The following is a 57,038-nucleotide window of genomic DNA, read 5'->3' as shown; positions in this document are numbered from 1 at the left end:
CCCCGGGAGGTGGAACGAGGAGGGAGATCTCCGGGCGCGCGAGCGACCTCCCTCCCCGTTCCTTAACTCTTCACCCATCCCCCTTCACCCTTCCCCCATTTCGGTTTATACTTCTAGGCTATCCCAAATCCCCGCTCAACCCGTTCGTCAGGCTCATCTTATGGCGCTCCCAGCAACCCAGATTCGTCGCGGCATGGTCATCGTCTTCGAGGGCCGTCCGTGCCGCATCGTCGAGTTCCGTCACCATACGCCGGGCAACCTGCGCGCCATGGTTCAGGCGAAGCTGAAGGACCTCACGTCCGGGTCGAATTTCGAGCACCGTTTCCGCGCCGACGATTCCATCGAGAAGGCCTCGATGGAAACCCACGAGCTGCAGTTCATGTACAAGAGTGGTGAGACGTACCACTTCATGAACACCGAGAACTACGACCAGCTCGAGATGGACGAGGAGACGCTGGGCGACAACGCGCCGTGGATGCAGGAGAACATGGTGATCCTGGCCGAGTACTACGACGGCCGTCCGATCGGCATCGACCTCCCGCAGTACGTGGTGCAGGAGATCGTCGATACGGCCCCGGTGATGAAGACGGCAACCAAGACGGCGTCGAGCAAGCCGGCCGTGCTCGCCAACGGGGTGACGGTCAACGTGCCCGAGTTCATCGCCACCGGGGAGCGCATCCGCGTGAATCCGGCGACGGGCGAGTACATGGATCGGGCGAAGGATTGAGTACGGCAGAGAACGACAGAGAACGACAGAGTACGACAGAGTACGACAGAATACGACAGAGTACGACCGCGCGATGGGAAGGGCGGGTGATGCGAGCGCTGCCCGTTGAATTGGGTGGTTTGTGGAGTTAGTTTTTTCGGCCTCTCCCGGAACGCTCCGGCGGCTCGGCGAGGGGTAGATGGTGACTGTAGCTCAATCGGTTAGAGCACCAGACTGTGGCTCTGGGGGTTGCGGGTTCAATTCCCGTCAGTCACCCTGAGCAGCAGGTTGCGGGGTTCGGGGAGCGGTTCCCTTCGCCTGGCCTCCCGCTGACTCTAGGTCAGTAGCTCAATTGGTAGAGCACCGGTCTCCAAAACCGGCGGTTGAAGGTTCGAGTCCTTCCTGGCCTGCTTGGCCGTGCTGATTGACAGATGAAGTGCAGCAGGGCGGGGCGTCGATTGAGACGGCGCTCCCGGCATCACCCTCGTCCCACGTTCCGGCCAGGAACGGGGAGGGGGTAGAGGTACTACCAAGGCGGTATCGTCTAGAGGCCTAGGACGCGGCCCTCTCAAGGCTGTAACACGGGTTCGAATCCCGTTACCGCTACTGATTTTCACCCGGCCTCATCGTCTATCGGTTAGGACGCGACCCTTTCAAGGTCGAAAGACGGGTTCGATTCCCGTTGGGGCTATTGCAGTTCCCGGCGAGACTCGATCGGCGGGTGCAGGTGCAGGTTGCAGGACGATGGAAGCCGCGGTGGCTCGGCAGTTATCTGCCGTCTGCCATCCGCCATCTACCGTCTGCAGTTTGGGGGCGTAGCTCAGCTTGGTTAGAGCACTTGACTGTCACTCAAGAGGCCGCGGGTTCGAGCCCCGTCGCTCCCGTTCTGTTTTTTTTCTGTTGTTTGTCTGTTGTTTGTCTGTTGTTTCTCTTCGTAGTTCTGCCCTGGTGGTGAAACTGGTAGACACGCCATCTTGAGGGGGTGGTGCGGAAACGCGTCTCGGTTCGAATCCGAGCCAGGGCATCGCAGCAGACGGTAGTCGGAAGACGGTGGACGGACGACGTTCCGCCGACGCTCCGCGCCACAGTAGCTCAGTGGTAGAGCACTCGATTCGTAATCGAGCGGTCGTCGGTTCAATCCCGACCTGTGGCTCTAGATAAGTTGTTGATTTTCAAGAGGTTACAGAAGGGCAATATTATTGCGACGGGTGGATATAGTTTTTGTATGTCCATAGTCAGTCCCGAAAGAACGTGAAGGGGAGACGAGTTCATCGTCTCCCCTTATTTCTTTGTCAGCCGTTCCAGCGAAAAAAAACCTGACCGCAAGTTGAAAAGCGGTCAGGTGGAGGCTAGGCGCAAATCTTCGTTGTCAGGCGTCTGAAAAAGATAGCGGTTGGTGACGGCGAATGAGCTTGTTGAGTTCCGCGATTTCACTCCTCGACTCGAAGCACAAATTTCATCGCTGCTGTCGAAAGAGGAATCTTCGGAACGAGTCCTGCCTTGAACAAAGCGATTGAGCAAATCTCGTCGGGACGAACAGTAGAGGCCTCGACCAACGGAATTGCGGCGTTCCAAAACCTCAAAGGCCATTCTGACGAGTTGAGAAGTCCGTCAAGCTCCTTCTCGGGGTTTGCTTTGCCGAGTACGCATGAACTCCTGAAGTAAACCGCGTGACGATCAGCCTGATATTCGAATGAACCGAGGACGAGTTCTTCAGAGAGGGAAGCGATCACCGACATGACACGGTGAGGAGTAGCTGACATGAACGCGACATCCGTGTAGGCGTAGAACACGACGACCCGTTCATGTTCGTGAACGACAAGCTGGGATCTCCACGGACGACCAGCGGTTGTGAGCGAGAATCGAAAATCACCCTCGGTCGGTTCGACGATCTCCGAGGCGTACTGACGGAGAACAGAATCGGCGATGATGTGGAGTGGGGGAGTCCATTCACTCTGATGGAGGGGGCCGAGATTTAGCCCAACGTTCTCCGGTCGCGTTTTCTTTGCCATAAGTCCCTCAGTCGAAAACCCGGGCAGGGTATGGGATAGTTCGTCACCTGTCCAGGGTCGGGACTTCTGAGTCTCCGATGTGGTGTGATGAGTCGAATCTCGTCATCGGACGAGAATCACGTTGACCGAGGGACTCAGGGACGGTCAGGAAGCCGTCTGGGCGACCTCAGGAACGAGCAAAATCATGTCGGCGACCCCAAACTCGTTCCCCCGGTCCCAACGGTCGTAGGACGGGGGTTGGAGGACAACCGTGGTTCATCACTCCCTACCTTCCAACTCAATCCGTTCCGGTGCCACCTGTACGGACTGAATCCAATGCGATCTCGAACTGAGCGATAAAGTCTGGGACCGAAAATTCTCGACGTTCGTTCGTCTGAAGAGAGGCCTTCAGGCTTGAGGGGGGTCGTCTCGACCTATTCGATTCTAGCGCCGTTACGTTGGGTATGTCTTCCATCATTCTTACTCTAGTTCCACGATCTGAAGATTTCATAGGTGTTCTCTGTTGTCTGGTGCTGGTGATACGATGACTGTTGAAATGGAATCGGCGATGTTCTGCAGAAGGTGAGGGGAGAATCGAACTGTCCCTCGGAGTTTCACGAACGGTAGCACGCCCGATGCCATCCATTCGTCAATGGTTCGTGTGCTGACCTTCAGATGCGTGGCGATATCGCGTTTGGTTAGAAATGTCTCCGTCATTGATGTTCTCCTGTTGGAATTGCATAGGGCGACCGAGTTGGTCGCCCTATTTGATAGAACCTTGTTTGCGCTCAAAGCGCTTCTGTGCTTCAAAACTTTACGTTCACAGATGCACGAGGGGTTAGAACGGGTGATGTAAGGTAGTAATGCCTTTCATCATTGAGTTGGTGTGAATAACGGAATGACAAGAATACAAAAACACATTCATGTACAAAGTTGTTCAATTGAAGTTGATATAAGAACTCTCTCGAGCATCACCCACTGAATTTCATCAGCATGTTCAAAGGTGGAATATTGCCCCCTCGTTAAACTCTTCAGTAGAAACGTCTCACTGAAACCACCTTGCATTTTTCGTTTCGGGCGAGGGAATGCAATAACCTCGACTTCAATTTCTTCAATGTTCTTTCTTCGTCGAACTCAACAACCCGTCTGCGAAATGGACTAGAACAAGCAACACCATCATCGTTCAACTTGGTGACAGACCGTCCTTCTGTGTCGTCACCGTTCTCGTTATTTGTCGGGGAGTTGAACCCCCTGTGGGCAATTACGAATTCCAAAGACCCCGTGACAAGAAAAGAATATCACCTCCGAACTGGGAGGTGATTTCATGCGACCTCGTTGGACTACAGGAAGTCTCATCACTCTCTACGTGTCAACGGTACGGGAAGTTTCAAACAAATCCCGGTTACCGTCTACAAATACATATCAGCGATCTTCGTGAAACACGATGTTGAGTGAACGACAATTCGTGTCAATTCAATGCGTACAATTGGATTGCACGGATCCGTGGTGATAGCCGTGTATATGACAAAATAGAGCGGCCACCCATGGAGGTGGCCGTTCTGCATTTTCCGAATATTCCTAGCCCCTATGGCGGCCCGAGAAACGGCCTCCTACGAGTCCTCTTGGGGGCTGTCCTGAAATGACTTGCTACGACGAACAGCGACCTGATTGCCTTGAACGTCCAGTACGGGATGGCAAATAGAATGATGAGGAGAGAATAGCCGAGAACGAGGGTCAGAAGCAGTTCAATCACTAGCTTTGCGTCAATGCTGCTTCGACAGCTCTTCTGGCATCGGATGCGTTGCTGAATGAGCCAAGCTCCACATCCTCAACCTGTCCCGGATGGAAGACCTCGTAGTAGGCACGAAAGCTTCCGTCTTGGGGCCAGACGTATCCGTATCGTTTGCTCGTTGGACCGAATCGGATAGTCGGAGCAATTTCTACGAATGTACGATGACCCTTCGAGGTGATTCTGTCTCCGTTGTACGAATACCAGCGCATCCTATCTCCCTCGGTGTGAAAAGTCTCAGCGATCATAACGGCTATTCGTGAACAACTGAAAGCCGTGTGGTCGTAGTGAGTCCGTGGGATTAGTGCTTGACTGACAAGTCGAGTAAGAACGTCTCATCATCAAGTTTCTCGATCGTGAAGTCAGTCCGTCCGTACCGGACAAGATCTTCCTTCGTGACGACTCCACCGTCCGGTACTCCGAGGCGAGACCGGAGGTAGCGTCCGAGAATGCTGTTGTCGTCCGTTGTGTGAATTGCCTTATCTCCGTCTTGAGCCCTAACACAGTCAAACGACTTACCATCGTCCGTAACAAGCGTGAACCGAATGGCACGAGGCGGGAGGAAACCGTCCTTTCGACTGTCACCCTTCAGGCTCAAGTACGTCTGATTCTTCTCGCGTTGTAGGAACGTCTCAGTTCCGTCCGGCAGAACTCTCCTCTCTAGTCGTTGTCCCCAGTTCAAACCTGATACCTGAGGAAGAGTCCCATCCTTTGAGAGAAAAGAAATCCGGACCCGGGTGTCGGGTACCTCCCACAGCAGTCCCCCCGGTTGGACGACACCCTCTTCTCCCTCACGAGGATGACCCGGAGGTGGTTCGATGACGACTAGCGGGATGTAGATCGAGTCGGCGAGGAGACTGTCAAACAGAGTCTTGATCAGCTTCGGATCTTCAATACTCAGTTGATTGCGTTGCTGATTCTCAAAGAAACCGTACTGACTGTAGTTCGCGGAGCCGGCGAACCCTGAAACGTCCTTGTCACCGTTGTACCACCCATAAACCTTCGAGTGTACCGGCGGTGTCCTGTTGTAGTAGTAACCCTTGAACTTCCCTGCGAACTCGGCGTGAAGTTCCTTGAACGCGACATGATCGTTTCTTTGACCAGGCATTCCAACGATCAAGTTCACTTCAGTGACTCGACCCTTATCGAGAAGGTCCTTGATGTGGCGGCGCGCAAAGGCGGCCGAAGCGTACCCACTCACCGCGTACAAGCGATCTGCAGCGTCGGCAGGTTCGATTAGAGCGCGGGAGTAGAGTTCACTTATGATCATTCACACGACTCCACAACTAGTTGTGCGTGATGTGATCCGTCAGAGTCTGGCTCACTCGACTTCGCCGATGGCTTCTTCCCACTTAGGGCTAACACTCGGATAGGGGATACCAGCGAATGTCTTCAAGATCGCTGTGAGAATGTGACGAGCCCCCAGCGGAGGTACGGCCATCCCAATCTGTTTCCGAACCTGTTCCTTCGACCCCACAAACACGTAGTCGTCCGGGAAAGATTGAAGGCGGGCCCGTTCTCGGTTCGTGAGAGCTCGAGGTTCGTCGTAGTGATAGATGTGTGTACCACCACCACCACTCCCGGTTACCGTGTATGCGGGTTTGTCGGGATCAAGACGACGATAGATGTTACTCAGCCGAGCACCTTTCACATTCAACTGAAGTCGTTTCGGGAGATTCGCGTTCCAAGCATTTTCTCCCGGTCGAATGTGTGTCAGCCTCTCGACGACATCCCCCATCTGTCGAGTGATTTCACTATTCGGGAGAGAGTGAACGTCTGGCAGAGCTTCGAGAGCCTCTCTCGCCGTAACCCAGTTCTTGACTGTGTGCGTCGGTTTCGGAACTCGGAAGGTCAGTCCAAGGTCCTTTCTCATTCCGACGATGACGATACGATGCCGTCTCTGAGGAACCCCGTATTCTTCAAACTTGTAGAGATGAACGGTGAGGACGTACCCGTCTCCGGCAGATCGTAGGCGGTTCACAATCTTCTCAAACGTCTTCCCCTCATTGGAATTCGTGAGTCCACCCACGTTCTCCGCGAGGAACCACTTGGGTTTGAAGTGGTCAATCGTATGAGCGCCATACTCGTACAAAGGACCGAAGGTCCCCTTAAGTCCTTTCTTCTCACCTATGTTGCTGAAATCATTGCAGGGGAAGCCGAACGATAGGCAGTCTATCTTCGGTATGTCTGCGAACCTCTTGACGAACTGATCAACGGGCTCGCAGAAGACCTGCTTCGGGTCTATCTCGATGTTCTTCTTGAAGGTGTCACACGATGATTGGTCGTAGTCGTTAGACCATACGTGCTTGATTGCGAAGCGTGTGCCTTCTGAGGTGACGATCTCCGAACGGTGAGCTGCGCAACCGATGCCTCCCGGCCCGGAAAACAGTTCTCCAAGCTTGAACAGTCGTGTCTTTTGCGTCATGAAATAGACTAGGGATTGCTGGTGTGTCAGTCGAAGCGACCCGTCAGAACACAGGGACGAGCGTGAAGTTAGGTCTAAGTCTGCGACAAACGCAAAAAGCGAAGCTTCTGGCGCCGACACCTGAGCGGAGCCGGAACATGTCCGCGATTCGGTCAACGGGTAATCAAAGTACCGAACTGAAGATGGCCCGGATACTGCGAAAATTGCAGCTCAGCGGCTGGAGACGACACGGAAATCTACGCGGTAGACCGGACTTCGTATGGCGGAACCGTCGTGTCGTCCTCTTCGTTGATGGGTGCTTTTGGCACGGATGTCCGAACTGTTACCGTTCCCCCGTCCGAAATAGCTCCTATTGGTCGGCGAAGGTTTCTGGCAATCGTTCACGAGATCGAAGCGTCACGCGGTTCCTGCGGTCGGAGGGCTGGGTTGTACTCCGAGTGTGGGAGTGTCGGGTTGGTTCCGTCTCGACGGAGCGAAGGTTGAGGCGTACCCTCGAACAGTCCTCGAGCAGGCGGTCAACACCGCGGAAGTAGTCGGGCCATTCTTCCCAGATGAACATGGGAGGTAGATAGCATGCTCCGCCTCCGGTGGCGTCATCAAAGCCGCCCGTACGGTGGCGGAAAGTTGCAGTTACGACCCGTGGCGTGATGTCGTAATGTCAATGCTAGAGACGAAAAAAGCACGCTCCATGCATCGTCGTAGTGGAAGTGATACTGTGCTGACTAGGAGGATAAGGAGTGCCAATCCATACAAGGGCCCGCGTTTCACGGCGTGTAGCTATGGGAATGACGATCCTCTCTTTGGCTTTCACAGGCGGTTGCGGCGAGCGCGCGAATACGCCAAAAGAAGTCACTCGAGCGGAGATGCGCGGTGATACCCTTCTTGTGACTTTCCCGCTTGAGTTGAGGGAAAAGTGGGAGTGGGGTCGACCACAGGAAGGTGGCATGACTTTCGACTCGACTCTGCAGACATATAGACTTCCGCCGCCCGAGTATCAGTTTTCGATGGGATTCACTTTCGCCGACGGTAACCGGGAAATATCGGTCGATTTTCCCTCTGACGGTACGTCGGACAGCAATCGGTCAAATCCGGGGATAGGAAGCGTCGGGCCGGCCTCCGGGGCGGGCTCCCTTGCCCAGCTACTCGCGACATTCGGGTTGCCACACGCTCAGTTTCGCCAAAAGGACCCCGAGGGAACCATTCCGCTGACGAACGTCACGTTGTCGGCGCTCGATGATTCCGTAGTGGTGCTGATGATTATTGAGAACGGGTTGGGGGAGTACGTAAAGGAAGAAGCGGGACGACCGATGAAGATTTCGGGGGCGTATGATTTTGGTCGTAAGACTCTCTTCGTTCAGGCGGCTCTCAAAGTGTCCGGACAAGCGGAGAAGCCTGTGTCGGCCGCGTCGGAGGCGGTGCAACTGTCTGATTGGCCGGCTCCGATGCCCCCTGATCCGAGTGTTTTTTGGCAAGGCGACTGGGCGAATGAGGTTGGGGATGAGTTAGCGGTGCGATCGACTACGATGTGGATGAAGTACAACTCTCCTGATAAGACAGAACACGCTTGCAAAGGATCTTACGGTGGCGTTCCGAGCCGACAGCACGAGTTCGATATGAGAGTGCGTTGGCGATGTGATGATGGTCAGGACTCGCTGGTGGTGATGAGCTTCCGTATCGATAGGTGGAAGACGATGGCGCCACGACCCGGAGTCTTCCTCCAACGAGTCCCTGTATTTTGATTCTAGGTTCTCCTCTATACCTCTCTGGGAGTGTATGGCTTGATTTCCTGACCCCACCTCTTACGTATGCAACAACGGTCGTTGTTGGATATGTAACCTCTCTGGGGAAGGGTCATGGAAAGACATCTCTACGTGTCGTACCTCCGAGTTTCGACGGGAGGACAAGCCCAAAGCGGTTTGGGGCTGGAAGCCCAACGAAATGCTGTCGTTGAGTTCATTCGAGCGACCGGTTCGGTCGTTATCGGCGAGTTCGTTGAAGTGGAGAGTGGTCGGAAGGTGGATCGGCCTCAACTGGCGAGCGCGTTATCTGCTTGTCGTGTCCACAAGGCGATGCTTCTGGTAGCGAAGATTGATAGGTTGTCGAGGAATGCCCATTTCCTACTGGGCTTGAAGGAATCGGGCGTCGAGTTCGTTTGTTGTGATATGCCTTCCGCGAACCGGCTCACAGTCGGGATTATGGCGATGGTGGCGGAGGAGGAGGCGAGGTTGATCTCCGTGAGAACTCGCCTTGCTCTTCAAGCGGCAAGGGCTCGAGGTGTGAGGCTAGGGACTCCGAATCTCACCCCATCAGCCCGACGAGAAGGAGCAAAATGGAGCGCAAGAATCCGAGCGGACCGAGCGATACGTCGAGCGAAGGATTTGAGTGGTGAACTGACGAAGTTGTCAGAGCGAGGAATCACCCGTCCAGGTGAGATCACCTCGGAACTCAACCGACTCAGAATTCCGGCATCCCGTGGCGGAAAGTGGAGTACCACACAGGTGGTGAGACTTCTTTCACGTCTGGCTGGCTGCTAGGAACGCGGCAAACAACTTCCCATCCGCGTCGAGGAACGGTGTGACATCGTGCTTCTGATAGAACTCTGTCATGGATTTGGCATCGTGTCCCATGTACCAGCGTTGATGAGCCGGAAAGATCCCGGCCTCATTCATCCACCGAGCGAAGCACTTCCTGAAGGTGTGGGGAGTGATATGCGAAAGTGACTTGGCGCGATCGTCCTTCAAGGCCTTTGTGAGAGCTCGGCGAAATGCAAGATCGCCAACACTCGGCTTATCAATCTCTTCGACCTTGAAGACAGATCTCACGGAGTTCGCGTTCTTGCTACCTTGGATCGAGACACGATCTGTGTGAACAGTCCAGCGTGCCTCTGAGGTCTCGAAGAACTCCGACTTGCGCATTCCAGTCAGGCATATGTGCCAGACGATCCGAGCGTGATGTTCCGGCAGGCAAGTCATCAGTAGTCGGATATCCGCGACGGTCACCGCGTCGTTCTTCAGCTTCCCTTCGACCTTCGGCGGATTGACGTTCTGAATGTCACGGTAGATGTCACTATTCCTCCCATAGGTGGTGGCGGTGAACGACAGCAGAATCCTTCGTACCGCGAGCGCCATGTACTTGGTCTCGTCGGCGATACAGGTGTCACGGTATTTCTGGTACAGAGCCGGAATGTCCTTGACCAGAGAGCCGGTTGGGGCGGACTTCAAGAATCGGCTCAAATTCCCCCGGTAAGTCTTCCGTGTCGTCTCTTTGATGTCGTGCTTGTCGAGCCACTTGTTGAGCGTGGAGTCGAGTTCAAGGTTGGTCTGAAGGTCTCCGACTTTTGTGAGTCCTTTCTTCGTAACGTGTTCGAGAAGTTCTAGTGGGGAGAGTACACCCCTCTTCACGGCCAACAGAGCGTCGAAGTTGCCTACGTTGTGGAGTTGATCCATCGTATCCACGATTCGGTGGTACGTCTTCGAATCGGTCGTCCCCGACATCTTGCGTATAAGACCCACACCTTTGAATCGTTTCTTCAAAGGGAGTGTCCCACGTCCGTTGATGAGCTTCGGGGTCTTCGCCATCATCACCTCCTAGATGCTTATCGCGAATCTAGCGGCAAATGGCTGTATGTCCAGAATCGGTACCAGAATTCGGCGGATCTGGAGCGGGTATAAATTTCTTGCTGGCGGAGTTTCTCCTCTGAAGGACAACGATGCCAAGAACTTTGGTAGATTCGTCGAGCCGTCTTCAGAGGGGGAAAATACGATTCGTAATCGAGCGGTCGTCGGTTCAATCCCGACCTGTGGCTCTTGGTAAGTTGTTAGTCTGGCTTCACTTCGCCGCTCCCGGTTGGGGCGGCGTTAGTGTTTCCGGGCAGGTTCGAGTTCGTGTGCCACCCATGACCTTCCACTCGAAAACTGTCGGCCCACTCGCGCGACTCGCCGGACTGTCGATCCCGACCTCTTACAGCAATGCGACGCGGAGAAGGAAAGGCTCCGCTGCGCGATCGCCTTCTCCGGTCACGACATTGGGGGCGCTGCTCTCGGCAACACACCGGCGGAGGCGGAAAATCGCGCCGTCCTGACGGCCTGGCTGAGCCAGAAGTGCAACATGACCGGGCACCCGGTCTCGATCTACGAGCGCGAGGATATCGTGGCCCCCGCGTTCCGCGAGACGTCGGGCCTCGCGCCAATGAGGACAGAGGAGGCTGTGGCGCTGGCCGACGGTGGCGGCATCTTCACGAAGTTGCTGATGCCGGCCGAGTCGCAGCAGCAGAAGCCGGCGAAGAAGAGGTCGCCGCACCGCGGCGGTAACGCCGCAGCCGTCGGAGCGATTCCGGGGCTTGTCCATACCGCGGCTGGCAGGGCGATCAGCCTCGCTTCCACAGCAACTTCCGGACTGAAAGACGCGTACGTCCTTCAGGTTTTATCCTACATAAAATCAGGCAAGTGACGGCTTGGATGTCAGCGAGGTCGCGGCGAGCTTCCCCTGTAGCATCGGAGATCGTTCGACGAGCGACACCCGGATTCACCCTCGAATGAAAGGTCGGATTCCCATGATGAGAAACTCGATGGCTGGCTGCGTGGCCGGCGCGGTGCTCGCGCTCTCCCTGCTCGCGTCGCACGCCGAGGCGCAGGGTCAGATGGGGGCTATGGCAGGGCACCAGGGCATGAGCCAGCAAGGCATGTCGACGGCGATGATGGCCCAGATGCAGACCATGATGCAGCGCACCGATCTGATGGTGCAGCGGACCCAACAGATGTCGCAGTTCGCGCAGACCATGCCGATGAGCGCTCCCGGTGTGCACGTGATGCACATGATGACGGAGAACTTGTCGGCGATGTCTGGGCAGATGAAGGGACTGACGACGCAGATGCACGACCTGATGATGAACGACAAGCTGATGGCGAGCGGAACGATGCACAGTGAAATGGGTACGATGCAGAAGTCGCTCACGGAGATGCTGGGTAACATGGATCGCATGCTGAAATCGATGGAGAAGATGCAGCAGGGCGTGCCAACGCCGCCCAAGCCGTAGCCCACGGCGCTCGTGACACGCCCGTTGCTCGTACTCGTGTTCGCTGGCGGCATCGCGACGACGGGGTCCGCCCAGGACTCCTTCGCCGTGTTTGGCGGCTCCCAGTTCACCGCCGGTCGTTATGGTGGCGACCGCGCGGTGAGCACGGCGAACTTTGCAGTGGGTGCGATGGCGACCGTCGGGCGTTGGCGTTGGTGGGCAACGGTGCCGTACATCTTCCAGGATGCGGCGACAGTTCGCACGGTTGGTGCGGGCATGCTACCGGTGGGCGGCGCGGCGCACACCGAGCAGAGTGGCTCTGCGAGCGGATCGGCTTATAACGGCATGATGGGCCGCCTCGGGATGGCTGGGATGAACAACGGCGGATCCGGCATGACGGGCCACGCCGGCCACGGCGATCCGCTACTGCGCGCGGACGTGGCAGTGTTGGGATCGACAGCGGCCTCGCAGAGTCTTTCCCTTTATTCCGCCGTCAAGGTTCCCTTCGCCAGCGCCAAAGACGGCTTTGGCACCGGTCGCTGGGACGAAGCCGTCGGAGCGACAGTCGCTCGGCACTTCACGACCTTCTCGGTGCTCGCCGATGTCGGGTACTGGCACGTCGGACGGCGGTCGGGCGATCCGTACCGTGACGTCACGAGCGGTACAGTTACCGTGGCTCGTCCGCTCGGGTCTGCTGGGCAGACTCTGTACGGTTCAGTGATCGCGGCGACGCCCTTCGTCGACGGTTCGGAGGGTCCAGTGCAGGTCGCGGCTGGCTGGAGCTATCGATTTGCGAATCGCCAGTCGATTACTGCCATGGCGGGCGTGGGTCTGACGCCGACGGCCCCGGCCGCGTCTCTCTCCGCCACGTGGCAGTGGGGGCTCCGTTGACCCCGCACTGGCTGGTCTCGGGTTGGCGCTCCGTCGCCGCTGCCGTCCTGGCCATCACGGCGTCGGCGCTGTCGCTCGACGCCCAGTCATGCGAGCACGCTGCCGGCTCGGCCCAGCGTGTCCCCACGGCTCCCCGCGCGTCGGTGGGCACGGCGGTCCGTCACGCGACCCCCGACGCGGCGTCCATGCGTCATCACGCGATGGCCGACGTGCACCACGCCTCCGCACCCGCGCCGATGCAGGCGCCGGCAATCAATGCAGGATCGACGACGGTCGGTGGCGTCGATTGCTGCACGGCCCCCGATGGCACGTCACCCTCCTGCCCGTCCTGTCCGACAGGTATGGGTTGCACGACGTCGGCTCCCCCGGCTGTCGTCGCGCCTGTCGTGAGCGCCCTAATGCCGCGCGCATTCACCTCATTGGCCCCGCGCGGGAACGGCGCGCCGCCAGCGGCGTGGGCGCGCGCGCTTGACACACCACCTCCGAGAGCCTGAGTCTCGTAGATCGACGCTCGACGTCGATCCCTGACCGTGCGGTCTGCCCGTCGGCGAGTCGTTCGCCGCGTGGCTCCCTCTCCGTCTCTCGAGGTTGCTCGTGTTCCCACAGACTTGGCCCGTGCCGCGTGTCGGCATGGAGCGCTCCTTCACAGGTTCGTACGCCGCGCGATACGGTCGTACGCGATTCCGTTGGCTCCGTCCGTGGCTCGCCGCGCTCGCCGGGGTCGCCGCGCGCGCCATTCCATTAGTTGCACAGGTGCCGTCGTCGCCGCCTCGCGGCCTCACGCTCGGCGCGCTGTTCGCAACCGCGGATCGCCTCAATCCACGAATCACCGCAGCGAATGCGCTGGTGTCGGCTGCTGCGGCGCGCGTACCGGGCACCCGACGGCCCCCCGATCCGCAGGTGCAGCTCGGCTTCATGAACCGCGCGCTGCCAGGCCTCGGTCCCATGGATCCGCTCGGCATGACACAACTGCAGGTCATGCAGATGGTACCGACGGCGGGAAAGCTCGGATTGGCGGGTGCGGCGGCCGAGGCGCGAGTCGGCGGAACGCGCGCGCGCGCGCTGGATCTCCGGTGGGAGGTGCGCAGCCAGGTCGCAGCCGCCTTCTATGAGGTGTATCGCACCGAACGCAGCATCGAGATCGCCCTCGGTACGCGCCGATTGATGGAAGACGTGGCCTCGACGTCGGAGGCGATGTATCGCGTGGGTGAGACAGCGCAGGCTGATGTCCTGAAGGCGCGAGTAGAAGTCAGTCGCATGACCGAGGACATCACGGCCATGCGGGCCATGCGGGCCGTCAATCTTGCGCGGCTCGGTGGGTTGCTCAACCAGCCGGTCGATTCCACGGCGACGGCCGTGTTGCCGGCGTATCCGGATCGCCTGCCCTCGCTCGATAGCCTGATCGGGCAAGCCGCGACGGTGCGCCCGATGGTGCAAGCCGGCGAGGCCGACCTGCGCGCGGCAGAGGCGGATGCTCGGCTGGCCACCCGCGAAATCTGGCCGGACCTGCAGGTCGGCGTGCAGTACGGACAGCGCGGTGGCATGAGCGGCGTCGAACGGATGGGCAGCCTGATGCTGGGGGCCAGCGTGCCGATTTTCGCGAAGAGCCGACAGTACCGTATGCGCGACGAGACCGGCGCGATGCGGGCGATGGCCGCCGCCGACTTGGCCGCCATGAAGGCGGAAACGCGCGCGAAAGTCGGCGAGGCATACGCGGAATGGACCCGCGCACGGAACCTCCGGTCTCTGTATCTGGCATCGGTGCTGCCGCAGGCCCGAGCTGCCGTCACCGCCTCGTTGGCGGCGTACCGCGTGGGCCGCGTGAACCTCATGACCTTGCTGGATAACCAGGCCACCGTCAATCGCTACGAGCAGGAACTGGCGTCGCTGGACGCCGCCGAAGGCATGGCCCTGGCCGACCTGGAGATGTTGCTTGGCCGCGAACTCTTTGACCCCAATGCCGGCCGTGCGACGCCGGGAGGAAACCGATAATGCGCGACGAACCACAGGACACTTCGAAGACCACCGCCACGGGGTCAGAGTTCGACAAGCGAACTCGCGGGCTCGGCGGACGGTTTGGCACTCTGGCGTTCGGGGTTGTCGTTATCGTGGGCGCGGTGCTCGTCGCGCGCTATGCGGCGCGCGGTCCATCGCCCGAAGCAGCCGCCGCTGGGCACAACCACGGCGCCGCGGCGGCGGCGGACGCGGCGCAGCCGGTGATGCTGACGGCGGAACAGGCGCAGCGAATCGGCGTCACGTACGCAACCGTGGAGCACAGCGCGCTGAATCCCGAGGTGCGCACCGTCGCCCAAGTCACCGTCGACGAAACACGGGTCCGCAGCGTGACGCTCAAGTTCGATGGCTGGGTCGACCGGTTGTACGTGGACTACACGGGACGTGATGTCCAGGCAGGGGAGCCGCTGGTGGCCGTGTACGCCCCGATGCTATTGAGTGCAGAGGAAGAACTCGTGATCTCTGCGAAGTTGGCGCGCGACGTCGCCGGCAAGGACGCCGTGACGGTGGCCAACGCGCAGTCGCTCCTGCATGCGGCGCGCCAACGGTTGCTCAACTGGGATGTGCCCGCGGCCGAGGTGGAGCGCGTGGAACGCACGGGCGAGGCGCAGAAGTCCCTGATGATCCGCGCGCCCTACGGCGGGGTGGTGGTGGACAAGCTGGTCGTGCAAGGCCAGCGGATGATGGCGGGCGACGCACTCTTCCGGCTCGCCGATCTCTCCGTCGTGTGGGTCGAAGGCGAGGTGTTCGAGAAGGACCTGCCGTTGGTGCACGTCGGCGAATGGGTCGACGTGGAGTTGCAGGCGCTACCAGGCCAGGTGCGCCGGGGACGCATCGTTTTCGTACAACCCACGGTGAGCAGCGAAACGCGCACGGTCCGCGTGCGCGTGGAGTTGGAGAACGCCACTGCCGCACTGAAGCCTGGCATGTACGCCACCATCCTTATTCGCACGATGGGCGGCGTGTCCGTGCTGCACGTGCCGCGGTCTGCCGTTCTTTCGACCGGTCGCCGCGATCTCGTTTTCGTGCAGCGCGCCGATGGCATGCTCGAGCCGCGGGACATCGTACGTGGCTTGGCCACCGACGACCGCGTAGAGGTGAAGTCCGGCCTGCGGATGGGCGAGAAGGTTGTGGCGTCGGCCACCTTCCTGGTCGACGCGGAGTCGAACCTCGGCTCGATGCTCGGCGGGATGGCGGGCATGCCGGGCATGGACATGTCGGCGCCGGCCGGCGCGGGCGCGAAGCCAGAAGAACCGAAAGCGGACCATTCGAAAGACAACATGAAGGGCATGGATATGCCGATGCAGAAGGTCCCCGCGTCGGCGAAACCGGTGCCGAAAGTACCAGCGATGGCACATGACATGCCCGGGATGGAGATGCCGGCTGCGCCAAGGAAGAACGTGAAACCGCCGAAGGCAGGAAAGCCGGATACCATGCCGCCCATGGCTGGCATGAAGCACCCCAACGACTGAGGAACCCGTCCATGCTCAAGCAAGTCATTGCGTGGTCGGCGAGCAACAAGTTCCTCGTCGTGTTGTTCACCGTGGCCGCCATGTTGGCGGGCGTCATCGCGGTCCGCCGTACGCCCCTGGAAGCGTTGCCCGACCTCAGCGACGTGCAGGTCATCGTTCAAGCCGAATACAACGAGCAGGCACCGCGCATCGTCGAGGACCAGGTCACGTATCCAATTGCGGCGGAAATGCTCAAGGTACCCGGAGCGCGGACGGTGCGCGGCTACTCGTACTTCGGCATCTCCTTCGTCTACATCATCTTCGACGATGGTACCGACCTGTACTGGGCGCGCAGCCGGGTGCTCGAGTACCTGAACGGACTGAAGGGGCGATTGCCGGCGAGTGTGTCGCCGACACTCGGCCCGGATGCCACGGGCCTCGGCTGGGTCTACCAGTACGCACTCGAGGACACGACGGGCAAGATGAGCCTCGCCGACCTGCGCTCACTGCAGGACTGGTACCTACGGTATCAGCTCACGTCGGTGCCCGGCGTGTCGGAGGTCGCGACGATCGGCGGGTTCGAGAAGCAGTATCAGATCGACATTGATCCGGCAAAGCTGCTTGCGTATCGCATTCCCGTCACGCGCGTGATGCAGGCCATCCAGAACGCCAATGCGGACGTCGGCGCGATGGTGGTCGAGTTGTCGGAGCGTGAGTACATGGTGCGTGGGCTTGGCTATCTGAAGTCGATCAACGACATCGAGAATGTCGTGGTCGGAGCGACCGCCGCCGGCACGCCGATTCGCGTGGCCGAACTCGGACGCGTGAACGTGGGTCCTGCAGTGCGACGCGGTGTGGCCGAGCTTGACGGCCGCGGCGATGCGGTCGGTGCGATCGTCATTATGCGGTTCGGCCAGAACGCGCTGACTACGATCGAGCGGGTGAAGGAACGACTGCAGCAGATCGCCCCCGGGCTGCCGCCGGGCGTTGTCATCCGGCCGGTGTACGACCGCAGTGACCTGATCCAGCGCGCCATCGAGACATTGCGCGGCAAGCTGCTCGAGGAAAGCCTCGTGGTGGCGCTCGTCTGTATCATCTTCCTGTTGCACGCCCGCTCGGCGCTCGTCGCGATTCTCACGCTGCCGATCGGGATTCTCATGGCGTTTGTCGCGATGCGCGGGGTGCGCGTGGGCGCGGACATCATGTCGCTCGGCGGCATCGCCATCGCCATCGGTGCGATGATTGATGCGGCGATCGTGATGATCGAGAACCTGCATAAGCATCTGGAGCGCGCGATTACCGAGAAGGAACGCGCTGCCGGCGTCGACGTCGCGGAGTCGCGCTGGCTCGATACGAACATCCTGTCAACCCGGGAGCGGTGGCGCGTCGTCATCGAGGCCGCGCAGGAAGTGGGACCTGCCCTCTTCTTCTCGCTGCTCATCATCACGGTCTCGTTCCTGCCGGTCTTCGCGCTCGAAGGCCAGGAAGGGCGACTCTTCCATCCGCTGGCGTTCACGAAGACGTTCGCCATGGCCGCGTCGAGCCTTCTCTCGGTCACGCTGGTGCCGGTGACGATGGGACTCTTCGTTCGCGGACGGATCTTCCGCGAGTCGGCCAACCCCGTGAACCGCGTGCTCATCCGCTGGTATCGGCCGATGATCACCTTCGTGCTGAAGCACCGGTGGCCGGTCATCGCCACGTCGGTCGCCGTGGTGATCCTGACGTGGGTCCCGTGGACGCGCATCGGCAGTGAGTTCATGCCGCCGCTCGGTGAGGGCACGATCCTCTACATGCCGACGACGCTGCCGGGCGTCAGTGTCGCGCGTGCCCGCGAGATTCTGCGGATTCAGGACAAGATCCTGAAACAGTTCCCCGAGGTCGATCACGTGTGGGGCAAGGGCGGCCGTGCGAACACCGCCACCGATCCCGCCGGACTCGACATGTTCGAAACCACCATCACGCTGAAGCCGCAGGACGAGTGGCGACCCGGCATGACCTACGACGGTCTCGTGGCGGCGATGGACTCGGCCGTCCGGTTGCCTGGCGTGACGAATGCGTGGACGATGCCGATCAAGGGGCGCATTGACATGCTCGCCACCGGCATCCGAACGCCCGTGGGCATCAAGGTGTTCGGACCGGATCTCGCCGAGTTGGAGCGCATCGGCCGAGAAGTCGAGCGCGCCGTGCAGATGGTGCCCGGCACACGTAGTGCGTTCGCTGAACGTGCCGTCAGCGGTTACTACCTCGATATCGATATCGATCGACAGGCGGCAGCGCGCCACGGCCTCAATGTGGGCGACGTGCAAGCGGTCATCGCCACGGCCATCGGTGGCATGACCATCACGCAGACGGTCGAGGGCCGGCAGCGTTTCGGGGTGCGCATTCGCTACCCGCAGGAACTGCGTGACACGCCGGAGCGCCTGGCGTCGGTGCTGGTGCCGGTCTCTCATGCCGCATCCGGCGCCAGTTCGGCCAGTGGCATGGGCGGCATGGGCGGGGGCGGCTCTGCGCTGAGCGGGAATGACGCACAGGTCCCGCTGGGCCAGATCGCCACCATTCGCTCGGTGGCGGGCCCGATGGTCGTGCGCACCGAAGGCGCGATGCCCACCGCGTGGGTGTACGTCGACGTCGCGGGCCGCGACATCGGCGGCTACGTCGCCGACGCGCAGCGCGAGGTGGCGGCGCGCGTCAAGATGCCACCGGGCTACTCCATCGTGTGGAGCGGACAGTACGAGTACATGCAGCGGGCCAAGGAGACGATGAAGCTCGTCATCCCGGCCACGCTGGCACTCATCTTCCTGCTGCTCTACTTCAACTTCAAGAGCGTGGGCGAGACGCTGATCGTGATGCTCTCGCTGCCGTTTGCGCTGGTCGGGGGCATCTGGTTCCTGTGGGCCCTCAGCTTCAACTGGTCGGTCGCGGTCGCGATCGGGTTCATTGCATTGGCGGGCGTGGCGGCCGAAACCGGGGTGGTGATGCTGATCTACCTCGATCATGCCTGGGCCTCCCGCTCGGCCAACGGCAAATCGCCGACCATGCATGACCTGTACGACGCCGTGATGGAAGGCGCCGTAGAACGCGTGCGGCCGAAGATGATGACGGTCACGGCGATCATGGCGGGCCTGCTTCCCATCCTGTGGGGCAACGGCGCGGGCGCCAGCGTGATGCGGCGCATCGCCGCGCCGATGATTGGCGGCATGATCTCGAGCACGGTGCTGACGCTGCTCGTGATTCCCGCGATCTACTCGCTGTGGAAGGAACGTTCGCGTGCCACACAGCCAGTGCTTGCGGCGGCGGACGGCCCGACGCATGCCGCGCCATCACCCAACACCTAACCTCTGGCGGACGACAGTCGGCCGGGAGCTCTCATGACAGACGTTACGCAGGAAACGCACCACTCAGCCGTCACCGAAATCTCGGATCGAGACGCGCGCGTTCCGCGTGCACCCCTCACGCGTCGGGACTGGGTGCGCCTGGCGTCCGGTGGCTCCGCCGTCCTCGCGGGACTCGCGGCGTTGGGCGTCGCCGGCTGCAAGGCCGCCGGGGCGCAAACGGTGCACGTCACGCTGTACGCCACGGAAGAGTGCGGATGCTGCCATCAATGGGCCGAGCGCATGACGTCGGCAGGATTCGACCTCAAGAAGCACGTGATGCCCGATGTTACGCCGAAGAAAGACGCCCTGCTCGTGCCTGTCGATCTACGCTCCTGCCACACGGCCGAGGCGGGTGGCTATGTCTTTGAAGGGCACGTCCCGCCTGAGTTGATCAGGAAGTTCCTGGCAGAGCGCCCAGCCGACCGCGGCTTGGCGGTACCTGGGATGCCAGGAGGATCCCCGGGCATGGAGGACAGCCCGAAGCAGGCGTACGATGTGCTGGCCTTTAAGTCAAACGGTAGCACGCGCGTCTACGCGAACGCGTGATGATCACGCGGCGTGTGTGGAGGAATGCCTCATGACGAGGAAACGGGACGGCGATGCGTGGCCGCGGACTGCTCGTCGGCCGACGAACATCTTACGCGACCCGCATCGCGGACTCTCACGCCGCGAATGGGTGGGAATGGTAGGCGGCGGCGTCGTGTTGCTCAGCTCGGTCCTTCTGCTTGGTCGCGTGGGTCGGGGGCTTCGTCCGGGCCTCGTGCCGGTCCTGATGTATGCCTCCGACACGTGCGAGTGCTGCCGGCTGTGGGTCGCCCACCTGGAAGCGCACGGCTACCGCGTGCACATCAAGTACACCACGAATCTCTCGCGCCGAAAGGAGGAACTCGGCGTGCCGGCCAGCCTGCGGGCGTGCCACACGGCCGTGGTGCGCGACGTGGTGGTGGAGGGGCACGTGCCAGTTGATGCGCTGACGCGCTTTCTCGCTGAGCGTTCAGGGGAGCGCGGGCTCGCGGTGGCGGACATGCCCGGTGGCTCACCCGGCATGGAGATCGTGCGGAAGGAACCATACGATATCGTCGCGTTCCGTTCGGATGGCAGCACGCGCGTTTACGCGCACGTCGCATGACACGCGCGCACAACGCCCGACGCACGCCCGGCGGTTCGCCGGCTACCGGACACGGCGCATGAATCGCCGTCGCGCGGTGCTCGCCGCCCTGTCCGCGATTCCGGTGCTCGCGCTGTTCGCGTGGGGCATGGGTCGCGACCCCGGGGAGATTCCGTCACCGTTGCCCGGGCGTCCGGCGCCGACCTTTGCCCTGTCGGTGTTCACGAACGGGCTGGGCGGGATTCCGCAGGACAGTGTACGGCTGCAGGACTGGTTGGGCGATCCGGTCGTGCTCAATGTGTGGGCCTCGTGGTGCCTTGCCTGTCGAGACGAACATCCTGCGTTGCTGGCGGTCGGGCGGCGGTACGCGGCGAGCGACGTGCATTTCGTCGGACTGCTCTACAATGACACGCCCGAGGCCGGGCGCGCCTGGCTGCAGGAGATGGGTGGGCAGGCCTATCCGTCCGTGCTCGATCCTGGTGCTCGTACCGCCATCGCGTACGGCGTGTATGGCGTCCCCGAGACCTATTTCATCGGACGAGACGGTCGCGTGGCGCACAAACATACGGGGCCCGTCACAGAGCGCGTGCTGGAAGAGTGGATTGCGCGGCTCCGCTCAGACAGTGAGGTCCCGGTGACCCACGCGACCTCGGCGAGGGTTCGATAATGTCCCTGCGATTCAATCCGCCGCCTTCGCGCGGAACGCGCCTGGCGGCTCTCGCAATACTCGTAGCGAGCATTGCGACGCTGCACTTCGCCATTCCGACGACGACGCATGGCTGGCACGAACTGCACATCGTGCTGCGGAAAGCCTACTTCATCCCGCCCCTGCTCGCCGCGGTCTGGTTCGGCCTCGGCGGTGCCGCGTGGACGACGGTCGCCGTGAGTGTGCTCTTCACCGGCCACGCATTCCTGAACTGGCCGGGCAACTACATGGAACAGGCAAATCAAGTCGGGGAGCTGGCAACCTTCTGGGTCGTCGGCCTGCTCGCCGGCTACTGGTTCGATCGGCAGCGCAGCCTCCTCGAGGGGCTGGCGACGGCGCACGAAGAAACGGTCAACGGCCTCGTGTCGGCCCTCGATCTGCGCGAACACCACACGGGCATGCACTCGCAGCGCGTGCGGGCATACACCCTCCTCCTCGCGGATCAACTTGGCGTGAGTGAACAATCACGGCGCGACATTGCCTATGGCGCGCTGCTGCACGACGTTGGCAAGATCGCCGTGCCGGACCACATCCTGCTCAAGCCGGGTCGCCTTACCGACGACGAATGGATGGAGGTCTTTAAGCATCCGGAAGAAGGTTATCGGATCATGCGGCGCGTGCCGTTTCTCCGGAATGCCGCGGATATCGTCCGCACCCATCATGAGCGGATTGACGGCAGCGGGTATCCACGCGGCCTCACGGGTGGGCAGATCCCGCTGGGCGCGCGGTTGTTCGCGGTCGCCGATGTATATGACGCGTTGACGTCAGACCGTCCGTATCACGCGGCAATCACCTACGAGCAGGCGGCGGCGGAAATCTGGGCCGGTCTTGGATCGCACTTCGCTCCGACCGCCGTCGCCGCGTTCTTCGCCGTGCCGCGTGAGAAGCTGGAGGCAGTCGCGAGCCGGTGGAAAGACGTCGAGGTCGCATCTCATGCAACGGCGAAGCTATAACCGTCACCACCACACCCTGACGCCGTTGGCTGATGCCGACGGGAGAGTCTATGAAAGCGAAGCTGATGGCTGTGCTACTGATTCCGCTCCTGGCCAGCGGATGCATGATAGCCGGGATGGCTGTGATGGGTGGTGGCGGTCACATGACGGGCGGCGGCGCACTCCACCGCGGAATTGCCGATTCTGCTCGCCAGCCGACCGTCATCAAAGAGGTGATGTCCGGCTCACTGCGCGTGACGGCCGAGTTCCCGTTCTTTACCTCGGGGGATTCGTTGCGTTACGTCGCCACAATTCAAGACCGCGACGGACGAGCACGCACGGAGAACGCCATTGTCTTCCTCGAGGTGTCGTCTGCGGCGGCGAACGTCGTCGCGACACCGGCACCGACGCATGCGGGACATCCGTCGACGATTGTGCATGCCCCGTCGGACGTAGGCGAACGAACGAGGGTCACTCCTGTCGAACGTGCGGGAGGACGGTATGTCTTTCGGCCCACCATCCCCACGGAAGGCGCCTATGATCTGGCCGTCGTTGTGGAGCAGGTGGGAGACAGCATCCTTGATCCGCCGGTGGTGGTGGATCACACCACAGCGATTGCGCGCGGCCGGAGCCATGCCCGGTGGAAGAGTGACGTGACGCCTCTTGTGTTCCTCGGCGCCGCGTTCATGGCCGTCATGATGGTGGTCGCGATCCGATGAGCCCCACGACGGTTGGTCTCATCCGTGCGGCGAGCGGTTCGCGGCTCATCTGGGTCGCCGCGCTTGGCGGGGTTGTCGTCGGCGTCGTCGTCATACACCCGCTCAGCATGGTGATGTACTGGTTCGAGTTTCATCCGGAGTTCACCATGGACTCCACTGTGTGGGCGTTTATGGCGTTCCGGCTGCGGGCGGGCTTCTCCCCAACCATGTGGCCGATGACCGGGATCTTCGCGGCGATTGGGGCGGGGCTCGGTCTGTCGACGGGCTGGACGATGCGCACCCTGGTCCGCCGACAATGGCAGATCGCCAAACAGCGCCGGGAACTTCGGGCGCTCAGGCAATTGTTGCCGATTTGTTCCTGGTGCAAAAAGGTGCGCGACGACCAGGGCTACTGGGAGCAGGTGGAGGGTTACCTCGCCAAACGTGGCGTCGCGCAGTTCAGGCACGGGATCTGTCCAGCCTGCGAGGGGAGGGTGCTTGCGGACGATGCCTTACGCGAGGCAATGCGTGAGGCGATGGGTGAGGTGATGCGTGACAAGAACAAGAAGTGGAGCTGATGGTGGGGAAAGGAGCAGCCGAACGCTCGACACACGGCGGAACCGCCCTCACTACCTGAGGCAACCACTCTTCACTGCTGGAACCGAAGTTCCGACCTATATCGCGTCGTGAGGTCCGTTCATGCACGGCCGCTTGGCGCTGGAGGCTCAGATGACGAAACGTGCGAGAAGGCGAGATGTCCCGGCAGCCGCGGCACCTGTCGGCATGAAGGACACAGCGCCACGAATCAGCCGGCGACAGTGGCTGGGAATCGCGGCAGGTGGGGCCGTGCTCACGCTAGGCGCCTCCCGCTGGTGGCTGGGACGCGTGCCCTGGGCCTCCGATCCCAACGCCACCAGGATCGTCGTCTACGCGTCTCCGACCTGCGACTGCTGCCGCGCGTGGATGCGGCACCTGAAGAGCAGCGGATTCGCGGTGACGAAGCAACTGATGAACGACGTGACGTCGAAGAAGCAGCAGCTCGGCGTCCCGGAGGACCTCTGGTCCTGTCACACGGCCCTCGTGGAAGGCTACGCCGTCGAGGGGCATGTCCCGGCGGACCTGATTCAGCAGATGCTGAGCGAACGGCGTGCCATTGCCGGACTCGCGGCGCCAGGCATGCCGAACGGGTCGCCAGGAATGGAGGGGCCGACTCGAGACCGATATGAGGTGATTGCATTCACGCGAACGGGCGCCACCGAAGTGTACGCCGTGCGAGGGCTGGTCTAATGTGTCAATGTCATCAACTACCCGACGTGCGCGATCAGAAGCGCACACCGCAGTATGCGTCCTTGTCCACTCTTCAGCCGCGCGTAAAGCGGGGTACGGCAGAACTCCAGCGCGAGGAATCTGGCTTGTCGAAGTGGAGACGATGTAAACGCCTGATCCTCGGCGCGCTGAGCACCATCCTAATCGGTTGCAGCGGCTCGTCCTCGACGACGACCAACCACGCGCCCAAGATGGCATCCATGACGATGATGCCAGACGCGGTGCACAGGGCGGCTGCGGTGACCCAGGAGGCGTATCAGTTCGCTGTCGCGAATCCGGAGACTCTGCAGGGGATCCCCTGCTACTGCGGCTGCGGCGGCATGGGTCACACATCGAACTACTCGTGCTACGTCCAGCGTGTCAGCAGCCCTGGCACGCCGGTCTTCGACACGCACGCGATAGGTTGCTCGATCTGCGTGGACATCACGCTGGACGCGATGCGGCTATCGAAGCAAGGGAAGAGCCTGCCGGAGATCAAGGCATACGTACACGACACGTATGCACGCTTCGGTCCCTCGAACATGTAGCGCCATGCCGCACGGGAGCGTAACAGGGAGTCCGCTTACGGCCCCCCTGCGTTACACGGTGCGTGGCAGGCGGTGAGACCATGAAACGAAGTCGCGTCATCACAACCGCATTGGTTCTCGCGCTCGGCGCAGGCGTCATCGCCTTCGCTCCGCTACCGGGCGCGTCGGCTAAGCCCGCGAACCGCCATTTTCGTGTCGAGGCCAGCGCCTTCAAGTACACGCCGGCCACGATACGAGTGAACGCCGGAGACCACGTCACCATCGACCTCGTGTCCACTGATGTCGTCCATGGCCTGTACGTCGATGGCTATGACGTCAGCGTCACCGCCGATCCCGGGCGTACCGCCTCACTCTCTTTTGTGGCGAATCGCACCGGTATGTTCCGTCTGCGCTGTTCGGTCACGTGCGGTGCGATGCACCCGTTCATGATTGGCAAGCTGCACGTCGGCAGGAACGACTTGCTCTGGCGTGCGCTGGTGCTCACCCTGTTTGCCGGACTGGCGGGGATATTGCTGGCGCGGGTGCGAGAAGTGCGGCAATGACCGAGCGCGGCGTCGTCGGATCTAAGCGGGCCGTCGGGACTGCCTCGGGGGGCGTGGGCTCATCCGGCCGGCGGCGGGCTGACCTGCCGCAGTTGCCAGCACCTCTTGGTACGGAGAGCCGTTGGGATCTTCTGCGCTGGCCCGTATTGAACGCGGTGCTGCGCAGTCGCTGGCCGCAATTGCTCGTGCGAGTTGCCGCGCTCGCCGGGTTTCTCATCGCCGTGCTCACCGGATTACTGGGCACCCCGGTGGGCAATCACAACTTGGGCATCGTGCTGGTCTGGATCGCGTGGTGGACGATCATGATGCTCGTCGCGTTGCCGTTCTTCGGGCGGGGCTGGTGCAGCATCTGCCCGATTCCGATGCCCGGTGAATGGCTGCAGCACGGGGCGCTCCTCACCCCGCGGCGGAACGGGGCTGGGCTGAAAAGGGCATGGCCGGCGCGCTTCAAGAACATCTGGCTGCAGAATGGCGCCTTTTCCGCCGTTGCGGTCTGCAGCGCCGTCGTGCTGACTCAACCGCGCATCACAGCGGTCGTTCTGCTGGCCTTCCTCTTCGTCGCCATCGGCACCAGCCTGGTGTACGAACGCCGCGCCTTCTGCCGGTATCTCTGCCCGGTCGGCGGGTTCATCGGCTTGTACGCGCAACTCGCTCCCGTGGCGATTCGCGTCAAGAACAAGGCCACCTGCGCCGCGCACACCGAGAAGAGCTGTTATCGCGGCAGCGCAGACGGCGCCGGGTGCCCGTGGATGCTGTACCCGGGGGCACTCGCGAAGAACACCTACTGCGGCATGTGCATGGAGTGCGTGCGCACCTGCCCGCACGACAACATCGCCCTGACGCTCAGGCCGTTCGGCGCGGATCTCCGCTCACCGGCAGGGCGTCGGCTGGATGAGGCGTTCAAGGGCTTCATCATGCTGGGCGCAGCCATGGTCTACTCGGCGGTCATGCTGGGGCCGTGGGGAGACCTGAAGATGGCCGCCTACGACATCGGATCGGCGCGGTGGTTGGCATACGCATTCGCGGTGCTCGTGTTCATCAACGGCGTGCTGCCCGGGCTGTTTCTGGGCGCCGTCAGCGCTGGTCGCGCGCTCGCTGGGTCAACACAAACCGTCAAACGGTCGTTCATTGCGTTCTCGTACGCGCTGGTGCCCCTGGGCCTGATGGCCTGGATCGCGTTCAGTCTTTCGTTTGTATTCGCCAGCATCTCGTACCTCTGGCCGACGATGAGCGATCCGTTCGGCGTTGGCTGGAACCTCTTCGGGACGGCGCACGCAACCTGGCAGCCGTATCTGACGCGCAGTGTCCCGACGATGCAGGCCCTCGTGCTGGTTGTCGGTTTCACCTCGTCCGCCGTGACCGCGCACCGTATAGGTGCCGAGGAGCACGAGCAACGGGCGGCGCTGCTGCAGGCCGCACCTGTCATCGTTTACTGCTTTCTCATCACCGCGAGTTTGATGGGGCTGTTGATCGCATGAGAGCCGAATCGGGGGCGCGTCTGCTTGTCGTCTTCGGTGCGGTCGCACTGGCCGTACTGACCGTGGTTGCTGTACGGGTGCCAGCCCGTGCGGTCGAGCTGCGCGGACGCCTGCCGGATGACGGCGGGTGGTCGCCGGGCGCTATCAGCGCGCGGGTGGGTGAACCGCTCACACTGCGCATGACCTCGGACGATGTGGTGCATGGCTTTGCGATCGGTCAGAGCGCTCGACCGGCGGTGGACCTTCTGCCCGGCAAATGGATGACGACGACGGTGGTCTTCGATAAGCCGGGCAAGTACACGTATTACTGCACGCGCTGGTGCGGGCCGAATCACTGGCGGATGCGCGGCACGATTGAAGTCACGGGTTCAGGCGCGCGCGTGCTGGCGGACTCGGTGCCGCTGTTTCTGCGCCTCAAGCTCGATCTCGATCAGGCCCATCCGAGTGACCTCCTGCCAGCGGAGACGCCGACGGCGGCGCGTGCTGGTGGTTTGCCCACCCCTGTGGCTCTAGACGGTGGAGATCTGCGGACGCAGAGTCCGGCACAGGTATGGCGCGCGCTGCGGAAGCACCCTGGGAATGCCCGCCTGACTGATCAGCAGCTTTGGGATGAAGTCGCGGCTGTCTGGCGAGCGGCGACGTCCCGAGAGCGTCTGGCCGAGGGCCGCCAACTCTACCGGGATAATTGCGCAGCGTGCCACGGAGAGACGGGACGCGGCGATGGCGTGATGGCGAAGGCGCTGGTGGCCGGCCCCGCGGCTGACCCCTCGGGCATCGAGCACAGCGGCATGCCCGGAATGTCGGGGCACGGAACCGTGGCTCCAACCGACTTCACCAACAAGCGAAACATGCTGGGGGCGAGCGCCGCGTTCCTGCAGGGCAAGCTCATCCGCGGCGGCATGGGCACCGGGATGCCGTATTGGGGGCCGATCTTCACGGAGTCGCAGTTATGGGCGCTGGTCGACCACCTGTGGACTTTTCAGTTCGACTACGAATCAGGTGCGGGCTCCTCTGGCGCATCTCGGACGACACACGACAGCGCATCGAAGCCGGCGATGAGACCCCACTGACCGCAACCTCTCACGTTCTCGCTCCAAGGAGCAGACAACATGAATACGGATCCGTCGCTTGATGTGGCACCGACGACAAAGCGCCCGAGGCGAATCTCGATACTACTGAGCGTCGTGCTCGCCGCCGTCGCGATTGGCGGCGTGGCGTTTGGCGTCACCCGGACCCCGCTGTCCATGGTGGGCGCGCGACCGCACGACGGCGCGCCGCAACTGGTGGTCGATAGGGAAGTAGTCGACTTCGGCGCGGTTCCTTATCGCAAGATGATTGAAGCGAAGTTCGAAATCATGAACGGTGGCCAGGAGGTGCTCGAGTTCTCCGAAGCGCCGTACATCGAGGTCGTGAAGGGGTGCTGCCCCCCGTCGCCGGTGCTCGGCAAGAAGTCCCTCAAGCCGGGAGAACGGACGACCCTGTTGGTCGCGTTCATGATGTACCAAGGCATGGGCGGCCCCCACGACTTCCGCGTGCATCTACAAACGAACGATCCGAGCATGCCCGACAAGACGGTCCAAGTGTTGTCCGACTGGAGGTAGTGCCGTGGAGGCGAATCGGCGAGCGAACGCTGAATCGGCGGACGAACGATGAGCGCACGTGCAGCCCCGCCGGCTAGAGGGTTGGGCCTCGGCTGGCGGCTCGGCCTCCTCACCACCCTCGTCGTCACCGGCGTGATGGCCGTTCTCACCGGCGCGCAGCTCGCAGTGGAGTTGCGCAGCGAGTTGCGCGAGCGACGGGCGCAACTGCGCGAGTCGCTCGCGCCTCTCGTCACGGACCTGCGGCGCGCTTACACGCGCGACGACGTGCGGATGGCCCTCGAACGGTTCCACGCGTCCTACGTGGACGAAGGGCATACCTACCACGACTTGGCAATCGCTCACTCCTCCGGCCGAGTCGTCATTGACACACGCAGCGAAGGTCGACACGGCCCGCAAGCGTTGCTGACGGCAGGCATGCCGCTGGTCTCACCGGCTTTCGGACGTCAGCCCGTCATTCTTAGCATCACGGAGGACAGCTTCGATTATTCCGTTGTGCGTATGCGGCGGTGGCGGGATTGGGCGTTGCACGTGAGCCTCACCGCGCTGTTGATCATGGCATTGCTGAATATCGTGATTCGCCGAGAGGTCACGAGGCCGATCGACCGCCTCCTCAGTGGCGTCCGCAAGATGGAGCTGGGGTACTGGGACGACCTGCCGGACCCGGGTGGCGCCTGGGAGGTTCGTTGGCTCGGGTGGCGTTTCCGCACGCTCGGCCAGGAGCTGAGTCGTACGGTCGAGCATCTTGTTGCAGCACAACGACGCGCGTATGCCGTGGATCGCGACGCGGTCACGGAGCCTGACGCAAGCGGCGTTGGGCTGCCCGCGGATTCCGTTTCAGTGGTCTACCATGAGCCCGACACGGCGATCCGTCGCCTCGAGGCGCAACTCGAACGCCTCCGCGGCGCCGACCCGGGCGAGCCAGCGACCAGATCATTGGCGCAAGTCACGTGGGACCATCACACGACTCAGGCGGAGAGACTCGGCCAGCCGGAGTTGTGCATCAGTCTCGGAAATGCCGCCCTGCGCGTGCTCGATCCGGACGGGTACCTCAACGTCTCAGGACGGATCGAGGCGGAACGTCCCAGACTCGAAGCCCTGGCTCGAACAAGCGGAGCACAGATTCACGGCGCCTTGGCTGCCCGGGACGTGTCCGTCGTCGAAATCCGCCACCGGGTCAAGCACCCCGCGGGCATATGGAAGAAGATGCACCACAAGCATCTGGAATTCGAGCAAGTCCACGACCTTGTCGCCCTCCGCATCGTCGTGCCCACCGAGACGGACTGCTACTACGCGCTCGGCGTGGTTCACGACCTCCATGTACCGGTCGTCGGACGCTTCAAGGACTACATCGTCCAGCCCAAGCCCAACGGCTATCGGGGCCTGCACACGAGCGTGCGTGCTGCTGATGGGTCGGTCTTCGAGGTGCAGATACGCTCAATCGCGATGAACGCGCACGCCGAACAGGGCTCAGCCGCACACGCCGACTACAAGGACGCAACGTGGATACCCGTGAGTTCGGGGCGCGATTCCCCGTGGAAACGACTGTTGGCGCTGTTCGGCGCCAGCCCGGATGGCCGCACGCGAAAGAGAGGCGGCCTCCGCTGAGTTGTTTGCGCGTCGGGGCGGTCATCCCAGGCAACGGGTCCCGTCGCTACTTGGCGGTTTCGAGCTCCATCGGCCCGCCAGATGCCCCGGGTGACGCTGTCGTGCCGGGCTGTCGGATTCCCGTCAGCCTCGTGCGTTTCAGCATCAGCGCGTTGAGTGCCACCACGAGCGTGCTGCCGGACATCGACAGCGCTGCAACCTCGGGGCTCAGCACGAACGGGTAGAAGAGGCCCGCGGCCAACGGGAACGCGAGGGTGTTGTAGCCCACCGCCCACCACAGGTTCTGATGCATCTTTCGCAACGTGGCACGCGAGAGCTCGATCGCGGCGACGATGTCATACGAGTCACTCTTCATCAGCACGACATCCGCGCTCTCCATCGCCACATCGGTCCCCGCTCCGATGGCAAAGCCGACATCGGCCTGCGTCAGTGCCGGCGCATCGTTGACACCGTCGCCCACCATTCCGACTTTCTTCCCCGCAGCCTGCAGTTCCTTCACCTTCTCGGCTTTCTGCCCTGGCAGCACCTCCGCCAACACGTTGTCGATGCCGAGGTCCGCGGCGATGCGTTTGGCTGTCACCGCATTGTCACCGGTGAGCATGACCACTTCGACGCCACGCTCGCGCAGTCTTGCGACGGCGGCTCTTGAGGTTGGCCTGATGGCATCGGCGATGGCGATGAGGCCGATCACCACCCCGGCCTGCGACACATGGACCACTGTGCGGCCGTCTCCCTGCAGGCGGATGACTTCAGCCTCCAATGGGCCGAGCGTGAGCTTCTGTGTATCCATCAGCAGCCGGTTGCCGAGGAAGACGGTTCCGTTCGCCGTCTCGGCGCGTGCCCCCATGCCGTCCAGGCTTTCGAACCTTGTCGGTGCCACGACGGTGAGGTGCTCCGCCCGTCGCACGATGGCCTGCGCCAGCGGATGGTCGGATCCCTGCTCGACGGCCGCGGCGGCAGTCAACACCACATCTTCGGTGACTCCAGCCGCCGGCACGATCTCAACCACCTCTGGCTGGCCGACGGTGAGCGTACCGGTCTTGTCAAAGACGATCACGTCGAGTTTCGTGGAGTCTTCGAGCGCCGAGGCGTTCTTGAACAGGATGCCGTTCGTGGCGCCGAGTCCCGTTCCTACCATGACCGCCATGGGGGTGGCCAGCCCAAGCGCATCCGGGCAAGCAATCACGAAGACCGTGATGGTCAGCGTCACCGCGAACAGCAAGGGCTGTCCGTTCACCCAGAACCAGACCGCGAAGGTCGCCACACCGATGACGATCGCGGCAATCACCAGCCATTGCGCGGCCCTGTCCGCCAGGAGTTGCGCCGGTGCCTTGGAGTTCTGCGCCTCCTGCACCAGCTTGACGATTTGGGCCAGCGCGGTATCGGCGCCGACCTTCGTCGCCTTGTATTGAAAGCTGCCGCTCTTGTTGATGGTCGCGCCGATCACCGTCGCGCCAGGCCCCTTCTGCACCGGCATGGACTCGCCCGTGAGCATGGACTCGTCGACCAGTGATTCGCCGGTCAACACCGTGCCATCCACCGGAATCTTGTTTCCCGGCCGGATCACGACCGTCTCGCCCGCCAGTACCTCGGCCGACGGCACTTCAAGCTCTACGCCATTCCGGATGACGGAGGCCTTGGCCGGCGCGAGGTCCATCAATGCCGTGATGGCGGACGATGCGCCCGCGCGGGCGCGCATTTCGAGCCAGTGCCCAAGCAGTATGAAAACGAGCAAAACGGCTACGGCTTCGAAGAACTGCCCGCCTGCCGTGAAGAAGAACGTTGCGCCGACGCTGAAGAAATACCCCGTGCCGACGCTCAACACGACGAGGGCGGCCATGCCCAGCGTGCCCTTCCTGGCCGCGCGCCAGGCAGCGACGAAGAACGGCCAGCTCGGATAGACGATTGCGGCGCTGGCGAGGAAGAACAGCCACGGGTTGAGTTGGAGCCCAAAGGGAGGCGCCGGTGGCGTGAAGAAGCCTCCCATCGGTGCGTAGAGGAAGATCGGCACAGTGAAGACCAGACAAATCCAGAACCGGTTGCGCATGTCGCGCACCATGGCCGGTAGATCGTGGCCGGCATGACCCATTTCATGCGCCATATCCGCCGAGATGGTGGGCAGTGCGCCTGGTGCGGCATGTCCTGCCGCGTGATGGTCAATCCGTGGGACTGCCTTGTCGTGTACGCTTTGCGCCATCAGTAGGTCTCATCCCGTTCGTCGTGTGGCGATGGCGCCGCTGACGGTGAGGTCAGCGGGGCCACCGCCGAAAAGCGCCAGCGACGATGCCTCACTCAGCCGGCCATCTTGCGGCACGCCTCGGCACAGCGACGGCATGACTCGGCGCAGCTCTTGCAGTGCGACATGTCGTGGGCGCCACATTCCTTGGCACACCAGTCGCAGATGTCCGCGCACAGCTTGCAGAGCTGATTGGCGAACGGACTGTGGCGAGCGATCGCGTCGCAGCAGAGTCGGCAGATCGCGGCGCACTCGATACAGCACGCGGGACAGGCATTGCCGCTGGCCTTGCCCGTCATATGCGCGAAGCAGTGGCCACATTCGGTCGCGCAGTCATTACACGCGGCGATGCAGTCCTTGGCGGCCTGATCCAGATGTTCACTCATGGGGATCTCCCTCAGGTGTGGTCGGGCGAGTATGGCGCGCCCGTAACGCCTCCTGCGCCCCGCCAGAAGCGGATTACTTCTTCTGCACCATCTTCACGATGGCAACGATCAGGAAGATGGCCAGCAAGACTCCGATGACCGTCCAGAGGCCGTTGCCAGACATGACACCGTTCATGCTGTACTGCATCGCGATCTCCGAAGGTGGTTAATACAACGAGCGAGCGGATCCGTGTCTTCTCGTCACTTCATGTGATGGGGTGCGGTCTTGGCGGTCTTGGCGGGTTTGGCCGACATCTTGTCACACTGTTTGAGGATCGCGGTCGTATGCGCGGAGACCACCTTGGCATCCGGCGTACCGACATTCACTGCGGATTCCAGAGCCGTGAGATGCTCGTCGAGCGCCGCGAGGTGGCTCTGCATGTCCTGCATCGTTCCTGACATCGGCGGCTTCGTCTTATCGCCCATCATCTTGTCACCCATCATCATGCCGCTCATCGGCTTGTCGCCCATCGTCGTCATCTGCGCCTGGTGGTGTTGCAGCATCTGCTCGAAACTGCGCCTCATTTCGGCCACCGCAGGTCGTGCGATGTCGACGTCGACGGCCTTCGCCTTCGTGCTCGATGCCAGCAATGCCCGAGCAAACGTCTCCAGGTTGGCGCGATAGGCCATGGCCAGCACGTGATGTGGTTGGCTCTCCATGCCACTCATGTCTTTCATCTCCCTCATGCCCGCTTGATGCTGGGGCATCTTGTCGGGAGAGGGCGAGGGAGCCTGCGCCAAGGCGGTTGCGGTGGCGCCGCTCAGCAGCAGAATCAGACCGGCTGCGGCCGGGATCATCGAATGCCTGTGGTTCTTCATGATGCTACCTCAATTGGGGTTGGCCTTTCGGCGCGATTTGGTGACCTGCAAACGACGATGCCCTCCGAGAACCGGCGGCAAGATCAAGAAGCCGCCGTCTGAGTGCATGGCGGCGACGTTGTGCTCGAGGCCGTTGATGCCACGTCTTTCCATCTGGGTCTCGAGAGCTGGCGACGTGGAGGAGGACGAACTCAACTTCACGCTTTACGTGCCAGAAATTTTACGGTGCGTAAAATCGAAGGCTATCAGGCAAGCCCCTATCCGGGGCGGAGGATACACTGGACGCGCCCGTGGGCATGCAGCCCTCATACGCGGCTGTGGACGCGACGGCGGTGGCCGTTGCGACGTCCATCTCGCACACGGGGTCTTTCACATCGGCCGCGGTCTTCATTGTCATCGTCCTTCGTGTATGGGTTGATGGTCGACGGAAGGACAAACGTTAGCTCAGCGAGACTCCCAACTCAGGCATCTGTTCGAACTAAGGAGTCTCGCAAACGCAGGTTATGGCGCGCGCAGGAGATGGGCAATCACTCAAACGGAGTAGCCCTCTGCACTACTTCGCCACCTTTCCTGAGCTGGCGCTAGAGCGCCTTCGCGATCGCCTCGATCGCTTTCGACCCCGAACCGAACCGCGCCATGCTCTCCCGATGTTCGGCGAGGGCCCCGTACGGAATGAACCGGACCGCCAACTCGCCGATGCGCTGAAACGCCGGGCGTGCCAATTGCGCGCGCACATCGGCCTCGCGCGCATCAGGTGCGACCAGGTACAGGCCATGCGCCGTGCCCGCACCGGCGCCGAGCGCCAGGTCGAGCAGGCGAACGATGCCGCTGTAGATCGACGTCGTATGCTCGACCTCGAAAGCGGCGTGCACCTGCTGGCTCGCCGCGTCCAGCCAGAGCACGTCGATGAGTCGGATGGCATCCCCGCCAGGTCCGTTCTGCAAGGCATCCGGCAGGGTCTCCAGGCAACCGTCGCCGAGTCGACCGGTCCCCAACTCGCGCCGCTGATCGTTGCTCGCGATCCACACCGAAAACCCGAGTGCCTTGCCAAGATCGCGCAGCCACCCTTGGACCTGAGTGTGTGACAGTTCCTCTGCGACGTCCCTCGGGACCGCGGCAGCGGCGGACGCCTGCAGCGCGGCATCGAGCGCATCACGCCAGGCGCGATGCGCGTCAACGGTCGTCTCCGCTGGAAGCGGCGGGGCGGGGTACCTCCCGCTTCCGACGTCAAAGAGGAAGCCGGCTATTGCTCCGAGGTCATTTGACAGGACATTTCGGTACTTCGTCGTCAGGTCGAGCATCCCTCGTCGCATGGCCAGGTATGCCGACCATTTGCCGAGCGGGACCCGCACACCCGTGACGAGTTCGTACCCTTTGGCGATAGCCGTGTTGCTCGGCGGAGCAATCGTGGGATGGAGGAAGTACAGCAGGTTGGCGGCAGCGGGTCCCAGTCCCTTGATCTGTACGGCATCGAGGCGATGGATGGCTGTCAGGACCTCAGCCTCGGTGTCGCAGCAGGCGCACTGGTCAAGAAACGCGGCAAAGGCGAGCTGGTTGTCGCGGTTCTCGTAGATGTCCGGGATGCGGAGTTTCGGCTTCCACAGGAACGCGTGATCCGCCCCGCGAAACAGGGGCCGTTGTTCGGCCACGGACTTCACGACGGTCTCGAGCGACGACCCGCGGTACTGGCGCCCGAAGGTGTCCGACCGGACCTGCTCCACGACGAGCGAAAGCCCGCGGCGGATGCTCCGAAAGTTCTTCAGGCGCTCGTCCCACAGGAACCAGCGGTGATACGATCCGGCGGGATCTTCGCGCCAGCGAGCCAGCAACGTCGCGAGCAGGTCCATGAAGTCGGGTCGGGCGAGAGGGAACTGGCCGCTTTACGCAGGGTAAAGCTTCGCGTAGGTTTCAGTTGCTGGCAAGGTAGCGCACCCTAGTATGGCATTCGGGAGCACGCATGGCACGATCGAAATCTACCGGGCGCACGCGTCCGGAGCCGAAGTTGCAGGATACCGTCCGGCTGTCAGCCGAAGGACTTGCCAAGGTGCTGGGCGACCTTGAGGCGCGGATTCTGCACGTTGTGTGGGACCTGGGTCGTCCCGCAACGGCACGGGTGATCCATGAGCGCGTGGTGCGGTCGCACCCGGTGTCGCCGCTGACGACCATCACGGTGCTGAATCGCCTGGCGTCCAAGCGCATCCTCGAACGGACGCGAACGGACGACCTCTATCACTACGCCGCGCGTCTTGACGAGGCGGCGTTCATGGCCCATGCCTCGCGACGCGTCGTGGAAGGCATCCTTTCCTTCGGTCCGGATGCGGTAGCGGCATCGCTCGTCGATGTGCTCGCCGAGCAGGACCCGTCGCAGCTCGAGGATCTCGCGCGGCTGGTACGCCGCAAGTTGCGCGAGCGCGACGGAGCGTGACAACCGAGGTGGTTGACAGGCCGGCGGTTCTGCCGCCGCTGGTGCGGCGCGAGCAACGCCATCGGCGACGTGTGCTGCTCACGCTGGCGGCGTTCCTCGTGTTGAGCATCAGTCCGGTCATCGGCCACCATCTCATCGGAGCCATCCCGTGGCTGTCGGCGTCGCAGCAGCATCTGGGTATCATCTGTCTGGTCGCGCTGCATCATCTACTGGCACCCGTTCATACCGTCTTTCACGTCCTCTTGTACGCTGGGCTCGCGTACGCGACCTTCGACCGCGTGCGAGCCGCCCGTCGGCATGCGCGCGTCATGCGGGCGCTGCCGCTGGACCCGCTCCCGCTCGACGACGCGGTGCGCGTCGCCGCCGTTCAGGTGGGACTACCCGACGGGCGCGTACGGGTCGTCGATGGCCTTCCCAACCCGGCGTTCACAACCGGCTGGTGGCGGCCCCGGGTGTATGTCGCCGGGGACCTGTCGCAGCGACTCGCACCGGACGAACTGGTGGCCGTTCTCGCCCATGAGGCCGAGCACGTGCGCCGGCGCGATCCGCTTCGCCTCTTCGTCCTGCGCTTCTTGGCTGGCGTGCTGTTCTGGCTGCCGGCCATCCGCCGGCTGGTGGATGACCTGAACGACGAAACGGAGATCGCCGCCGATGATGCGGCGGCCCGCCTGCACGCGCTTCCCTTGGCCTCTGCCATCCTTCGCCTCGCCGGCGCCGAGGTCGATGCTGCCGAGCCAGCCGTGGGCTTTCAGCGGCCCGACCTGATGGCGCGACGCATTCGCCGTCTCGCGGGCGAAGACGTCTCGGCAGGAACGCATGTGTCCGGGGCGTCCCTCGGGGCCGCGGGGACCGCGCTGGTGATGGCGTGGGCTTCCGGCCTGATGGTGTTGCATCCCCTCGCACCGCCCGGTACCGCGTTCTCGCACTGTGAGCATCGTGGTTCCTGGGCCATCACCCACCTCATCTGTCCCGGCCTGCAGCTGAGCCGTACACCGGCGCTGTGTCCGCATACGACGCGCCAGAAGCCAACCACAACTTGAGGCTCCCCATGCGCACGTTCCGGACATTCGCCCCGCTGACTGCCGCCTTGTGGCTCGGTTGTGCGCCGCTCGCCGCCCAGTCCTCGCGCGCCGTTCAAGGCACAGACGTTTCCCGCGTCAGCGCGACGCTGACGGCCTTGTTCGCGGCGTCGGAACGGCAGGACATGGCGGCCCTCGACTCGCTCTACGCCGGCGACAGCCTCACCATCTTCGAGGGGACGGGCGTCAATCGTGGGTGGACGGACTACCGGGATCATCACCTCGCCCCGGAGCTGCAGGAAATGAAGAACCTTCAGTACCGACCGTCGGACCTTGAGGTGCATGTGGATGGTACAACGGCATGGGTGCTGTTTCGATACACGCTCAAGGCCGACATCAAAGATCGACGCGCCGATTCCGTTGGACTCGGCACGGCGATTCTTGAGCGGCGGGGCGCCCGTTGGGTCGTGCGGCACATGCAGACCGCGGGTCGCGCGCGCCGTACCACCGATCCCCTCTGACGCGTCGCTCGCACCCACGCGCCATTGCCCCGGTTGATACCTCTTCGAGCGTGGTTGTAAAGTCGCGTTTTATTGTCTGTAAAATCACCGGCGAATATTACGCGGTCCCCCGTCATCTGGAGCTGGTTGAATGGTCTCGCTGATCCGAACTCGTTCGCTCGCACTGCTCCTGTCTCTCGTCATTCCGGTGCGTGAGGCGGTCGCGCATCCGCGACTCGTCCGGACGGATCCGGCGGCAGGTGCCCGTGTCGCCGCGCCGCGCGCCCTTGCTCTCACCTTCAATGAGGCGCTTTCTGCAGCACTCTGCCGTGTGACCCTGCTCGACGGGGCGATGAAGCCCGTCACGCTCGACGCGGTGAAGTCCGTGTCCGGCGACCCAAAGACGCTGTCGGTGGTCATTCGCGGATCAATGGCGCCTGGCCACTATACAGTGAAATGGCAGGTCGCCGGTGATGACGGACACCCAATGCGTGGGCAGTACACGTTCGAGGTCGAAGCGGGAGCAACAGGCGCGACGGAGCACCGCCAGGGCGCCCCAATGCTCCTCGCTGGTGTGACGTTCGCACTGCCACTGCCGGCGGTCGCGAGCGCCCTGCGACCGTGGATGGCCGCGGCAGCCGGCACGGTCGCCGCCGCGGCGCGCGGTCTGGACTCCGCCGATGCGGAGTTCGGTGTTGAATCGCCGGCGTATGTCCTCCTTCGTGCCATTCAGTCGGTGGCCGTCATCGCCTTACTCGGCGTTCTTGCCCTGCATTTCCTGGTCGGCCCACGACTCGCGCGCATTGTGCCTGACGGCATTGCCGCCCTCCGAATGGCCGAACAGGCGGCGGTTCGGTGGCTCACGCCGGCCTTGGCGCTGCTGCTTGTCGCGACCATTGGGCGTCTCTTCGCGCAGCAGGCAGCGCTGTTTGGCACGGAGGAAATGCCGACGCAAGCGTCCCTGTCGGCGATTCTGTTTCAGTCGCTTTGGGGGCGCGCCTGGTTGATCGCGTTTGGCGCAACGATTGTCGGTCTCGTGGCAGCGCGTCGCCTCCGTGGTGCGGGAGCGGCGGGATGGATGCCGCTCGCCGTCGCTGCGTTGGCCCTCACGGTCAGCATGGCGATGTCCGGCCATGCGGCGGCGGCCTCCGCCTTCGCGATGACGCTTCATGCGTTGCATGTGATCGGCGCCGGTGGCTGGATCGGGAGTCTGGGCATCCTGATGCTGGTCACGGTGCCTGCGGTGCTGCGGTCAGGCGAAGACGAACCCCACCTTCCCATTGCGGGGCTCGTTCGTGCCTTTAGCCCCACCGCCCTGGCGTGCGCTGGCCTCGTCGCGGCGACCGGCGTCGCAGCCGCGTGGCGCAACCTCGGATCGGCGAGCGGCCTCTGGGAGTCGCGCTACGGGCAGGTGTTGCTGGTGAAACTGGCCCTACTCTCGATAGCCGGCCTGGTCGGCTTCTACAACTGGCGATTCGTCCTGCCGGGGCTCGGCGGTGAGACCGCCACGGGTCGACTGCGGCGTTCCGCAGCCGTCGAGCTGGCCGCCGCCGCGCTCGTGCTCGTCGTGACCGCCGTGCTGGTCGCGACACCAATGCCAGCGGGCATGGTCGCCGCCGCACAGTGATAGAGGCCTTGAATGCTGGGCTGCGAGCTACTGACTCGGGCGAAAAAAGGCAGGAATCCGTGGTGACACACGTGACCGCTTCCTGACGGAGGCTGTATGTCCTGGATACTCGCGTCGGTCTATGATTTCTGGATGCGTCCGGCCGAGGCGGCTTGCCTTGTCGAGTGGCGCGCTGCGCTGGTCCGCGATGTGACGGGCAACGTCCTCGAAGTTGGAGCGGGCACGGGGGCGACGCTCACGCACTATCCGTCGACCGTCACCCGCCTGGTCCTTGCAGAGCCGGATGCACACATGCGCCGGCGGCTGGAGCAGAAGTGCCGCGCCTCGACCCGCATGTCCGCCGAAGTCTCCCCCGCGTCGCTGGAGTGCCTACCCATGCCGGACGCGTCGTTCGACGCCGTCGTGTGCACTCTCGTTCTCTGCTCGGTGCCGTCAATGCCTGCCGCCCTGGCCGAGATCTACCGCGTCCTCAAGCCGGGTGGTGGCCTGCACTTTCTTGAGCACGTCGCCGCCGAACACCATACCGCGCGCTACGCGTGGCAGCGTCGTCTGGAACCGGCATGGAAGTTCTGTGCCGGCAACTGCCACCTGACGCGGGACACGGAGCGCGCAATCGAAGCGGCGGGATTTCAGGTCGAGGACATCACGAGGGAGAGTATGCGCAAGGCGATGCCCTTCATTCGGCCGAGCATTCGCGGCCTCGCTAGGAAACTGTCGTGAGGCGAGACTGGACGGCCCGCGATTGCGGATGGTACCACGCGGCTTGCAACGTTGGCGTGACCGCGCGTGGGATCTCCTGCGGGTGAATAGAGAGTGGGGCGGCGCCGTCCACCCTTTCACCGGTTGACCGGAACGGAAGCTGGGGCTCAAACTGTCGGTGGTGGCGCGTATGGCGGAGCAGCAGCAGCGCTGGCGAACGGACGAAGAGCGGCACTACTACGCGCTCAACGCGAAGGCCTGGCGGTTCCTCGCCCCCTTCTACGACACGATCGTCTTTCCGTTGAAACGGCTGAGACGCGGCGTCGCGAAGCTGGCGGGTGTCGGCCCAGGCTCGCGCGTGCTCGACGTCGCGACGGGCACGGGCGCGCAAGCGCTGGCGTTCGCCGAAACCGGAGCGGAGGTGGTCGGCATCGACCTGTCGGAGTCCATGCTCCGCATCGCTCGTCGAAAGGCTCACAGCCAGAGTGTGACGTTCCGCGTAGCCGACGCGAGAGAGCTGCCGTTTCAGGACGCGCGCTTCGACGTCTGCTGCGTGTCGTTTGGGCTCCACGAAATGCCGGTCAGCGTGAGACAGCAGGCGCTGCTCGAGATGGCCAGAGTCACGAAGAAGAACGGCACGCTCGTGATCGTCGATTATGCGCTGCCGGAGAACCCGATCGCGAGCAAGCTCGTCTATCACCTCGTGAAGCTCTACGAACGGGATAACTACGCCGAGTTCGTTCGATCCGACATGCATGCGATGCTCGATCGAGCGGGACTCGCCGCAAGGACCGAGGCACGCGTGGCGCCCGGAGCCGCGATGCGGTGGTGGAGTCCGGCGAAAATCGTGATCGCGTCCAAGGTTGAAGCTTCAAACAGCACTGACGGCGACGTGACCACTGACTGATGCCGTCGCCTCGCCGCCGCCGAGGTTGTCACTCCTACGCGGTCGTAAACGTGAAGCTCATCCCAAACGTCCCGTTGGCAGCCTGCCAGCCGGCGCCCATCATGCCCGGCCCCCACTGGCCGTTCATCATGGAGCCACCGCCCATCATGCCGGCGCTGACGACCTGGCCGCCCATCATGGCGCCAGGCGACATGTTGATCATGTGGCCCGCGGTGTCCTTGAGGCTGGGCGACATGTGCACAACGTACGTCGCGGCGCGCTTCATCGGCGCCTGTGGTATCAGCGTGAGCGTGGTGCGATCCGATGACCACGTGGCGGTGGCGGTGACCGCCGGACCGGTGAGGCTCCCTTCATGGAGCACCACGAGCATCTCCATGCCGGTCATCATCGCATGGCTGAATCGGAGCACCACCGGTGCGGTGGGCGCAACGCTGATCGCCGCGCTCGCGGGCTGGATGCTCACGAGCACAGGCGCATTGGGATCGGCCGGGCTGACGCCGGCGTCAGCACGTGAGCACGCCGAGAGCAGCAGCGCGGCGAGGGGGAGCAGGGCGAGCATTCGCGGGGGCGTTCGCATCGGCGTACCTCTTATGTATGTTAATATACTTGAATAGTAATATCCTGCACGAGGATTTGGCACTGGGCCGCAGGTCATCACTCCTGCACGGCCGGCAAGTCTGAGCAGCCCGGAAGATGGGTCCCTGTCCTAACTACAACCGCACGTGCCGAAGTACCGTCGCGGTCGCGCAACGGGGAAACGGATGGCATAGTGGCTGCCGGGAAAGCCGTGCCCTGATCGCGCTTGCCGAAGTCGTGGCGTTCCGGGCGGGATTAGGGGCCTGAGCCCGGAATGGTGCGTGGCCGTTGGTCCCGGCGCCTGGCTCCCGTGCGCCCGGACACTTTCCAGACACTTTCGTTGGCGCTTTGACGCAAATTGGGGGTCCGCGCGGTCGGGATCACGACATCGCTACAGAGGGAAATGACTCTGTAGCGACATTCCCTCAGGACGCCGTAATCGAGCGGTCGTCGGTTCAATCCCGACCTGTGGCTCTGAAGGCAGAGAGAAAACAGAGAAACAACAGAGAAACAACAGCGAGACAACAGAGGCGCCCGGGGAATGCCCGGGCGCCTTTTTCGTTTCCGCGTGATGGCCTCGCGCGGCTACTGCCGCGTCAGCTTCATCTGATTGGTCTCGGTGTACTCCCCCGAGCAATAGATGATGCACTCCCAGTGCGTCCACGTGCCCATCATCAGGTCAGTCGTGAACGAGCCGTCGTATTTCATCCCCCAGCTCGACTTGATCGCGGTCAGCGCCGTGCTGCTCACGTTGCCGGTCAGGGTGGCCGGCCAGACGTTGGGGACGTAGCCGTTTGACGAGTTCCCGCAGCTGCTCGTCAGCCGCTGGAAGTTCGAGGCGGTTGCCGACATGCTGACGTTGACGGTGTTGGGGTCGCTCGTGTTGGTGATCACGAAGGTGACGATCCAGTCGGCCTGCCCGATGGTCTCCTTGCGGTTGCTGCAGAAATCGGTCTGGTAGTAGACCCGAATCGGCAGCGCCGACTTCCACGTCCCGGCCAGGTTGCGGGCCGGGGAGAGGGGCCCGCCGCCACCGCCGGTCAGGTCGTTCTTCGAGCAAGCGGCGAGGCTAAACGAGGCGAGCATCGCAACGCCGACCAACGGCACGCTCCATGTCCGACGCATCCGTCCTCCGGAAAGGTTCATGGGGGCCAAGGCGGCAACGCGGCCCATTTGGTGCCGGTCGCCGCGTAGAGAATGCGGGCGGGACCACAGCGTGTCAAACCATCCGGGGGCGTCCGATGCAATGCCGTGCGCGGTCTGCCGGCTGCCATACCGCCGTGCGCCCTGCGCGCATGGGTCGGTAGCGCGACGCAGGCGCCGAGCATAGGCTAGTCGCCATGCGCCCCATCGTGGTTGCCCTCGCCCTCGCCGCCCCGCTGGCGCTCGACGCTCAGTCCGCGCGGCGCCCCTTCCGCCTTGAAGAAACGACCATCGCCGCGGTGCACGCCGCCTTCGGCGCGCGACAGCTCACCTGCCGCGCGCTCGTGCAGCGCTACCTCGACCGCATCGCCGCCATCGACAAGCGGGGGCCGGCCATCAACGCCCTCGTCGTGGTGAACCCGGCGGCGCTCGCCACCGCCGACTCGCTCGACCGGCGCTTCGCGCGCGAAGGACTCACCGGCCCGTTGCACTGCATCCCGATGATCGTGAAGGACAACTTCGAAACGCACGACCTGCCGACCACGGCGGGCTCGCTCGCGCTCAAGGGCTGGATCCCGCGGCAGGACGCGACGATGGTGGCCCGCATTCGCGCGGCGGGGGCCATCGTGCTGGCCAAGAGCAACATGAACGAGTGGGCCTTCTCGCCGTACGAAACGGTCAACTCGATCCTCCCGGGCTACACGAAGAATCCGTACGCCCTCGATCGGGTGACGGCGGGGTCGAGCGGGGGGACGGCGGCGGCGGTGGCCGACAACGAAGGCACGGTCGGACTGGGCACCGATACGGGCAACTCCATTCGCGGTCCGTCCGCGCACACCGCGCTCGTCGGCATTCGCAGCACGATGGGGCTGACGTCGCGCGCCGGCGTCGTGCCGCTCGCGAACAGCGCCGACATCGCCGGGCCGATGGCGCGCTCGGTGGCCGATGCGGTGCGCGTCTTCAATGTCGTCGCCGGCACCGATCCCGCGGATCCGGTGACGGCCGACGCCGACGCCCGCCGCGCAGCGGACTACAACGCCTTCGTGGTGCCCGGCGGACTGCGCGGGGCGCGCATCGGGGTCCTGCGGCAGGCGTACGAACGGCCGACCACCGACAGCGAGGTGGTGCGCGTCTTCACGCGGGCGCTGGAAGCGATCGCCAAGGCAGGCGCGACGATCGTGGATCCGGCGGGCCTCGACTCGCTGCCGGCGCTGCTGCGCACAACGGGGGGCGGGTGCAATCCGTTCAAGTACGACCTCGAGCGCTACCTCGCCGCGCGCGGCCAGAACGCGCCGGTGAAGACTGTGGACGAGGTGCTCAAGAGCGGCAACTACCATCCGCTGGCGCAAGCGCGACTCCAGGCCGCGCAGGCGGTCACGACGCCACCTGAGGAGTCACCGGGGTGCGCCTCGCGCGAGGCGATGCGGGCCCGATTGCGCGTCGCCGTGAGCGCGATGATGGATTCGCTCAAGCTTGACGCGCTGGTCTATCCGACGTGGAGCAATCCGCCGCGCCTGATTGGCGACCTGAACACGCCGCACGGCGACAACAGCCAGCTCTTCTCGCCGCTCACCGGCTTTCCCGCGATCACCGTACCGATGGGGTACACGCGCGAGGTGCTGCCGGCCGGGATCACGTTCTTCGGCCGAGCCTGGAGCGAGGGGCGGCTGATCCGGCTGGCGTACGCGTACGAGCAGGCGACGCGGCATCGACGCACGCCGGCGCACCGTCCATCCGCCGCCCTCGGCCCGGACGCCGCGTTGAGGTCGTCAACGCCGTGAAGGGGTAGGGAAGCGGTCACGTGCAGGGCTAGCGTGTGGCCATAATTCCGACAAAATATATCAGAATAGCTTGGCGTCTATAGTTGCGAAGTGTCCTATTTGCCGTCAGGATTCTGCCGACGTCAAAATTCTGTTCACTTTGCCGAACGCGAACAGTCGGTATCTCTCAGCAGCTAAATGAGATACACAATCAAGATGACGATTTGATTACGAATCTATGACCGTGTTGAATTCAACCACGGGGTCGATTTATCTCCGATATCGCTTACAGCTATGTAAGGTTTTCTCTCGTGAATTCTTGTCGCCGCGGGCGCGCTCGCGTGTGACTGGCGTTCGTGTTTCAAGTGTTTGCCGCCCCTCGTTTCACCCTCCGTACCCCCACCCATTGGAGTCTGCGATGCAAGTCAGTGTGTCCGTCGCAATCCGACGCGTGGTCCTCCCGTTGGTCGCCCTGCTGGCCGTCCCCGCTGCTGCATTGTTCGCGCAGACGGGGTCGATCACCGGCAAGGTCGTCGACAAGGCCACGCAGCGGCCCCTCAGTGAAGCCCGCATTGTCATTCCGGGCACGACGCTCGAGTCCCGCACCAACGACGCCGGCGAGTTTCGCTTCGGCGCCGTGAAGCCGGGTCGCATGGTCATCGGCGTCTATCACATCGGCTACAAGGCGACCTCGGATACGATTACCGTGTCGGCCGGTCGCGCCTCGACGGTGACGCTGCAGATGACGGCCTCGCTGGTGACGCTCTCCGAACTCGTGATCACGGGCACGGCGGGCAACCTCGAGCGCAAGGCGCAGGCCGCCCTCGTCTCGTCGGTCTCGGCGAAGAGCGTCATCGAGACGGCGCCGATCGCGACCGTCGCCAACCTGCTGCAGTCGCGCGTCCCGGGCGTGGCGCTCACGACGCAGTCGGGCACGGCGGGGACGGGCACGACAATCCGCATCCGCGGCGCGTCGTCCATCAACCTGTCCAACCAGCCGCTCGTCTTCATCGACGGCGTGCGCACCATCGAGGGGCAGATCGCGTCGGGCCAGTCGGGCCAGGTGTATGACCGCCTGAACGACATCAACCCCGACGAGATCGAGAGCATCGAGGTCGTGAAGGGGCCGGCCGCCGCCACGCTGTACGGCGCCGACGCCTCGGCGGGCGTGATCCAGATCATCACCAAGAAGGGGAAGGCGGGCGGCACCGGCGGCATGCGCCAGGCGGTGCGCGTCGAGCTCGGCACGTCCGAACTCACCTGGACGCCGCCGTCCAACTACGGCCTGTGCACGGCCTCGCTGGTGGCGACGACGAGCACCAATCCGCTCTGCCGCGGGCAGGCCGTGGGCACGCTCGTGAGCGACAACCCGATCGTGCGCGTCGGCGGCTTCCGCAACGGCAGCGACCGCATCGTCAGCTGGAACGGCACGGGCGGCGGCCAGAACTACGGCTACAACCTGTCGTACGGCGAGGACCACTCGCTGGGCCTGCTCCCGAACAACAAGTTCACGCGCTACAACGTCCGCACCAACTTCAACTACGTGCCGACGGAGAAGCTGACGATCGACGCCGGCGTGGGCCTCACGCAGACCGAGACGCAGCTCCCGGACAACGACAACAACATCTACGGCTGGCTGGGCGGCTCGATGCTCGGCAGCCCGCTGACGCGCACCGACGCGACGGCCCCGTCGAACGACGGCTGGTACGGCTTCAACCGCCACTACAACGCGCTCGCGTCGATCTTCCGCGCGCTGAAGTCGCACCGCGTGACCACCAACATCACGGGCACGTACCTCCCGATCCCGTCGTTCAGCAACCGCTTCACGCTGGGCATGGACTTCGTCGGGGACGAGCAGCGCTCGTTCTTCCCGAAGAACGACTCGAGCTGGTACGGCGGCGCGCTCAACACCGGCAGCAACGACCAGACGTTCCGCTTCGCCGAGCGCTACACGTTCGACTACCTCGGCAACTACAAGAAGAACTTCGGGCGCGCCTGGGAGACCAACACGTCGTTCGGCCTGCAGGTGATCTCGACGCGCAACTCGTTCAACAACGCCAACGGCCAGGGCTTCGTCACGAACGCCAACTACTCGATCAGCGGCGCGGCGACGCGCTCGGGGACGAGCGGCTTCCAGGAGCAGCGCCAGTTCGGCTACCTCGGGCAGATCCAGATCGGCCACGAGAACCGGCGGTTCGTGCAGGTGGGCGTTCGCATCGACAAGAACTCGTCGTTCGGCGCGTCGGCCCCGTCCATCGTCCTGCCGAAGGTCGGCGGCAGCTGGGCCATCTCGGAGGAGCGGTTCTTCGACCGGTTCGCGCGCTACGTGAACACGCTGCGCCTGCGCGCGTCGTACGGCACCACGGGGCGTTCGCCGAACCCGGGCGACGCGCTCACGACGCTCGTCTCGGCGCCGTACAACATCACCGGCACGACCGAAGCGGGCGCCATCCCGGGCAACCCGGGCAACAACCACCTCGACCCCGAGAAGGGGACGGAGTTCGAGGCGGGCCTGGACGCCGGCTTCTTCAACAACCGGCTGTCCACCGAACTCACCTATTTCCGCAAGGTGACGAAGGACATGATCATCGCCCGGCCGATCCCGCCGTCGCTGGGATTTGCCTCGAATCCGCTCGATAACATCGGCGAGGTGCTCAACAGCGGCCTCGAGCTGGCGGTGAACTTCGACGCGCTCCGCAAGGAGAATGTCAACTGGAACATCCGGCTCGGCGCCAACACGCTCCACAACGAGCTCCTGAGCCTCGGCTCGGTGCTGCCGTTCAGCCTGGGCGGCGCCGGCCGCACGATCGTCGGCCAGCAGCTCGGCGTCTTCGTGTCGAAGAAGATCCAGTCGATTGACGTCGCCACCAACAAGGTGATCGTGAACGACACGCTCACCCCGATGGGCAACCTGTGGCCGACGCTGGAGTGGAACCTCACCAACACGGTCACGCTGTTCCGGAACCTGCGCCTCTCGGCGATGATCGACGCCAAGCGCGACTTCCTGGTGCAGAACAACACCGCGTTCTTCCGCGAGACGCAGCTGGTCCGCTCGAACCTGCGCCTCGACACGCTGGCGCTCAGCAAGTACGAGCGGCTCCGCCGCTACGGCAACCTGACGCCCGGCCAGCCGGCGTTCATCCAGCAGAACGGCAAGTCGGCGACGGTGAGCGACGTGATCGACGCCTACCTCGAACCGGGCGACTTCGTACGCCTGCGCGAGCTGTCGGCGACGTACACGGTGCCGTCGAAGTACCTGCGCGGCCTGCGCAACACGATCAACGGCGCGTCCATCACCTGGGCGATGCAGAACGTGAAGCTCTGGACCGACTACACCGGGGCCGATCCGGAGATCAACGCCCAGGCCGGCGCGTTCTCGCGTCAGGACTTCCTGACCGTCCCGAATCCGCGGAAGCAGACGTTCCGCGTCAACCTCACCTTCTAACCGCGAGATGATCGCCATGATTTCGATCCGAAGCGCGGTTACGCGCACCACCGCGGGGGCGGCGCTGGTCCTGGCCGCGGCCTGCTCCGACTCGTTCGTCGAAGTGACGAACCCCAACGTCATCGATGCCGCGACGGTCGATCCGACCTCCGGCGCGACGGCGCTCGCCCTCTCGGCCCAGCAGAACTTCGCCACCGCCGCCGGCTGGCTGGCGATGTACAGCGGCTGGTTCACCGAGGAGGCGAACGTGTCGGACACGTTCCCGACGCGCAACGAGTTCGGGTTCCGCCTGATCACCGACCTCAACACGTCGCTCAGCGGTGACGTGTGGGCGCCGATCTCGCTGGCGGCGGCCTCGGCCAAGACGGTCATCGACCTGACGCTGCCGAATCCGACCTCCAACATCAACTACGCCCGCGCCGCGACCTTCCGCGGCTTCGCCATCCTGATGATCGCCACGGATTTCTGCACTGGCGCGCTCTCGTCCGGACCGGAGCTGACGACGGCGCAGCTGCTTGACTCGGCCATCGTGTACTTCACGAAGGGCGTCGACATCGGCAAGGCCGCCGGCTCGGCCGATGGCACGGCGCTGGCCAACGCGTCGCTGGTGGGACGCGCCCGCGCCAAGCTGCAGAAGGGCGACAAGGCGGGCGCCGCGGCCGATGCCGCGCTCGTCCCGGCCGGCTTCAACTACAACCTGCAGATGACGGACGACCTGGCCAACCGCACGCGCCTGGGCAACCGCATCTATCAGTTCACGTTCGACCGCTCGTCCATCAGCGTGGCGCCGTTCTTCCGCACCAACGATCCGCGCGTGACGTACAAGGCGCCGGGCGTGTCGAAGCTGAACGGGCAGGACGCCGTGCCGGGCGGTTTCTACGAGCAGACGAAGTTCCCGGCCTACAACTCGCCGTTCCGGCTGGCGTCGAAGCTCGAGGCGGATTACATCGCCGCCGAGGCGGGTGACGCGACGGCGCAGCTCGCGCTGATCAACGCGCGGCGCACCGCCAACGGGCAGGCGGCCTATGCCGGCGCCACCGATGCGGCCAGCGTGCTCTCGGAACTGATGACGCAGAAGTCGTTCGACTTCTACCTCGAAGGCAAGCGCCTGGCGGACTTCCGCCGGAACGGGGCCGCGGTGAAGGGGATCACGCCGGCGGGCGGCACGTACTTCAAGCCGGGCTACGCGAATGTCGGCACCCAGACGTGCTATCCGCTGCCGCGCACGGAGCGCGACAACAACCCGAACATGAAGACGAACTAGGAAGCAGCAACTCAGGCGGGACCGGCGGCGGGGAGAGAGATCTCCCCGCCGTTGTGCTTAATGACAGAGAGACAACAGAGAAACAACAGAGAGACAACAGAGAGACAACAGACAGATCTGGTGCGGACCGCTGAGGCCGCTAGTTTCTGGCGGCATGGACCTACAGTCGCTCGCCGCGGCGGCAACGCCCATCCTCCTTGGCCTCGGCCTCAGCGCGGCGAGCGGCCTGCGGGTCTTCCTCCCGCCGTTCCTGATGAGCATGGGCGCCGCGCTCGGGATGGTAGACCTCCGGCCAGAGTGGATGTGGCTCGCCTCGCCCGTCGCCGTGGTTGCGCTGGGCGTCGCCGTGGTCGCCGAACTGTCCGCGTACGCATTCCCGGCCGTGGACAATGCGCTCGACGCCCTCGCCGTGCCGGCAGCGGTCGTCGCCGGCTCCGTGCTCCTGATGGGCGTGGCGGGGGACCGCTCGAGTGCCCTTCACTGGGTGCTGGCAATCATCGGCGGGGGCGGCGTGGCGGGGAGCCTTGCGCTGGCCACCGCCAAGGCCCGCGCGCTGAGCACCGTTGCCACGGGCGGGCTCGGGAACCTGACCGTTGCGACGCTGGAGACGCTGGGCTCCTTGGCGCTCACGCTTGGGGTGCTCTTCGGCCTGCTGGTGCTGCTGGCCAGCCTCGTGGTCGTCGCCGCCTTCGCGATCCTCAGCCGCGCGTGGCGCGCCCGCCGCACCTGATACGGCGGCCGATGATCAGCACCAGGGTTCGCCGAACCTGAGCGCGCCCCACCACAGCTGACGTGCCGCACGAAGGCGGCTCGTCGAGGGTGGCCCCGGCCGTCGCGACGTCGCACCTTTGAACCCGCCAACTCACGGAGCTGCCGATGCTGCACCTCATTCCCGGACGGCATGTCGCACTGGCCGCCGTCGCCATCTTCCTTGCGGTCCCCGCCGGCGCGCAGCGCGGCGGCCCGCTCCCCGACAGCGTGAAGGCCAGGCGGTGGGCGGTCGAGAACGAGCTGCAGTCGCTCGCGGTCGTCGAGCGCAAGGTGATGATCCCGATGCGCGATGGCGTGCGCATCGCCGCGGACATCTACTATCCGCGCGACGCCGCGAAGAAGTACCCGACCATCTGGTCGCGCACGCCGTACAACTTCAACTACTGGGACATCCACAACGGCGTCCCGCGCGATATGAGCGGCGTGCTCAACGCCATCAAGCGCGGCTACGCGTGGGTGGACATGCAGGAGCGCGGCCACTTCTTCGCCGAGGGGAACTACGACATCCTCGGCGCGCCGCTGTCCGACGGCGACGACGAACTCAACTACATGCGCTCGCAGCCGTGGTCGAACGGGAAAGTCGGGACCACGGGATGCTCGTCCACGGCGGAGTGGCAGCCCGCGGTCGCGTCGCTGGGCAACCCCGGCTTTGCCGCCATGAACGTGCAGGGGTTCGGCGCCGGCGTCGGGCGCGTGGGTCCGTACTACGAGCAGGGAAACTGGTACCGAGGCGGCGCCGTGCAGATGCTCTTCATCGATTGGCTCATGGGCGAGCAGAACCAGGTGCGGCCGATGTTCCCGCGTGGCGCCACGCAGCAGCAGCTCATCGAGGCCTCGAAGCTGTTCGACCTCGCCGAGCATGCGCCGCCGGTGGACTGGGCGAAGGCGTTCTGGCACCTGCCCGCCATTGACCTGATCAAGGCGGCCGGCGGGCCCAACGGCATCTTTGCCGACTCGATGCCGGTGCCGACGGGCGGGGCGATGATGAAGCGCGCCCCGAACGACCCCGCGTGGTACAAGGGCGGGCTCTGGCACGACAACATGCCGCTCGACGTCCCCGGGCTCTGGTTCATGTCGTGGTACGACGTGTCGGTGGGGCCGAACGTCGCCATGTACAACCACGTCCGGAAGACGTCGAAGGCGGGCGACAAGCAGTGGATGATCATCGCGCCGGTGGCGCACTGCTCGTATACGCGAGCCGCGGAGCACACGGTGGTGGGCGAGCGTGACATGGGTGATGCCCGCCTCGGCTACCAGAACCTCGTTTACGACTTCTTCGACCAGTTCCTGAAGACCGAAGCGCTGCACCCCATGGATACCGTGCCGAAGGTGCGGTACTACGTGATGGGGCTGAACCAGTGGAAGACATCGGACGTCTGGCCGCCGAAGGACGCCCAGCCGCTCACGTTCTTCCTGGGATCGAACGGCAATGCCAACACGGCGCAGGGCGACGGCACGCTCTCCTTGAAGGCGCCGAAGAAGGACACACCGGACAAGTTCGCGTACGATCCGCTCAAGCCCGTGCTGTCGCTCGGCGGCAACGTCTGTTGCCAGGGGAACGCGGTGCAGGCGGGAGCGTTCGACCAGTCGCAGAAGACGGAGACGCGTCCCGACGTGCTGGTCTACACCACCGAGCCGTTCACCGACGGCATGGAACTGAGCGGCCCGATCATCCCGACGCTCTATGTCTCGTCGGACGCGAAGGACACCGATTTCACGGTGAAGGTGCTCGACGTGTACCCCGATGGACGCGCGTACAACCTGGACGAGAGCATCCAGCGCATGCGGTATCGCGACGGTTATGACAAACCGCCGGTCTGGATGGAGAAGGACAAGGTGTACAAGGTCACGTTGCAGCCCTTGAACACGTCGAACTACTTCGCGCCCGGGCATCGCCTGCGCATCGAGGTGTCGTCGTCCAATTTCCCGCGGTTCGACCGGAACCTGAACACCGGCGGGAACAACTGGGACGAGACGCAGCCGGTGACGGCGAACAACGTGGTCCACCATTCGGAGAAGCTTCCGTCAACGCTGACGGTCACGATGGTGAAGGCGAAAGTCGTTCCGTAAGTCGGCGGTCGCGCACGGCCGGCGCGGTCCGCGGGAGAGAACCGCGTCGGCAGGCTGGCGGGCGCGCGTCGCGAGGCACGTAAGTTGCCGCGCGCCCGCGCCGCCGCGCCCGCGCCGCCGCGCCCGCCCGCGCCCGCCCGCGCCCGCCCGATGCCCGCCGTGAGCGCCCAAAGTGGGTGAAATGATGGCAAGCGCGTAAGGGGAACTAAATCGGGGGCGTAGGACATCTCTTGACGTCGCCGCTGCGGTGTCGGATGTTCTTGCACGGCCTGCCAGCAAACAAACGTCTCGGCGACGCCGAGTAGACTGCCGCTGGCGCTTCGGTTACCCCACCCCAAGCGAGGGAGGCTCCTTGCGCAGAATCTTGTTGCTCGCCGTTGCACTGTTGTCGGCGACGATGCCCACTACCGCGCGAGCACAGGCTCGTGAGGTGACGGGCAAGATCACCCAGGCAGTCGCGAACACCCCGCTCGCGGACGCCACGATCTCGCTGCTCGGCCGACCGTCGGGCGTCCGGTCGAATGATCGCGGCGAGTATCGGATCCGCGTTCCCGCGGGCGAAGTGTCATTGATCGTCCGAGCCTTCGGCTACAAGCGCGTCACCGTGCGCGTCGCGGCCGGCCAGTCGACGGCCGACGTGGCGCTCGACCGGGACGTGCTGCAGCTCGAAGGCGTGACGGTGACCGGCCAGGCCACCACCGTCGACAAGCGCAACGCCTCCACTGCCATCGGTTCGATCAACGCCGAGATGCTCGTCAAGGCGCCGGCGAAGTCCGTCGAGAGCAACATTGCCGGCAAGATCACCGGCACGACGGTCTTCGAGAACAGCGGGGCGCCGGGTGGCGGCATGCAGATTCAGATTCGCGGGGCCACGTCGGTGCTCGGCCAGGGCGATCCGCTCTACGTGATTGATGGCGTGATCGTGTCCAACGCGTCCATCTCGTCTGGCCTTGCCTCGATCACGCGCTCGAGCGGATCGACCGGTAGCACGCAGGACCAGATGGTGAACCGCCTAGCGGACGTGAACCCGAATGACATCGAGTCGATCGAAGTGCTGAAATCCGCGGCGGCCACCGCCATCTACGGCTCGCGCGCCACCAACGGCGTCGTCGTGATCAGCACCAAGAAAGGCAGGAGCGGCCAGACGCGGTGGAACATCACGCAGCGTCTGGGTTCGCAGCAGCCCACGCGCCTGCTCGGCTCGCGTCATTTCGTGAACGCGGCCGCGGCGCTTCCGTATGCGGGCGGACCGCTGGGCGTGGCCGCGATCAACGAGGCGTGCGGCTCGGGGACGTGCCCGTGGTATGACTGGCAGAAGCAGCTTTATAACCAGACGGATCCTTCGTGGGAGACCGTCCTGTCGGCCGCGGGCGGCGTCAACAGCACCCGATTCTTTGCCTCCCTGAACGACCGCCTGAACAAGGGCGTCCAGATCACGACGGGCGCGCGTCGCACGTCGGGCAGGCTCAACCTCGATCAGACCATCGGCGAAAAGCTGACCGTGTCGGGCGGCATCGACCTGACCCACAACCTGATCCACAACGGGATCGGCAACAACGACAACTCCGGCACCAGCCCCATCTATACGTTCGGCTATGCACCAGCCGTCATCGACCTGAGGAAGAAGGACGCGACCGGCCACTACGTGCGGATGCCGTTCAATGGTGGTGGCACCGGGACCTCCAACCCGTGGGAAGTGCTGACCAACATCACGGCGGCGGAGGAAGTCTGGCGCACGATGGCCAACCTGCGCGTCGGCTATTCGCTGCTCTCGACGGGGATGCACACGGTCCAGCTTGCCTACATTGCCGGCGTCGACCGCTTTCAGCAGGAAGGCACGATCTACTCGCCGAATTTCCTGCAATTCGAGGCGGCGGACGGCTTCCTCGGCACGGCCGAGAAGGTCAACGCCAGCAGCCGGCAGCTCAACCAGAGCGGGAACGTCGTCTGGACGTTCACGCCGGGTGCGAATCGCTGGATCAACTCGGCGCAGACGTCGGTGGGCGGCACAGTCGAAAGCCAGGATCTGGTGAGCTACTTCATGCGCACGCGCGGCATTCTGCCCGGGCGCTCGGTCGTCCCGAACACCTACGGTGATGTCGCCATCGCGAACAGCGTGACCCAGTTCCGCGACCAGTCGTACTACCTGAATGAGCAGGTCCTTGCCCTCGGCGAGAAGCTCTCGCTGGCGGCCGGCTTCCGCGCCGACCGCTCGAGCGCGAACGGCGACCGAAAGAAGTTCTACACGTTCCCCAAATTCTCCACGAGCTACCGCTTCGAGCGGCCGCTGTCGCGCTGGACCGACGTGGTGGACGAGGTGAAGCTGCGCGGCGCGTGGGGCGAGTCGGGCAACCGGCCGCGCTATGGCGACCGTGACGTGACCGTGGCGAGCGGCGGCACCATCGGCGGCGCGGCGTCCCTGGCCGCGTCCACGACGCTCGGCAATCCGGCCATCAAGCCGGAAGTGATGAACGAGCTTGAGTACGGCATCGACGGTTCACTCCTGCGGCAGCGCATCGGCTTCGAGGCGTCGACCTACGAGCGCAAGATCAAGGACCTGCTGTTGACGTTCCCGCTCCCGCCGAGCTCCGGCTTGGCGCAGCAGACGATCAACGGCGGCCAGCTGTCGGTGCGCGGGTTCGAGGCGTCCATCTCGCTCGTGCCGATCCGCAATCGCGACGTGGAGTGGGTGTTCCGCACCACATACGGCAGCAACCATCAGCATACGGACTGGATGCCCGTGCCGACCTTCAATGTGCCCGGCTCGTTCGGCTCGGCATACGGCCGCAATCGCATCGCGGCGGGGACCATCTCGACCATGATCTGGGGCAACATCCCCTTCAGCTGCCTCAATACGACCGTGAACGGCGTGTTCACGCCGGGCACGGCGTCGGACGGCAAGCCGTGCCGCCGGCTCGCTGAGGGTGAGACGATGGCGAGCCGCGTGACGCGCGATTCAACGATCCGCGACGCCAATCCGCGGCACCAAACCCAGTTCACCAATCAGGTGACGTACCACAATTGGAGCCTCACCGCGCTGCTGGATTGGCGCAACGGCGGGGCGACGTCGGACATGACGAAGAACCTCTTCGACGAGGGCGGCAACTCGCGCGACTTCGATGCGAAGTCGCCTGATGCGACGCAGAGCCTCGGCGAATACCGCTACGGCCTGTGGTCGAACAGCGACATTCGGCAGTACATCGAGTACGGGAGCTTCGTGAAGCTGCGCGAGCTGTCAGTGACGTACGACGCACCGGCCAGCCTGGCGGCACGGGCGAAGGCCCGCACGCTGCGGTTCACGTTCAGCGGCCGTAACCTGAAGACGTGGACCAAGTATTGGAGCTTCGACCCCGAATTCAGCAATTTCGGCAACTCGAATTTCAACCGGTTTATCGACTTGGCGCCGTATCCGTCGACCCGCCAGTTCTTCTTCAGCATCGACCTGGGGTACTAGACCATGACGACGACCATTCACATCGATCGCTCCACCACCGGCCGGACCACGCTGTCGTTGCACTCGCGCACGATCGCCGCGTCCCTGCTGACCGTCGCTCTCCTTGGGTGCAGCGACAAGTCCCTCAACATCACCAACCCGAACGCGATCACTCCCGCGGCGGCCGCCGGCGACCCGCAAGCGCTGCAGCTCCTCGCCACCGGCCTGATCATCGACTATCGCGGTGGGCGCGGCGGGTATATCTCGGACGCCGGACGATTCGGCCGCGAGAGCTATACTTTCGCGCCGCAGGAAGGGCGAAACACCACGCACTACCTGATCGGAATCGCCGGGGCCAACAAGCTCGATCCTACCGGATTCGCGGTGGGCAGCTGGGGGACGCAGTACAACGCAATGCGCGACAACTACAACTTCCGGAATGCCGTCAGCAAGAGCACGCTGACCGCGGCGCAGAAGGCGGCGGCGCTGGGCTTCGCCAAGGTGCTGCAGGCCGCCGAACTGCTGGAAGTGATCGCCACGCGCGACACGCTCGGCGCCATCGTCGACGTCAAGGACAACGCCGCGGAGCTGGCGCCGTTCGTGTCGCGCGACTCCGTGTACAAGTTCATCCTGGCAACGCTTGACTCCGGGATCACCGCGCTGGCCGCAGGCGGCGCGACGTTCCCGTTCACCCTGTCGAGTGGCTACGCGAGCTTTAACACGCCGGCGACGTTTTCGCAGTTCGCACAGGGGCTGAGGGCGCGGGCGGCGGCGTACTATGCCACGAGTGGCGGCCCTGCCAGCGCCTGGCAGACGGCGTTGGCGGCTCTCGGCGCATCGTTCCTGAACGCCGGGGCGACGAGCAAGGCGGCGTTTGACGTGGGGGTGTACCACACCTACGGACCATCGCCCGACGCGTCGAATCCACTGAACATGGTGAACAACACGGACTTGTATGCGCACATGTCGTTCCAGGCCGATGCGCAGCTCAAGGCCGACGGCACGCCCGACAACCGCTACCTGGCGAAGATCCGCACCGGTCTCCCTAGCCGTCAGGGGCCAGTGACCGGCAGTGGACCGACCAGCGCTTCGAGCACGCTCGGATTCAGCATCTGGGCGACGAACGCCTCGTCCATCGCGGTCATGCGCAACGAGGAGCTGATCCTGCTCCGCGCCGAGGCGAGGCTGGCCACCGGCGACAAGTCGGGAGCGATTGCCGACCTGAACACTGTGCGGGTGAACTCGGGCGGACTGCCGCCAAGCAGCCTCACGGCGGCGAGCTCGAACGACCAGATTCTCACCGGCATTCTTTATGAGAAACGCTACTCGCTGATGATGGAAGGGCACCGGTGGGTCGACATGCGCCGCTATGGCAAGCTCAATCTCCTGCCACTGGACGTGTCGACCGGGCCGAACGCCAACTTCGTGGCCAAGGTCCAGCCGATCCCGCAGGCGGAGTGCCTGGTGCGGGCGGGCAAGACCGGCGCCCTGGTGGGACCAGCCGGGCAGAACAACTGCAGTTGATCCACTGCGCTGGAGAAGTCTCGATGGCTGGCGGCGGGGGCGTCCGGTGGGCGCCCCCGCCGCGCGCGCGCCGTATTATCATTCCAGCGATGACCAGTCTCCGACAGTGTCTGCGCGTCGTCGCGGTGCTCTCGATGACGTCCGTGTGCGCTGCTGGGCAGCGCGTCCAGTCGACGTTGCCCGGCATGCCCGCCACGCGCGACACCCTGCGCCAGGCG

Annotated in this window: 46 protein-coding genes and 8 tRNA genes (1 of these 54 only partly in view); 43 read left to right on the top strand and 11 right to left on the bottom strand. The window is 63.6% G+C overall.

Annotation, left to right across the window (positions count from 1 at the left end; genetic code table 11):
* Positions 1 to 160 precede the first annotated feature (160 nt).
* The 8 genes from efp to VGJ96_09130 all read left to right on the top strand — a co-directional run bounded on the left by efp (position 161) and on the right by VGJ96_09130 (position 1,859).
* Positions 161 to 727 (top strand): elongation factor P, encoded by a 567-nt coding sequence (efp, locus tag VGJ96_09165; GenBank protein ID HEY3287268.1) that lies wholly within the window; start codon positions 161 to 163, stop codon positions 725 to 727.
* A 181-nt stretch (positions 728 to 908) separates the two neighbouring features.
* A tRNA-His gene (locus VGJ96_09160) sits at positions 909 to 982 on the top strand.
* Between the two features lie 61 nt (positions 983 to 1,043).
* Positions 1,044 to 1,116 (top strand) — tRNA-Trp (locus tag VGJ96_09155).
* 123 nt (positions 1,117 to 1,239) lie between these two features.
* Positions 1,240 to 1,312: transfer RNA gene (locus VGJ96_09150), tRNA-Glu, on the top strand.
* Between the two features lie 13 nt (positions 1,313 to 1,325).
* Positions 1,326 to 1,397: transfer RNA gene (locus VGJ96_09145), tRNA-Glu, on the top strand.
* 118 nt (positions 1,398 to 1,515) lie between these two features.
* Positions 1,516 to 1,590 (top strand) — tRNA-Asp (locus VGJ96_09140).
* A gap of 58 nt (positions 1,591 to 1,648) precedes the next feature.
* Positions 1,649 to 1,730, top strand: a tRNA-Leu gene (locus tag VGJ96_09135).
* A 57-nt stretch (positions 1,731 to 1,787) separates the two neighbouring features.
* Positions 1,788 to 1,859 (top strand) — tRNA-Thr (locus VGJ96_09130).
* 277 nt (positions 1,860 to 2,136) lie between these two features.
* On the opposite strand, the gene VGJ96_09125 is transcribed toward VGJ96_09130, so the two are convergent.
* The 3 genes from VGJ96_09125 to VGJ96_09115 form a co-directional block, all read right to left on the bottom strand.
* A complete protein-coding gene (locus tag VGJ96_09125) occupies positions 2,137 to 2,718 on the bottom strand; it encodes a hypothetical protein (protein HEY3287267.1) in 582 nt (193 codons plus the stop codon).
* Positions 2,719 to 4,787: 2,069 nt separating this feature from the next.
* The gene (locus VGJ96_09120; protein HEY3287266.1) at positions 4,788 to 5,756 is read right to left on the bottom strand and encodes a restriction endonuclease PLD domain-containing protein; all 969 of its coding nucleotides are present in this window, start codon (positions 5,754 to 5,756) and stop codon (positions 4,788 to 4,790) included.
* Between the two features lie 51 nt (positions 5,757 to 5,807).
* On the bottom strand, positions 5,808 to 6,911 hold the full coding sequence (locus VGJ96_09115) for a DNA cytosine methyltransferase (GenBank protein ID HEY3287265.1): 1,104 nt from the start codon (positions 6,909 to 6,911) through the stop codon (positions 5,808 to 5,810).
* Positions 6,912 to 7,696: 785 nt separating this feature from the next.
* On the opposite strand from VGJ96_09115, the gene VGJ96_09110 reads away from it, so the two are divergent.
* Positions 7,697 to 8,650: a hypothetical protein gene (locus tag VGJ96_09110; protein ID HEY3287264.1), complete on the top strand. Its 954-nt coding sequence runs from the start codon at positions 7,697 to 7,699 to the stop codon at positions 8,648 to 8,650.
* Between the two features lie 774 nt (positions 8,651 to 9,424).
* On the opposite strand, the gene VGJ96_09105 is transcribed toward VGJ96_09110, so the two are convergent.
* The gene (locus VGJ96_09105; protein ID HEY3287263.1) at positions 9,425 to 10,489 is read right to left on the bottom strand and encodes a tyrosine-type recombinase/integrase; all 1,065 of its coding nucleotides are present in this window, start codon (positions 10,487 to 10,489) and stop codon (positions 9,425 to 9,427) included.
* 159 nt (positions 10,490 to 10,648) lie between these two features.
* Here VGJ96_09105 and VGJ96_09100 point away from each other — a divergent pair.
* The 4 genes from VGJ96_09100 to VGJ96_09085 all read left to right on the top strand — a co-directional run bounded on the left by VGJ96_09100 (position 10,649) and on the right by VGJ96_09085 (position 12,816).
* Positions 10,649 to 10,716, top strand: a tRNA-Thr gene (locus VGJ96_09100).
* A 302-nt stretch (positions 10,717 to 11,018) separates the two neighbouring features.
* Positions 11,019 to 11,360: a hypothetical protein gene (locus VGJ96_09095; protein ID HEY3287262.1), complete on the top strand. Its 342-nt coding sequence runs from the start codon at positions 11,019 to 11,021 to the stop codon at positions 11,358 to 11,360.
* A gap of 106 nt (positions 11,361 to 11,466) precedes the next feature.
* Positions 11,467 to 11,946 carry a hypothetical protein gene (locus VGJ96_09090; GenBank protein HEY3287261.1) on the top strand — a complete coding sequence of 160 codons (480 nt, stop codon included), beginning with the start codon at positions 11,467 to 11,469 and terminating at the stop codon, positions 11,944 to 11,946.
* 12 nt (positions 11,947 to 11,958) lie between these two features.
* Positions 11,959 to 12,816: a hypothetical protein gene (locus VGJ96_09085; protein ID HEY3287260.1), complete on the top strand. Its 858-nt coding sequence runs from the start codon at positions 11,959 to 11,961 to the stop codon at positions 12,814 to 12,816.
* Positions 12,817 to 13,009: 193 nt separating this feature from the next.
* Here VGJ96_09085 and VGJ96_09080 read toward each other — a convergent pair whose 3' ends face one another.
* Entirely contained in the window at positions 13,010 to 13,291 is a 282-nt protein-coding gene (locus VGJ96_09080; GenBank protein ID HEY3287259.1) for a hypothetical protein, read from the bottom strand.
* Between the two features lie 155 nt (positions 13,292 to 13,446).
* Between VGJ96_09080 and VGJ96_09075 the strand changes: the two genes are divergently transcribed.
* From VGJ96_09075 to VGJ96_09000, 16 genes are all read left to right on the top strand, one after another.
* Entirely contained in the window at positions 13,447 to 14,808 is a 1,362-nt protein-coding gene (locus VGJ96_09075; protein HEY3287258.1) for a TolC family protein, read from the top strand.
* Positions 14,809 to 14,924: 116 nt separating this feature from the next.
* Positions 14,925 to 16,301 carry an efflux RND transporter periplasmic adaptor subunit gene (locus VGJ96_09070; GenBank protein HEY3287257.1) on the top strand — a complete coding sequence of 459 codons (1,377 nt, stop codon included), beginning with the start codon at positions 14,925 to 14,927 and terminating at the stop codon, positions 16,299 to 16,301.
* Positions 16,302 to 16,312: 11 nt separating this feature from the next.
* Complete coding sequence (locus tag VGJ96_09065; protein ID HEY3287256.1) at positions 16,313 to 19,615, top strand: CusA/CzcA family heavy metal efflux RND transporter; 3,303 nt, start codon at positions 16,313 to 16,315, stop codon at positions 19,613 to 19,615.
* A 132-nt stretch (positions 19,616 to 19,747) separates the two neighbouring features.
* Positions 19,748 to 20,200 (top strand): DUF411 domain-containing protein, encoded by a 453-nt coding sequence (locus tag VGJ96_09060; GenBank protein ID HEY3287255.1) that lies wholly within the window; start codon positions 19,748 to 19,750, stop codon positions 20,198 to 20,200.
* 157 nt (positions 20,201 to 20,357) lie between these two features.
* On the top strand, positions 20,358 to 20,783 hold the full coding sequence (locus tag VGJ96_09055) for a DUF411 domain-containing protein (GenBank protein ID HEY3287254.1): 426 nt from the start codon (positions 20,358 to 20,360) through the stop codon (positions 20,781 to 20,783).
* A gap of 58 nt (positions 20,784 to 20,841) precedes the next feature.
* Positions 20,842 to 21,429 (top strand): redoxin domain-containing protein, encoded by a 588-nt coding sequence (locus VGJ96_09050; GenBank protein ID HEY3287253.1) that lies wholly within the window; start codon positions 20,842 to 20,844, stop codon positions 21,427 to 21,429.
* The gene (locus VGJ96_09045) at positions 21,429 to 22,421 is read left to right on the top strand and encodes an HD-GYP domain-containing protein (protein ID HEY3287252.1); all 993 of its coding nucleotides are present in this window, start codon (positions 21,429 to 21,431) and stop codon (positions 22,419 to 22,421) included. Before VGJ96_09050 ends, VGJ96_09045 begins: the two co-directional genes overlap by 1 nt.
* Positions 22,422 to 22,471: 50 nt before the next feature.
* Positions 22,472 to 23,119, top strand: coding sequence for a hypothetical protein (locus VGJ96_09040; GenBank protein ID HEY3287251.1), 648 nt, complete (start codon positions 22,472 to 22,474; stop codon positions 23,117 to 23,119).
* Positions 23,116 to 23,676 (top strand): hypothetical protein, encoded by a 561-nt coding sequence (locus tag VGJ96_09035; GenBank protein HEY3287250.1) that lies wholly within the window; start codon positions 23,116 to 23,118, stop codon positions 23,674 to 23,676. The genes VGJ96_09040 and VGJ96_09035 overlap by 4 nt, the downstream gene beginning before the upstream one ends.
* A 268-nt stretch (positions 23,677 to 23,944) precedes the next feature.
* A complete protein-coding gene (locus VGJ96_09030; protein ID HEY3287249.1) occupies positions 23,945 to 24,385 on the top strand; it encodes a DUF411 domain-containing protein in 441 nt (146 codons plus the stop codon).
* A 26-nt stretch (positions 24,386 to 24,411) separates the two neighbouring features.
* Positions 24,412 to 24,951, top strand: a complete 540-nt coding sequence (locus VGJ96_09025) for a PCYCGC motif-containing (lipo)protein (GenBank protein ID HEY3287248.1) — start codon at positions 24,412 to 24,414, stop codon at positions 24,949 to 24,951.
* Positions 24,952 to 25,031: 80 nt separating this feature from the next.
* Entirely contained in the window at positions 25,032 to 25,493 is a 462-nt protein-coding gene (locus VGJ96_09020) for a cupredoxin domain-containing protein (protein HEY3287247.1), read from the top strand.
* The gene (locus VGJ96_09015) at positions 25,490 to 26,971 is read left to right on the top strand and encodes a 4Fe-4S binding protein (GenBank protein HEY3287246.1); all 1,482 of its coding nucleotides are present in this window, start codon (positions 25,490 to 25,492) and stop codon (positions 26,969 to 26,971) included. Before VGJ96_09020 ends, VGJ96_09015 begins: the two co-directional genes overlap by 4 nt.
* Positions 26,968 to 28,041 (top strand): c-type cytochrome, encoded by a 1,074-nt coding sequence (locus VGJ96_09010; GenBank protein ID HEY3287245.1) that lies wholly within the window; start codon positions 26,968 to 26,970, stop codon positions 28,039 to 28,041. Before VGJ96_09015 ends, VGJ96_09010 begins: the two co-directional genes overlap by 4 nt.
* Before the next feature lie 39 nt (positions 28,042 to 28,080).
* Positions 28,081 to 28,572 carry a hypothetical protein gene (locus tag VGJ96_09005; protein ID HEY3287244.1) on the top strand — a complete coding sequence of 164 codons (492 nt, stop codon included), beginning with the start codon at positions 28,081 to 28,083 and terminating at the stop codon, positions 28,570 to 28,572.
* 48 nt (positions 28,573 to 28,620) lie between these two features.
* A complete protein-coding gene (locus VGJ96_09000) occupies positions 28,621 to 30,177 on the top strand; it encodes a hypothetical protein (GenBank protein HEY3287243.1) in 1,557 nt (518 codons plus the stop codon).
* 46 nt (positions 30,178 to 30,223) lie between these two features.
* Here the strand turns inward: VGJ96_09000 and VGJ96_08995 are convergent, their stop codons facing one another.
* The 4 genes from VGJ96_08995 to VGJ96_08980 form a co-directional block, all read right to left on the bottom strand.
* Entirely contained in the window at positions 30,224 to 32,374 is a 2,151-nt protein-coding gene (locus VGJ96_08995) for a copper-translocating P-type ATPase (GenBank protein ID HEY3287242.1), read from the bottom strand.
* 95 nt (positions 32,375 to 32,469) lie between these two features.
* Positions 32,470 to 32,799: a four-helix bundle copper-binding protein gene (locus VGJ96_08990; protein ID HEY3287241.1), complete on the bottom strand. Its 330-nt coding sequence runs from the start codon at positions 32,797 to 32,799 to the stop codon at positions 32,470 to 32,472.
* Between the two features lie 240 nt (positions 32,800 to 33,039).
* Positions 33,040 to 33,657 (bottom strand): hypothetical protein, encoded by a 618-nt coding sequence (locus VGJ96_08985; protein HEY3287240.1) that lies wholly within the window; start codon positions 33,655 to 33,657, stop codon positions 33,040 to 33,042.
* A 581-nt stretch (positions 33,658 to 34,238) separates the two neighbouring features.
* Positions 34,239 to 35,504 carry a type II restriction endonuclease gene (locus VGJ96_08980; GenBank protein ID HEY3287239.1) on the bottom strand — a complete coding sequence of 422 codons (1,266 nt, stop codon included), beginning with the start codon at positions 35,502 to 35,504 and terminating at the stop codon, positions 34,239 to 34,241.
* A gap of 110 nt (positions 35,505 to 35,614) precedes the next feature.
* Between VGJ96_08980 and VGJ96_08975 the strand changes: the two genes are divergently transcribed.
* From VGJ96_08975 to VGJ96_08950, 6 genes are all read left to right on the top strand, one after another.
* A complete protein-coding gene (locus VGJ96_08975) occupies positions 35,615 to 36,082 on the top strand; it encodes a BlaI/MecI/CopY family transcriptional regulator (protein ID HEY3287238.1) in 468 nt (155 codons plus the stop codon).
* Complete coding sequence (locus VGJ96_08970; protein HEY3287237.1) at positions 36,079 to 37,122, top strand: M56 family metallopeptidase; 1,044 nt, start codon at positions 36,079 to 36,081, stop codon at positions 37,120 to 37,122. Before VGJ96_08975 ends, VGJ96_08970 begins: the two co-directional genes overlap by 4 nt.
* Positions 37,123 to 37,130: 8 nt before the next feature.
* Positions 37,131 to 37,622 (top strand): nuclear transport factor 2 family protein, encoded by a 492-nt coding sequence (locus VGJ96_08965; GenBank protein ID HEY3287236.1) that lies wholly within the window; start codon positions 37,131 to 37,133, stop codon positions 37,620 to 37,622.
* A gap of 130 nt (positions 37,623 to 37,752) precedes the next feature.
* A complete protein-coding gene (locus VGJ96_08960; GenBank protein ID HEY3287235.1) occupies positions 37,753 to 39,228 on the top strand; it encodes a copper resistance protein CopC in 1,476 nt (491 codons plus the stop codon).
* Between the two features lie 96 nt (positions 39,229 to 39,324).
* Positions 39,325 to 39,948, top strand: a complete 624-nt coding sequence (locus tag VGJ96_08955; GenBank protein ID HEY3287234.1) for a class I SAM-dependent methyltransferase — start codon at positions 39,325 to 39,327, stop codon at positions 39,946 to 39,948.
* A gap of 169 nt (positions 39,949 to 40,117) precedes the next feature.
* Positions 40,118 to 40,834 carry a methyltransferase domain-containing protein gene (locus VGJ96_08950; protein HEY3287233.1) on the top strand — a complete coding sequence of 239 codons (717 nt, stop codon included), beginning with the start codon at positions 40,118 to 40,120 and terminating at the stop codon, positions 40,832 to 40,834.
* Positions 40,835 to 40,868: 34 nt separating this feature from the next.
* Here the strand turns inward: VGJ96_08950 and VGJ96_08945 are convergent, their stop codons facing one another.
* Positions 40,869 to 41,393: an Ig-like domain-containing protein gene (locus tag VGJ96_08945; GenBank protein HEY3287232.1), complete on the bottom strand. Its 525-nt coding sequence runs from the start codon at positions 41,391 to 41,393 to the stop codon at positions 40,869 to 40,871.
* Positions 41,394 to 41,995: 602 nt separating this feature from the next.
* Positions 41,996 to 42,535 carry a hypothetical protein gene (locus tag VGJ96_08940; GenBank protein ID HEY3287231.1) on the bottom strand — a complete coding sequence of 180 codons (540 nt, stop codon included), beginning with the start codon at positions 42,533 to 42,535 and terminating at the stop codon, positions 41,996 to 41,998.
* Between the two features lie 215 nt (positions 42,536 to 42,750).
* Between VGJ96_08940 and VGJ96_08935 the strand changes: the two genes are divergently transcribed.
* The 8 genes from VGJ96_08935 to VGJ96_08900 form a co-directional block, all read left to right on the top strand.
* Positions 42,751 to 44,334: an amidase family protein gene (locus tag VGJ96_08935; GenBank protein HEY3287230.1), complete on the top strand. Its 1,584-nt coding sequence runs from the start codon at positions 42,751 to 42,753 to the stop codon at positions 44,332 to 44,334.
* Positions 44,335 to 44,731: 397 nt separating this feature from the next.
* On the top strand, positions 44,732 to 47,758 hold the full coding sequence (locus VGJ96_08930) for a SusC/RagA family TonB-linked outer membrane protein (protein HEY3287229.1): 3,027 nt from the start codon (positions 44,732 to 44,734) through the stop codon (positions 47,756 to 47,758).
* A 16-nt stretch (positions 47,759 to 47,774) separates the two neighbouring features.
* Complete coding sequence (locus tag VGJ96_08925; protein HEY3287228.1) at positions 47,775 to 49,022, top strand: hypothetical protein; 1,248 nt, start codon at positions 47,775 to 47,777, stop codon at positions 49,020 to 49,022.
* A 154-nt stretch (positions 49,023 to 49,176) separates the two neighbouring features.
* Entirely contained in the window at positions 49,177 to 49,752 is a 576-nt protein-coding gene (locus tag VGJ96_08920; protein HEY3287227.1) for a DUF4126 domain-containing protein, read from the top strand.
* A gap of 146 nt (positions 49,753 to 49,898) precedes the next feature.
* Complete coding sequence (locus VGJ96_08915; GenBank protein HEY3287226.1) at positions 49,899 to 51,863, top strand: CocE/NonD family hydrolase; 1,965 nt, start codon at positions 49,899 to 49,901, stop codon at positions 51,861 to 51,863.
* Between the two features lie 352 nt (positions 51,864 to 52,215).
* Positions 52,216 to 55,317 carry a SusC/RagA family TonB-linked outer membrane protein gene (locus VGJ96_08910; GenBank protein HEY3287225.1) on the top strand — a complete coding sequence of 1,034 codons (3,102 nt, stop codon included), beginning with the start codon at positions 52,216 to 52,218 and terminating at the stop codon, positions 55,315 to 55,317.
* A gap of 3 nt (positions 55,318 to 55,320) precedes the next feature.
* Positions 55,321 to 56,820, top strand: coding sequence for a RagB/SusD family nutrient uptake outer membrane protein (locus tag VGJ96_08905; GenBank protein ID HEY3287224.1), 1,500 nt, complete (start codon positions 55,321 to 55,323; stop codon positions 56,818 to 56,820).
* 89 nt (positions 56,821 to 56,909) lie between these two features.
* On the top strand, positions 56,910 to 57,038 hold the 5' end (the start) of the coding sequence (locus VGJ96_08900) for a carboxypeptidase regulatory-like domain-containing protein (GenBank protein ID HEY3287223.1). It continues 687 nt past the right edge of the window; the window shows 129 of its 816 coding nt (coding positions 1-129); the start codon lies at positions 56,910 to 56,912; its stop codon lies beyond the right edge, outside the window.

This window comes from Gemmatimonadaceae bacterium (assembly GCA_036504815.1).
In the GTDB taxonomy this organism is placed as follows: Bacteria; Gemmatimonadota; Gemmatimonadetes; order Gemmatimonadales; family Gemmatimonadaceae; genus PNKL01.
Note: the sequence above shows the minus strand (reverse complement) of the source record. Positions and strands in the feature narration are given on the sequence as shown.

Excerpts from the sequence above, each read along its gene's own strand:
- VGJ96_08945 (HEY3287232.1), bottom strand. The coding sequence starts at position 41,393 with ATGCTCGCCCTGCTCCCCCTCGCCGCGCTGCTGCTCTCGGCGTGCTCA.
- VGJ96_09010 (HEY3287245.1), top strand. The coding sequence starts at position 26,968 with ATGAGAGCCGAATCGGGGGCGCGTCTGCTTGTCGTCTTCGGTGCGGTC.
- VGJ96_08925 (HEY3287228.1), top strand. The coding sequence starts at position 47,775 with ATGATTTCGATCCGAAGCGCGGTTACGCGCACCACCGCGGGGGCGGCG.
- VGJ96_09120 (HEY3287266.1), bottom strand. The coding sequence starts at position 5,756 with ATGATCATAAGTGAACTCTACTCCCGCGCTCTAATCGAACCTGCCGAC.
- VGJ96_09015 (HEY3287246.1), top strand. The coding sequence starts at position 25,490 with ATGACCGAGCGCGGCGTCGTCGGATCTAAGCGGGCCGTCGGGACTGCC.
- VGJ96_09075 (HEY3287258.1), top strand. The coding sequence starts at position 13,447 with ATGGAGCGCTCCTTCACAGGTTCGTACGCCGCGCGATACGGTCGTACG.
- VGJ96_09000 (HEY3287243.1), top strand. The coding sequence starts at position 28,621 with ATGAGCGCACGTGCAGCCCCGCCGGCTAGAGGGTTGGGCCTCGGCTGG.
- VGJ96_09045 (HEY3287252.1), top strand. The coding sequence starts at position 21,429 with ATGTCCCTGCGATTCAATCCGCCGCCTTCGCGCGGAACGCGCCTGGCG.
- VGJ96_08905 (HEY3287224.1), top strand. The coding sequence starts at position 55,321 with ATGACGACGACCATTCACATCGATCGCTCCACCACCGGCCGGACCACG.
- VGJ96_08995 (HEY3287242.1), bottom strand. The coding sequence starts at position 32,374 with ATGGCGCAAAGCGTACACGACAAGGCAGTCCCACGGATTGACCATCAC.
- VGJ96_09035 (HEY3287250.1), top strand. The coding sequence starts at position 23,116 with ATGAGCCCCACGACGGTTGGTCTCATCCGTGCGGCGAGCGGTTCGCGG.
- VGJ96_08985 (HEY3287240.1), bottom strand. The coding sequence starts at position 33,657 with ATGAAGAACCACAGGCATTCGATGATCCCGGCCGCAGCCGGTCTGATT.
- VGJ96_08935 (HEY3287230.1), top strand. The coding sequence starts at position 42,751 with ATGCGCCCCATCGTGGTTGCCCTCGCCCTCGCCGCCCCGCTGGCGCTC.
- efp (HEY3287268.1), top strand. The coding sequence starts at position 161 with ATGGCGCTCCCAGCAACCCAGATTCGTCGCGGCATGGTCATCGTCTTC.
- VGJ96_09115 (HEY3287265.1), bottom strand. The coding sequence starts at position 6,911 with ATGACGCAAAAGACACGACTGTTCAAGCTTGGAGAACTGTTTTCCGGG.
- VGJ96_09095 (HEY3287262.1), top strand. The coding sequence starts at position 11,019 with ATGACCGGGCACCCGGTCTCGATCTACGAGCGCGAGGATATCGTGGCC.
- VGJ96_08950 (HEY3287233.1), top strand. The coding sequence starts at position 40,118 with ATGGCGGAGCAGCAGCAGCGCTGGCGAACGGACGAAGAGCGGCACTAC.
- VGJ96_08955 (HEY3287234.1), top strand. The coding sequence starts at position 39,325 with ATGTCCTGGATACTCGCGTCGGTCTATGATTTCTGGATGCGTCCGGCC.
- VGJ96_08975 (HEY3287238.1), top strand. The coding sequence starts at position 35,615 with ATGGCACGATCGAAATCTACCGGGCGCACGCGTCCGGAGCCGAAGTTG.
- VGJ96_09040 (HEY3287251.1), top strand. The coding sequence starts at position 22,472 with ATGAAAGCGAAGCTGATGGCTGTGCTACTGATTCCGCTCCTGGCCAGC.
- VGJ96_08915 (HEY3287226.1), top strand. The coding sequence starts at position 49,899 with ATGCTGCACCTCATTCCCGGACGGCATGTCGCACTGGCCGCCGTCGCC.
- VGJ96_08960 (HEY3287235.1), top strand. The coding sequence starts at position 37,753 with ATGGTCTCGCTGATCCGAACTCGTTCGCTCGCACTGCTCCTGTCTCTC.
- VGJ96_09105 (HEY3287263.1), bottom strand. The coding sequence starts at position 10,489 with ATGGCGAAGACCCCGAAGCTCATCAACGGACGTGGGACACTCCCTTTG.
- VGJ96_08990 (HEY3287241.1), bottom strand. The coding sequence starts at position 32,799 with ATGAGTGAACATCTGGATCAGGCCGCCAAGGACTGCATCGCCGCGTGT.
- VGJ96_09050 (HEY3287253.1), top strand. The coding sequence starts at position 20,842 with ATGAATCGCCGTCGCGCGGTGCTCGCCGCCCTGTCCGCGATTCCGGTG.
- VGJ96_09110 (HEY3287264.1), top strand. The coding sequence starts at position 7,697 with ATGACGATCCTCTCTTTGGCTTTCACAGGCGGTTGCGGCGAGCGCGCG.
- VGJ96_08920 (HEY3287227.1), top strand. The coding sequence starts at position 49,177 with ATGGACCTACAGTCGCTCGCCGCGGCGGCAACGCCCATCCTCCTTGGC.
- VGJ96_09005 (HEY3287244.1), top strand. The coding sequence starts at position 28,081 with ATGAATACGGATCCGTCGCTTGATGTGGCACCGACGACAAAGCGCCCG.
- VGJ96_08940 (HEY3287231.1), bottom strand. The coding sequence starts at position 42,535 with ATGCGTCGGACATGGAGCGTGCCGTTGGTCGGCGTTGCGATGCTCGCC.
- VGJ96_08930 (HEY3287229.1), top strand. The coding sequence starts at position 44,732 with ATGCAAGTCAGTGTGTCCGTCGCAATCCGACGCGTGGTCCTCCCGTTG.
- VGJ96_09125 (HEY3287267.1), bottom strand. The coding sequence starts at position 2,718 with ATGGCAAAGAAAACGCGACCGGAGAACGTTGGGCTAAATCTCGGCCCC.
- VGJ96_08965 (HEY3287236.1), top strand. The coding sequence starts at position 37,131 with ATGCGCACGTTCCGGACATTCGCCCCGCTGACTGCCGCCTTGTGGCTC.
- VGJ96_09020 (HEY3287247.1), top strand. The coding sequence starts at position 25,032 with ATGAAACGAAGTCGCGTCATCACAACCGCATTGGTTCTCGCGCTCGGC.
- VGJ96_09090 (HEY3287261.1), top strand. The coding sequence starts at position 11,467 with ATGAGAAACTCGATGGCTGGCTGCGTGGCCGGCGCGGTGCTCGCGCTC.
- VGJ96_09065 (HEY3287256.1), top strand. The coding sequence starts at position 16,313 with ATGCTCAAGCAAGTCATTGCGTGGTCGGCGAGCAACAAGTTCCTCGTC.
- VGJ96_08980 (HEY3287239.1), bottom strand. The coding sequence starts at position 35,504 with ATGGACCTGCTCGCGACGTTGCTGGCTCGCTGGCGCGAAGATCCCGCC.